Source organism: Veronia pacifica (genome assembly GCF_001707825.1).
Classification (GTDB): domain Bacteria; phylum Pseudomonadota; class Gammaproteobacteria; order Enterobacterales; family Vibrionaceae; genus Veronia; species Veronia pacifica.
Map to the genome: position 1 here is coordinate 1 of NZ_LYBM01000025.1, position 57,671 is coordinate 57,671.

Annotated in this window: 49 protein-coding genes and 1 pseudogene (1 of these 50 running past the window's edge); 28 read left to right on the top strand and 22 right to left on the bottom strand. The window is 43.6% G+C overall.

Annotated elements, in window-relative coordinates:
* The 5 genes from A8L45_RS13565 to A8L45_RS13585 all read right to left on the bottom strand — a co-directional run.
* The coding region (locus tag A8L45_RS13565; RefSeq protein ID WP_175401985.1) for a beta strand repeat-containing protein at window positions 1-4,404 on the bottom strand (4,404 nt) is incomplete at its 3' end.
* A gap of 76 nt (window positions 4,405-4,480) precedes the next feature.
* Complete coding sequence (locus tag A8L45_RS13570; protein WP_068903165.1) at window positions 4,481-5,842, bottom strand: HlyD family type I secretion periplasmic adaptor subunit; 1,362 nt, start codon at window positions 5,840-5,842, stop codon at window positions 4,481-4,483.
* The gene (locus A8L45_RS13575; RefSeq protein WP_068903167.1) at window positions 5,842-7,959 is read right to left on the bottom strand and encodes a type I secretion system permease/ATPase; all 2,118 of its coding nucleotides are present in this window, start codon (window positions 7,957-7,959) and stop codon (window positions 5,842-5,844) included. The genes A8L45_RS13570 and A8L45_RS13575 overlap by 1 nt, the downstream gene beginning before the upstream one ends.
* Before the next feature lie 1,063 nt (window positions 7,960-9,022).
* Window positions 9,023-9,253, bottom strand: a complete 231-nt coding sequence (locus A8L45_RS13580) for a DUF3389 family protein (protein WP_068903169.1) — start codon at window positions 9,251-9,253, stop codon at window positions 9,023-9,025.
* Window positions 9,243-9,683: a hotdog fold thioesterase gene (locus A8L45_RS13585; RefSeq protein WP_068903170.1), complete on the bottom strand. Its 441-nt coding sequence runs from the start codon at window positions 9,681-9,683 to the stop codon at window positions 9,243-9,245. Before A8L45_RS13585 ends, A8L45_RS13580 begins: the two co-directional genes overlap by 11 nt.
* A gap of 104 nt (window positions 9,684-9,787) precedes the next feature.
* Between A8L45_RS13585 and A8L45_RS13590 the strand changes: the two genes are divergently transcribed.
* Entirely contained in the window at window positions 9,788-10,570 is a 783-nt protein-coding gene (locus A8L45_RS13590) for a M48 family metallopeptidase (protein WP_068903172.1), read from the top strand.
* A gap of 27 nt (window positions 10,571-10,597) precedes the next feature.
* Here the strand turns inward: A8L45_RS13590 and A8L45_RS13595 are convergent, their stop codons facing one another.
* From A8L45_RS13595 to A8L45_RS13605, 3 genes are all read right to left on the bottom strand, one after another.
* A complete protein-coding gene (locus A8L45_RS13595) occupies window positions 10,598-11,044 on the bottom strand; it encodes a PAS domain-containing protein (protein WP_068903174.1) in 447 nt (148 codons plus the stop codon).
* A complete protein-coding gene (locus A8L45_RS13600) occupies window positions 11,044-12,030 on the bottom strand; it encodes a response regulator (RefSeq protein ID WP_068903175.1) in 987 nt (328 codons plus the stop codon). Before A8L45_RS13600 ends, A8L45_RS13595 begins: the two co-directional genes overlap by 1 nt.
* A gap of 310 nt (window positions 12,031-12,340) precedes the next feature.
* Window positions 12,341-14,170: a hybrid-cluster NAD(P)-dependent oxidoreductase gene (locus tag A8L45_RS13605; protein ID WP_068903177.1), complete on the bottom strand. Its 1,830-nt coding sequence runs from the start codon at window positions 14,168-14,170 to the stop codon at window positions 12,341-12,343.
* A 304-nt stretch (window positions 14,171-14,474) separates the two neighbouring features.
* On the opposite strand from A8L45_RS13605, the gene A8L45_RS24600 reads away from it, so the two are divergent.
* Window positions 14,475-14,627, top strand: a complete 153-nt coding sequence (locus A8L45_RS24600; RefSeq protein WP_175401986.1) for a hypothetical protein — start codon at window positions 14,475-14,477, stop codon at window positions 14,625-14,627.
* Window positions 14,628-14,642: 15 nt separating this feature from the next.
* Here A8L45_RS24600 and A8L45_RS13610 read toward each other — a convergent pair whose 3' ends face one another.
* Together A8L45_RS13610 and A8L45_RS13615 are read right to left on the bottom strand one after the other, a co-directional pair.
* Window positions 14,643-15,311: an HAD family hydrolase gene (locus A8L45_RS13610; RefSeq protein WP_068903179.1), complete on the bottom strand. Its 669-nt coding sequence runs from the start codon at window positions 15,309-15,311 to the stop codon at window positions 14,643-14,645.
* Between the two features lie 163 nt (window positions 15,312-15,474).
* On the bottom strand, window positions 15,475-15,786 hold the full coding sequence (locus A8L45_RS13615; RefSeq protein WP_068903181.1) for a Rho-binding antiterminator: 312 nt from the start codon (window positions 15,784-15,786) through the stop codon (window positions 15,475-15,477).
* Window positions 15,787-16,167: 381 nt separating this feature from the next.
* On the opposite strand from A8L45_RS13615, the gene A8L45_RS13620 reads away from it, so the two are divergent.
* Window positions 16,168-17,304, top strand: a complete 1,137-nt coding sequence (locus A8L45_RS13620) for an acyl-CoA desaturase (protein WP_068903183.1) — start codon at window positions 16,168-16,170, stop codon at window positions 17,302-17,304.
* Window positions 17,305-17,610: 306 nt separating this feature from the next.
* Here A8L45_RS13620 and A8L45_RS24605 read toward each other — a convergent pair whose 3' ends face one another.
* The gene (locus tag A8L45_RS24605) at window positions 17,611-17,757 is read right to left on the bottom strand and encodes a hypothetical protein (protein ID WP_175401987.1); all 147 of its coding nucleotides are present in this window, start codon (window positions 17,755-17,757) and stop codon (window positions 17,611-17,613) included.
* Between the two features lie 378 nt (window positions 17,758-18,135).
* On the opposite strand from A8L45_RS24605, the gene A8L45_RS13625 reads away from it, so the two are divergent.
* Window positions 18,136-19,701, top strand: a complete 1,566-nt coding sequence (locus tag A8L45_RS13625; protein ID WP_068903185.1) for a S1 family serine peptidase — start codon at window positions 18,136-18,138, stop codon at window positions 19,699-19,701.
* A gap of 112 nt (window positions 19,702-19,813) precedes the next feature.
* On the opposite strand, the gene A8L45_RS13630 is transcribed toward A8L45_RS13625, so the two are convergent.
* Window positions 19,814-20,857, bottom strand: a complete 1,044-nt coding sequence (locus A8L45_RS13630) for an SDR family oxidoreductase (RefSeq protein ID WP_068903187.1) — start codon at window positions 20,855-20,857, stop codon at window positions 19,814-19,816.
* 318 nt (window positions 20,858-21,175) lie between these two features.
* Here A8L45_RS13630 and A8L45_RS13635 point away from each other — a divergent pair, with 318 nt between their 5' ends.
* Window positions 21,176-21,784, top strand: coding sequence for an MPN domain-containing protein (locus A8L45_RS13635; RefSeq protein ID WP_068903190.1), 609 nt, complete (start codon window positions 21,176-21,178; stop codon window positions 21,782-21,784).
* 723 nt (window positions 21,785-22,507) lie between these two features.
* On the opposite strand, the gene A8L45_RS13640 is transcribed toward A8L45_RS13635, so the two are convergent.
* From A8L45_RS13640 to A8L45_RS13650, 3 genes are read right to left on the bottom strand one after another with little or no spacing between them, the layout of a single operon-like run.
* Window positions 22,508-24,442, bottom strand: coding sequence for a monovalent cation:proton antiporter-2 (CPA2) family protein (locus A8L45_RS13640; RefSeq protein ID WP_068903192.1), 1,935 nt, complete (start codon window positions 24,440-24,442; stop codon window positions 22,508-22,510).
* The gene (locus tag A8L45_RS13645; RefSeq protein ID WP_068903195.1) at window positions 24,439-25,065 is read right to left on the bottom strand and encodes an NAD(P)H-dependent oxidoreductase; all 627 of its coding nucleotides are present in this window, start codon (window positions 25,063-25,065) and stop codon (window positions 24,439-24,441) included. Before A8L45_RS13645 ends, A8L45_RS13640 begins: the two co-directional genes overlap by 4 nt.
* A gap of 42 nt (window positions 25,066-25,107) precedes the next feature.
* Entirely contained in the window at window positions 25,108-25,734 is a 627-nt protein-coding gene (locus tag A8L45_RS13650) for a LysE family translocator (RefSeq protein ID WP_068903196.1), read from the bottom strand.
* Window positions 25,735-26,350: 616 nt separating this feature from the next.
* Here A8L45_RS13650 and A8L45_RS13655 point away from each other — a divergent pair.
* From A8L45_RS13655 to rarD, 7 genes are all read left to right on the top strand, one after another.
* Window positions 26,351-27,763, top strand: coding sequence for an alkaline phosphatase D family protein (locus A8L45_RS13655; RefSeq protein WP_083228341.1), 1,413 nt, complete (start codon window positions 26,351-26,353; stop codon window positions 27,761-27,763).
* A 26-nt stretch (window positions 27,764-27,789) separates the two neighbouring features.
* Window positions 27,790-28,071 (top strand): hypothetical protein, encoded by a 282-nt coding sequence (locus A8L45_RS13660; RefSeq protein WP_175401988.1) that lies wholly within the window; start codon window positions 27,790-27,792, stop codon window positions 28,069-28,071.
* Between the two features lie 174 nt (window positions 28,072-28,245).
* Entirely contained in the window at window positions 28,246-28,650 is a 405-nt protein-coding gene (locus A8L45_RS13665) for a thiol-disulfide oxidoreductase DCC family protein (protein WP_068903280.1), read from the top strand.
* Window positions 28,651-28,873: 223 nt separating this feature from the next.
* Entirely contained in the window at window positions 28,874-30,322 is a 1,449-nt protein-coding gene (locus A8L45_RS13670; protein WP_139122382.1) for an ATP-binding cassette domain-containing protein, read from the top strand.
* 133 nt (window positions 30,323-30,455) lie between these two features.
* The gene (locus A8L45_RS13675; protein ID WP_068903202.1) at window positions 30,456-31,754 is read left to right on the top strand and encodes an alpha/beta fold hydrolase; all 1,299 of its coding nucleotides are present in this window, start codon (window positions 30,456-30,458) and stop codon (window positions 31,752-31,754) included.
* A gap of 235 nt (window positions 31,755-31,989) precedes the next feature.
* Window positions 31,990-32,364, top strand: coding sequence for a hypothetical protein (locus tag A8L45_RS13680; RefSeq protein ID WP_139122383.1), 375 nt, complete (start codon window positions 31,990-31,992; stop codon window positions 32,362-32,364).
* Between the two features lie 217 nt (window positions 32,365-32,581).
* A complete protein-coding gene (gene rarD / locus A8L45_RS13685; protein ID WP_068903206.1) occupies window positions 32,582-33,502 on the top strand; it encodes an EamA family transporter RarD in 921 nt (306 codons plus the stop codon).
* A gap of 102 nt (window positions 33,503-33,604) precedes the next feature.
* Here rarD and A8L45_RS13690 read toward each other — a convergent pair whose 3' ends face one another.
* The gene (locus tag A8L45_RS13690) at window positions 33,605-34,276 is read right to left on the bottom strand and encodes an SDR family NAD(P)-dependent oxidoreductase (RefSeq protein WP_068903207.1); all 672 of its coding nucleotides are present in this window, start codon (window positions 34,274-34,276) and stop codon (window positions 33,605-33,607) included.
* A gap of 481 nt (window positions 34,277-34,757) precedes the next feature.
* Here A8L45_RS13690 and A8L45_RS13695 point away from each other — a divergent pair, with 481 nt between their 5' ends.
* The 8 genes from A8L45_RS13695 to A8L45_RS13730 all read left to right on the top strand — a co-directional run bounded on the left by A8L45_RS13695 (window position 34,758) and on the right by A8L45_RS13730 (window position 42,119).
* Window positions 34,758-35,027 (top strand): hypothetical protein, encoded by a 270-nt coding sequence (locus A8L45_RS13695; RefSeq protein ID WP_068903209.1) that lies wholly within the window; start codon window positions 34,758-34,760, stop codon window positions 35,025-35,027.
* A 365-nt stretch (window positions 35,028-35,392) separates the two neighbouring features.
* Window positions 35,393-35,857, top strand: coding sequence for a hypothetical protein (locus A8L45_RS13700; RefSeq protein WP_217492160.1), 465 nt, complete (start codon window positions 35,393-35,395; stop codon window positions 35,855-35,857).
* A gap of 374 nt (window positions 35,858-36,231) precedes the next feature.
* Window positions 36,232-36,903: a spondin domain-containing protein gene (locus A8L45_RS13705; protein ID WP_068903211.1), complete on the top strand. Its 672-nt coding sequence runs from the start codon at window positions 36,232-36,234 to the stop codon at window positions 36,901-36,903.
* An 11-nt stretch (window positions 36,904-36,914) separates the two neighbouring features.
* Window positions 36,915-37,595 (top strand): spondin domain-containing protein, encoded by a 681-nt coding sequence (locus A8L45_RS13710; RefSeq protein WP_068903213.1) that lies wholly within the window; start codon window positions 36,915-36,917, stop codon window positions 37,593-37,595.
* Between the two features lie 243 nt (window positions 37,596-37,838).
* Window positions 37,839-38,195 (top strand): hypothetical protein, encoded by a 357-nt coding sequence (locus A8L45_RS13715; RefSeq protein ID WP_068903215.1) that lies wholly within the window; start codon window positions 37,839-37,841, stop codon window positions 38,193-38,195.
* 230 nt (window positions 38,196-38,425) lie between these two features.
* Window positions 38,426-39,121, top strand: coding sequence for a proteobacterial dedicated sortase system response regulator (gene pdsR / locus A8L45_RS13720; RefSeq protein WP_068903217.1), 696 nt, complete (start codon window positions 38,426-38,428; stop codon window positions 39,119-39,121).
* Complete coding sequence (pdsS, locus tag A8L45_RS13725; protein ID WP_068903218.1) at window positions 39,118-41,352, top strand: proteobacterial dedicated sortase system histidine kinase; 2,235 nt, start codon at window positions 39,118-39,120, stop codon at window positions 41,350-41,352. Before pdsR ends, pdsS begins: the two co-directional genes overlap by 4 nt.
* A gap of 560 nt (window positions 41,353-41,912) precedes the next feature.
* The gene (locus A8L45_RS13730) at window positions 41,913-42,119 is read left to right on the top strand and encodes a DUF3283 family protein (RefSeq protein ID WP_068903220.1); all 207 of its coding nucleotides are present in this window, start codon (window positions 41,913-41,915) and stop codon (window positions 42,117-42,119) included.
* Between the two features lie 48 nt (window positions 42,120-42,167).
* Here A8L45_RS13730 and A8L45_RS13735 read toward each other — a convergent pair whose 3' ends face one another.
* The 3 genes and pseudogenes from A8L45_RS13735 to A8L45_RS13745 all read right to left on the bottom strand — a co-directional run bounded on the left by A8L45_RS13735 (window position 42,168) and on the right by A8L45_RS13745 (window position 45,736).
* Window positions 42,168-42,836, bottom strand: coding sequence for a class I SAM-dependent methyltransferase (locus tag A8L45_RS13735; protein ID WP_068903222.1), 669 nt, complete (start codon window positions 42,834-42,836; stop codon window positions 42,168-42,170).
* A 202-nt stretch (window positions 42,837-43,038) separates the two neighbouring features.
* A complete protein-coding gene (locus A8L45_RS13740; protein ID WP_068903224.1) occupies window positions 43,039-43,704 on the bottom strand; it encodes a cupin domain-containing protein in 666 nt (221 codons plus the stop codon).
* Between the two features lie 227 nt (window positions 43,705-43,931).
* Window positions 43,932-45,736 (bottom strand): annotated as a pseudogene (locus A8L45_RS13745) (DEAD/DEAH box helicase).
* A 645-nt stretch (window positions 45,737-46,381) separates the two neighbouring features.
* On the opposite strand from A8L45_RS13745, the gene A8L45_RS13750 reads away from it, so the two are divergent.
* Both A8L45_RS13750 and glgX read left to right on the top strand, forming a co-directional pair.
* On the top strand, window positions 46,382-48,382 hold the full coding sequence (locus tag A8L45_RS13750; RefSeq protein WP_068903226.1) for an exoribonuclease II: 2,001 nt from the start codon (window positions 46,382-46,384) through the stop codon (window positions 48,380-48,382).
* 699 nt (window positions 48,383-49,081) lie between these two features.
* Window positions 49,082-51,028, top strand: coding sequence for a glycogen debranching protein GlgX (glgX, locus tag A8L45_RS13760; RefSeq protein WP_068903230.1), 1,947 nt, complete (start codon window positions 49,082-49,084; stop codon window positions 51,026-51,028).
* 78 nt (window positions 51,029-51,106) lie between these two features.
* On the opposite strand, the gene A8L45_RS13765 is transcribed toward glgX, so the two are convergent.
* Window positions 51,107-51,337 (bottom strand): hypothetical protein, encoded by a 231-nt coding sequence (locus tag A8L45_RS13765; RefSeq protein ID WP_068903233.1) that lies wholly within the window; start codon window positions 51,335-51,337, stop codon window positions 51,107-51,109.
* Window positions 51,338-51,476: 139 nt separating this feature from the next.
* On the opposite strand from A8L45_RS13765, the gene A8L45_RS13770 reads away from it, so the two are divergent.
* Together A8L45_RS13770 and A8L45_RS13775 are read left to right on the top strand one after the other, a co-directional pair.
* Window positions 51,477-52,355: a LysR family transcriptional regulator gene (locus tag A8L45_RS13770; protein WP_068903235.1), complete on the top strand. Its 879-nt coding sequence runs from the start codon at window positions 51,477-51,479 to the stop codon at window positions 52,353-52,355.
* Between the two features lie 108 nt (window positions 52,356-52,463).
* Window positions 52,464-52,991, top strand: a complete 528-nt coding sequence (locus tag A8L45_RS13775; RefSeq protein ID WP_245680725.1) for a C40 family peptidase — start codon at window positions 52,464-52,466, stop codon at window positions 52,989-52,991.
* A 230-nt stretch (window positions 52,992-53,221) separates the two neighbouring features.
* Here the strand turns inward: A8L45_RS13775 and A8L45_RS13780 are convergent, their stop codons facing one another.
* The gene (locus tag A8L45_RS13780) at window positions 53,222-54,460 is read right to left on the bottom strand and encodes a GTP-binding protein (protein WP_068903240.1); all 1,239 of its coding nucleotides are present in this window, start codon (window positions 54,458-54,460) and stop codon (window positions 53,222-53,224) included.
* 323 nt (window positions 54,461-54,783) lie between these two features.
* Here A8L45_RS13780 and A8L45_RS13785 point away from each other — a divergent pair, with 323 nt between their 5' ends.
* Entirely contained in the window at window positions 54,784-55,803 is a 1,020-nt protein-coding gene (locus A8L45_RS13785) for an acyltransferase family protein (RefSeq protein WP_068903242.1), read from the top strand.
* Here A8L45_RS13785 and A8L45_RS13790 read toward each other — a convergent pair whose 3' ends face one another.
* Complete coding sequence (locus tag A8L45_RS13790) at window positions 55,804-56,241, bottom strand: hypothetical protein (RefSeq protein ID WP_068903244.1); 438 nt, start codon at window positions 56,239-56,241, stop codon at window positions 55,804-55,806.
* 233 nt (window positions 56,242-56,474) lie between these two features.
* Between A8L45_RS13790 and A8L45_RS13795 the strand changes: the two genes are divergently transcribed.
* From A8L45_RS13795 to A8L45_RS13805, 3 genes are all read left to right on the top strand, one after another.
* A complete protein-coding gene (locus A8L45_RS13795) occupies window positions 56,475-56,978 on the top strand; it encodes a GNAT family N-acetyltransferase (protein WP_083228342.1) in 504 nt (167 codons plus the stop codon).
* Window positions 56,979-57,227: 249 nt separating this feature from the next.
* Complete coding sequence (locus A8L45_RS13800) at window positions 57,228-57,620, top strand: nuclear transport factor 2 family protein (RefSeq protein ID WP_068903249.1); 393 nt, start codon at window positions 57,228-57,230, stop codon at window positions 57,618-57,620.
* A gap of 20 nt (window positions 57,621-57,640) precedes the next feature.
* Window positions 57,641-57,671, top strand: partial view of a hypothetical protein gene (locus tag A8L45_RS13805; RefSeq protein WP_068903250.1) — the start only. 278 nt of this gene lie beyond the right edge of the window; only the first 31 of its 309 coding nucleotides appear in the window; the start codon lies at window positions 57,641-57,643; the stop codon falls past the right edge of the window.

Consider the following 57,671-nt stretch of genomic DNA (forward strand, 5'->3'; position numbering starts at 1 on the left):
GCCACCTGAGATCTGGTTATCATTGCTGTCACCGCGAAGGATATCGGAAGAAGTGGAGCCCTCAATAGACTCGATAGAGGTATAGGCAGTATCTGAAAGGTTGACCGTCACCCCTGACGTGGCGTTGGCGGCCGATACCGTATCGTTACCCTCGCCACCGTCAACGACCGCATTATCTCCTTCAAAGACAAAGGTATCGTCGCCCGCGCCCCCGTATAGAGAGTCAGAGCCTTCGCCACCGATCAGCGTGTCATTACCCTCCAGGCCATAAAGTGTATCGTTGCCCTGCACTCCGCTGATTCGGTTGTCTTCAGTGTTACCGGTTAACGTATCATTGTGGCGATTGCCCTCTATCGCCTCGATATCTGCATTTTCATCAAGGGTAAACGATACGCCAGACTCGTTCTGAGTCATGACAGCTGTATCAAAACCGTCCCCGCCCACGAGTGTGTCATTTCCATCTGTGAAAAGGCGGTCGTCACCATCACCACCGTAAAGGGTATCTTCGCCCTCATCCCCAGACAGAATATCGTTACCTTCACCGCCGTATAACGTATCGTTGCCACCAAAACCAGAAAGGCTATCGTTACCCGCTCCGCCACGAAGAATATTTGCACCTTCGTTACCACGGACTTGGTCATCTCCTCCGCCAGCAGTCGCGTTTTCTACATCTTCACCAGTTTCAAGAACAACACTCTCATCCAGAGCAAAAACAACGGTATCGATACCCTCACCACCTGAGAAAGAATCGTTGTAGTCAACAACCAGGGTGTCATTGCCATCGCCGCCTTCAAGTTGGTCAGCACCTGCCCCGCCGTCCAGATAATCGTTACCGAGTCCGCCGCTGAGCTCATCGTCTCCCTCACCACCTTTCAGCGTGTCATCTCCACCTAGACCAAGGAGCTTATTATTAGTTGCATCACCCGTGATAGTGTCTTTACCTGCACCACCGATAGCGTCCTCTACTCCGGTGCCTTGAAGAGAGATATTTGCATCTTCTGCTGCAGTGTAAATAACGGTATCAGTGCCGTCCCCGCCTTCCCAAGTATCCTGACTGTCAACATAGAGTTGGTCGTCGCCAGCGCCACCAATCAGATGATCTTTACCTGACTCCACATCATCTCCATCCCGGTGCCCAACAAGAATATCGTTGCCAGCTCCGCCGCGTAATGTATCGTCACCTTTGTTACCAAAAATTCGGTTATTGTTGTCATCACCCGTCAGATCATCATCACCACCGCCGCCCCCAAGGTTTTCTGCTCCTGTACCAGCGAGGGAGTATGTTAAATTATCGTTCTCGGCGTAAATGACACTATCGGTCCCTTCTCCAGCATCAATGGTGTCAGCTTTATCGAAGTAAATGGTATCGTCACCTGCACCACCTTTTAAGGTGTCAGCACCCTGCCCCCCTGTAAGGATGTCGTTCCCCCCCTCGCCCGAGAGGACATCATTACCATCAGACCCCTGTAAGTCATTCGCTTGCTCATCTCCTGTGAGCACGTCATTGCCCAAACCACCGGAGGCTTTTTCAAAGCCTCTGTTTCCAAGATTGAACGTGAAGTTTTCGCTGCCAATATAGTTCAGCGTATCTACGCCGTCCCCGCCACTGAACTCAATATCATCAGAGTCAATAACGATGGTGTCGTTACCCGCACCACCGTGGAGCTTATCTGCACCCGCCCCACCAGACAGGAAATCATTGCCACCCGAACCTGTCAGTTCATCATCGCCCTCACCGCCGTAGACAATGTTGCCATTTCCACTGGTTACAATCTTGTCGGCACTGTCTGTCCCGTTAAACTGCTCAATACTGTTGTAATTACTCGATTCGCCGAGGTTTATGTCAACACCATTTGCATCAACAAAATTGACGGTGTCATAACCATCTCCGCCATCAATCTGGTCACTGACATCAGCATTGAACGTATCTTTTCCGCCCAAGCCAGACATTTTGTCGGATTGGTCGCTTCCCGTAATAACGTCATCGCCTTGCCCACCGATAGCCCACTCGATGTTGGTACCTTGCAATGAAAGATTGGCGTTTCCGGTGCCACCGTACTCGACGGTATCAGTGCCCGCACCCCCCTGATAAGTATCATCATTGTCAACAAGCAAACGGTCGTTACCTGCGCCGCCGATAAGCTTATTTTTACCCTCACCACCGATGAGTGAGTGGTTCATATTACCTGCGATAAGGGTATCGTCGCCCGCACCTCCGTGAAGGTAGCCTCCCGGGGTATATTCAATTTCTTTCCCGTCGACAATAATTGTGGTCGGAACCTCGCCCGTAATACTATCAATGCCATAGATCGTATCACTGCCGTCACCACCAATTGCGCGCTCTACACCTGTGCCTTGGATCCTGATTTCACCGCCATCATCACCCTGATAAACGACTGTATCAACACCATCACCGCCAGAGAACGTATCATCACTATCAATGTAAAGAGTATCTTGACCACCGCCACCGGACAGAGTGTCGGTACCTTCATTTCCATAAAGGTCATTGGAGTTATCATCGCCAGTGATCGTGTCGTTACCACTTCCTCCCCGTACGATTTCAATGCTCTCATCCCCTTGCAGAGTAATGTTGGCATTGTCGGTTCCTTGATAGACCAAGGTGTCAATACCATCGCCACCATCAAAGGTATCGTCCGCATCAATATGCAAGGTGTCATTGCCATCCCCACCCTTGAGGGTGTCACTGCCTGCGTTTCCATAAAGTACATCTTTACCTGCGCCGCCCTCGAGGGTGTCGTTACCGGCGCCACCATATAAAGTATCAGCGAAGTCTCCACCTGTGAGTTCATCAGCCCCCGCGCCTCCATTGAGCACGTTTGTTGACTCTTTGTTGCCTTTCAGGATGTCATCACCGGCACCACCATTGGCTATTTCAACGCCTGTTCCTGTCAAATCAATAGTTATGCTGTCACTGCCGCTGTATTGGACAGAATCCAAGCCATCGCCCCCTTCAAAACTGTCTGCAGCACTGTCGATAACAAAAGCATCATTACCTGCACCACCAATCAGGGTATCGTCACCCTCACCGCCATCCAGTTTCATGCCACTGTCATCAGCTCTGAGCGTATCATCTGACGACGTACCTACGATTGTTTCCACACCCTTTATAGCGTCAGAGCGTGCATCAACATTCACCCCTTCAGAACCAGTAAAATAGAGTGTATCCTTACCCTCCCCACCGTCGAGTTCAAGATCGTCACTGTCTGCGTATAAACTGTCATCGCCGCCATTTCCGAACAACTTATCAGCACCAGAACCACCGTACAGTTGATCACTGCCCTCCCCGCCAGTCAGCACATCATTGCCAGCCCCTCCTGAGAGCAGGCGGCCGCCATCATCTGCTGTCAGAGCATCACTGCCCTCGTTGCCAAATACTTGTTCGATGTTCTTAATATGAGATTCATTAAGATCAATGGTAACGTCGCCAGTCTCCGAAAACCTCAGCTTATCCGCATCACCTTCTCCACCGTCAATCAATATATCTTCGCTGTCAGCCACGATGAGGTCGTTACCACCGCCGGCAGAAATAGAGTCAGCGCCAGCACCACCATTAATGCGATCATCTCCGCCGCCGCCTTGTATCTGGTCATCGCCACCAAAACCTAATATTTCGACGCTTGAATCTTTACCCGCAACAATGACATCGTCGAGATTGGATGCTTTGACGCTGTAGAGACCGTCAGAGGCCATATTGAGATTAGCTGCGACGTTTGCGTCGTAATCGCGATGAATGAGACCGTATTGATCCTTCTTGTCGTACACACCGTCTGCTACATAGCGAAGACTGTTCGTGTAAAAAGCGGCATCAATTGCATCCAAACCGAAGGCAGCTTTTCCCGTTGCCATGTTGAGTCCATAAATTTTGGTGGTTTGGTATATTTGGACATCATTTATCTTTGTGTCAGATGCGGGCAAGTTAGAGTATTTGGCGAAGGTAAGTGGGTACCTTTGCCCGCCCATAGAATAATGAGACAGTGAAACAACCTCGTTAGATTGGGAAACACCATCAAGATTTGCGTCCTGCCAGATATAAAAAGAGGCATAAAGTCCATCACCATGGTCGAGGAAACCATTTTTGTTTCCGTTAAGTGTGGGCCTTTGAGAATTTGAGTAATGGTCAAAAAAGGCGAGCCCGCCTAAAGCAGTATCCTTAGTTTGCTGTGTATACGCTGCAAAATTAATCTCATTAGTACCGTCAACAATACCGTTCCCATTTTGGTCGAAAAACAGCATCGCTGTTCCTTGACCCATCCATGCAGTTTGGGTCGCAAAACCATCACCGTTCCAATCAAAGTTGACCTTTGCATCCTGAATACTAAGAAGGTTGATACCTTTGCCAGTCAAATCCACCAATACACCGGCCGCAACATTTTGAACACTCATATTCTCTCCCCCATTCATTCCTGTCGCACCTTCACTCTCCTTGTGAGAAAAGGGCTATATTTTTGAGCCACAGCGGTTATTTAACTGTGACAGCCTCATCTAAATGCCTAGCAATCGTGCTCGTGAAGAAACTCAAAACATCTCTGCTTCCCGTCTTAATCTCAGCCGTTAAAGACATACCCGGTTCCAGGGTTCTTGACTTACCATCTGCAAGCAGAGCTTTCTCCTGAACCGACACAGTTGCCTTGTAAACGGGTCCAAGAGACTCATGCTCAATTGCATCCGAGCTAATGTTGACTAACTTGCCCGTCAGCTTGCCGTACCGGGTGAAGTTAAACGCGTCAAGCTTCAGCGCCACATCCTGCCCGGTCTCTAAAAATCCAATATCTTTGTTTTGAACAAGAACTTCGGCATACAACGGCTCGTTCTGGGGCACTATCACCATCAACACTTCACCTTGATTGACGAAAGCCCCCTTGTCTCTGTGCAGCACTTGCTGAACAACGCCACTTGCTGACGCTCTAACCAAATGCTGGCTTTTTTCTAATTCCAGTGCGCCTAAATCACTGCTGTAGCTGTGGAGCATGCTCTCTGCTTCATTGATTTGATTAACAATTTGCGTGCGAAAAGACTGTTCGTAAGCGGATATCTGCGCCTGTACAGACTCTATCTCGACGCTTGCAGATTTCATCATCGCCTCACTGGAGTTAACCTGATGGAGTGCGTTGATCTCTGTTTTCCTCACTTCGTACAAGGCATCTGCTGTCGCGAGTTTCTTTTTGGTAAGAGACTGAATACTTTTGCGTTGTTTTCGGATAATTGGCAGGATGGACTTAGAACTTTCCCACTGAGACTGGTAGGCGTAATAATCTTCTTCCGCCTTTAAGAGCCTCTTGCGCAGTTCGTAGGTTTTCGATGCGTAGTGATTCAGCTCTGCTGTGAGCACGTGCCCCTGAGAACTGAAAAGATTAGGGTGTTCTGTCTTAAGTCGTTCAGAGACTGATGCGTTGTATTCTGCTAATGCTTCGTAAGGTCGGTTGAGAAACCCAAGCTGAGCCTTTAGTCGGTTTAACTCTATTGCCACGCTTTCCAGCGCTACATTGGTCTGCTTCAGTCGGACATCTATATTGGACTGATCCAAGACAACAAGTACGTCCCTTTCTCTGACAACGTCACCTTCTTGCACGCCTATTTTGACAATTTTGTTGGCAAGAACCGGTTGAACCGGGCGCCCTTTTCCGCTCAAGACCAATTGGCCCCGGGATACAGAAACAATGTCAATTTCTGAAAAGTGCGCCCATGAAACAGCACCAACGACAAGGAAAACCACTGCCCATACAATCACGCGACCAACAGGTGATGGTGGCGTCTGTTCGACTTCCTGTACAGCGGGTAAAAAACCAGTATCGATTTTCTCGTCGTCTGAGAAAATGCCCATTATGCTGTTCTCCCTTCCTGCAAATCATGAAGGCGTGAGTAATGCCCTTTTCGACGCAGCAGCATTTCCCAGTGGCCTTGTTCCACAACACGACCGTGATCAACAACAATGACACGATCGCTACATCTGACTGTAGATAAGCGATGAGCAATGATGATCACGGTGCGGTTTTGACAGATTGCCTGCATGTTCTGCTGGATAATTGCCTCTGATTCATAATCCAGCGCGCTCGTTGCTTCATCAAAAATAAGAATACGTGGATCGCCGAGAAGCGCTCTGGCTATGCCTACTCGCTGCCTTTGTCCTCCGGACAGCAAACAGCCGTGCTCACCCACAATGGTGTTGTAACCGTCTTGTAGATCACCGATGAAATCATGAACGCCAGAGAGCTTGGCAACCTCTAGAATGTCTTCATTACTCGCTCCCGGATGAGCCAGCGCAATGTTGTCTCTGATAGAACGATTGAACAGATTCGTCTCTTGCTGAACAACGCCGATTTGATGACGTAACGCTGACGGTGAGATCGAATTGATAGAGACGCCATCTACCTTTATCTGCCCTGACTGGATGTGATAAAAGCTCTGAAGTAACTTCGCCAGTGTGCTTTTCCCCGACCCCGAGCGCCCAACCACACCGATAATTTCGCCGGGTTTGATATGTAGATCGAGATCGTTAATTGTCGGCGGGGCATCAGGGGAATAACTGAATCTGACTTTCTCAAAGCTAACCTCACCCCGGATGCGCTTGATATTGGTGTATGTCTTTTTCTTGTTCACTTCTGTTGGCACGTTCAGGATGTCGCCGAGCCGCTTGACTGATAGCCGAACTTGTTGAAATTGGTGCCAAAGCTGAACAATTCGCAAAATAGGTGCATTGACCTGACCTGCGAACATATTAAATGCGATTAACTCACCAACGGTAAGCTGTCCGGTAATGACCAATCGAGCACCCACCCAAAGTAGGAGCAACATAGTGACTTTACTTATCCACTGAGACACTTGCTGAGCACCATTACCCAGCATCTGGGTTCGGAAGGAACTGGTAACAAACCCAGCTAGCTGCTCATCCCATCGCCTTTCCATTTGTCCTTCAATCGCCTGTGACTTGATGGTTTCGATACCGGATATCGATTCAACAAGGAACGCCTGATTTTCAGCACCACGTTTGAACTGAATGTCGAGTCGACGACGTAAAACGGGCGTGATTATGAGAGAGAGAAGGATGTACGGTACTAATGAACCCAGCACAATGTAGGTGAGCACTGGGCTGTATAAATACATAACAATGAAGAAGATCAGAGTAAAAAATAGATCAATACAAAGAGTCAGAGTCGACCCGGTAAGAAACTCTCGAATATTTTTTAGCTCATGCACACGAGCGACGGTCGTACCGACCTGACGACAGAGAAAATAGGCCATTGGCAAGCCCATGAGATGCTGATAGAGCCTCGCGCCAAGACTCACATCCAGTCGTTGTGCAGTGTGACTAAGCTGATAATTTCGCAGCCAGGACAACAACACATCGAACGTGACTACGGCCAGCATCCCAATAGCCAGTACATCAAGCGTCGTCAGGCTATGATGAGTTAATACTTTATCTACGACGACCTGAAAGAATATGGGCGTCACCAAAGCCAACAGTTGGATAAAAAATGATGCGAGCACAATCTCAAATAGCAGTTTTTTGTAGCGTGAAAATGCTGTGAGGAACCACTTCATCGTGAATTTGTTTTCCTCAGAAAGTAATGCGTGACGACGGGTAAACATCACCACATCACCACGAATCTGAGGAACCAAATCATCAAATGGTATTATTTCTGGACAAGACGCTGAAGGATCTTGAATAAGACAGCGATAGTCTTCTGACTTGGAAAGGAATACACGTATATCGCCTGACTTTGTATAGAAAATAAAAGGTGATGGTACTTTAATGAACTGCAGTTTATTTTTGAAAAACTTAGACTTTGCCTTCAAACCAATAGATTTGGCCGCCCGAACAAGCTGTGTTTTTTCGTCATGCATTTCATCTGAGAAATAACGTTTGCTAACTTCTTCGATTGAAAAAGATACCTCAAGCACACTCGCGACCAGCTTGAGTGCTTGCAAACTAACATCCATAGTTCCGTTTTCCCTTAACCAGTCACCTAACCCACAAACCTCCGAAAGGGAGTTTATTTTTATCGTGCTTTAACTTGTTTACTGACGTTTAAATAGCTCGTTTATATATTTAGTATTTTATTATTTATTAGTAATTTTCATATTCCCTTATACGATATAAAATCTATCCTGATGCATAGTGTTTTATATATAACTTTAATCACTATGAACTAAAACCTAATCTATTTGTCATACTTTAACCAATCTAATAGATATTATAGATTTTAATTCTCAAATAAGAGATAAAATATCATATTTAAAATTAAAAAGACCTAATACAGAGAAGTTTTAAACATCAAGATTGAGAATCAAACCATTGATAAATGTAGCTTTAAATTAATTAAAAAAAATGACAAATTTAATTTATCGTTATTTTTAAGATGAAAAAAATTAAACTTAAGTATTATGAAATAGTTTCTAGTTAAGAGTTGCCGTTAGTAAAAATACTTAAATCATCAATCTAATTAATTTTTAACGGCAATTGATAAAAATAATTTTAATTTAAAAAACAAGGAATATTAGATGTGTAAATCGATAAGATGTCTATATTAATTGGCAAAACATTGACCAGATGAAAAAATAACTTACATCAAGTATAAAGTTAACCATGCAAGTGATAGTTTAATAATATAAATTAAAAAAACTGAGTTTAATCATCTTTAATGTAATCACCTTTCTCTGTTTCGTTCTAATCAATCTGTTAATAGATGATTACGATGTTGAATAGAATTGAATCAACCTCCATTGTTGGTAAATACATTCAAAATTTAAATTTATCTAGACAGCTGATTTTGTCTTTACCGTTACATTTAATCCGCCTAAGACTTTAAATGAGGGTAAAGCCTTTCATTGGCTCATTTCTTTATTGGTAAATATGACTGAGTAGAAAAAGAAATAGAGCATTTAACACTCAAGCTAAAAATAATAAAAAAGCCTCTAAGGGAGGCTTTTTTTAGGAGTTATTCTTACTCTCTTTTAGCTTTGTAAAAAATCTGTTTAACCTCAACGACAATACAGGAAAAACTTACGATTTAATCGCTATCCCACAAACATCACTGATTGCTTTGAGTTGTTCGTCATTGTGAAGTGATAAGCTCCAGCTGACGCTTCCACCATTAGCAATGAGCATTTTTGCTCCGCTCAAAAGCGATATATCGTCTACTTGTGCTCGTAATGTCATCCGACTCTGTTCAAGTTTAACCATAACTTCATGAGCAGTGACAATGAGTTTTCCACCGGGTATATCAACGACCAATTTTTTCTCTCTTATCCTTCAGAACGGCCATCGTCAATCTGCTGGTACAAATAAGCCGCCCTCTCTCGTCTGAAATTTCAATCATCCACACCTGTGTAGTCGCACCAATATGAGCGGGTTTGGCACAGCCAATCACCAGACCGGAACGAATCGCACGAACGTGATTGGCATTAATATCCAGTCCAACGCAATAGTACCCCTCATCAGCAGCTTTGTTGGCTGCCACTGAGCCCAGAGTTTCTGCCAGTACAACAGATGACCCTCCGTGAAGAATACCCAAAGGCTGATGTGTTCTGTGATCGACTGGCATGGTACCCGATATACTGTTGTCATCAAAGTCAGTAAAGCGTATGCCAATATGTTCGACAATAGTGTTGACAGATGATTCATTCAGCGACTTCAATGATATTTCTTTCTTCCAAATGGCCAATGATTTTCTCCCTGTATAAAAAACACACTTCAATACATTAACGGTAAACTCTCTCGCATAGCAATGCTAAGCTAGCTACTAACGTTCGATGAAGGATGGATTCTATGAAACGACGTCAGATTATGACTATGGCAGTTGTCGGCATGATGTGTCTGATGACTGCCTGTGCAACCTCACCTACAGGCCGAAAGCAGTTTATCATTACGGACAGCCGACAAATGGCTGCCATGGGATTACAAGCCTTTGATGAATTGAAGAAAAAAGAAAAAATTAGCACAGACAAAAAAACAATCGCCTACGTCAACTGTGTCACCAACGCGCTACTTCGGGTTGTGCCACCACAGCCAGAGTTTAAAGAATGGGAAGTGGTGGTGTTCGACAGTAAGCAGGTCAACGCATTCGCGCTACCCGGCGGCAAAATTGGCGTATACACAGGCCTGCTCGATGTCGCAACAACTCAGGATCAACTGGCTGCGGTGATTGGACACGAAATCGGTCATGTCCTTGCAAATCATGGTGCAGAAAGGGTTTCTCAGTCAATTGCCAGTAACTCTGCCTTGCAAATTGCCAGCGTGTCTCTTGACGGCGAGTACAAAGCACAAATTCTTTCTGGATTAGGACTTGGCCTCAAGTTTGGCGTGATGCTTCCCTTCAGTCGAGCTCACGAAACAGAATCTGATTTGATTGGTCTGAAAATTATGAATGAGGCTGGTTTTAAGCCCTCCCAGAGCGTGAGGCTGTGGCAAAATATGGCAAAGGCTTCAAAGGGTGCGCCACCGGAGTTGTTGTCCACTCACCCATCCAGCTCGACGAGGATCAATGATCTCCGCTCAGCGATGACGACATTGACGTCAGCAAAATACGACGCTCCTAAATGTCGCCGCTAGGGGGAAACACGACGCGTGATTGCAGGTTCAAGCATTGCCTTTCACTCTGCTATAAAGTAGGGCTTCTGTCGTCACATTAGTCACCATAATGCCAACATGCGTGACAATGCCGCGCATGTTGACCAGCGGTCGAAAGGTGACGTTTTGAAACATGGGTTTCTTGTTACCTGTAAGTGGCAACACGTTGCGGCTTTTGAACAAATATGGCCTGTCCTGCCACACTGAAAATACTGCTTGCTTGTGGTTAAAAGCGGAGTGAAGTTTTTCACGTAACCACATTTCTTCAATTTCAGGAAAAACATCAAACAATGACTGTCCCTTGACATCGCTTGCCATCTTACCTGTGTGGTGAACCATGAATCCATTCCATATGTCGATATCAAAGTGTTGATCGATAACCACTAAACCCAGATCTATATGCTGCAAAATATCCAGCATGCGGTTCATGTCGTCAAACTCATCTTCAGTTGACATTATATTTCCTCATCATCAAGTAAATATGCCAGTTTATTGTCGAGCACCGATATCGAGTCATCTTGTAATACAAGTAGTATGACACCCTGACTGGATGAGCTATCCAGTGTAAATGTAAACTCAAAAACCAGTTTTGGAGCTGGCATGTCGTTATCCTTTTCAGACGATGTAAGCAATAAGTGCTCATGCAAAAGTGTTGGTGGAGCAAGCACAAACTTAAGTCCCATTTGCTTACCGAAGGCGCCAAGAAATGCTGCGTTTAGTCGATTTGCTAGCTCGCGAAACAGCTCCTGTTGAGTGTTATTCTCTATACCCGCAACACCAAGCAGCTCAAGACAATCGCTCTCATTAATCTCATCCATGACCAGCAACACCTCACCAGCAATGAGCTCCCCACCAAAATCCTGAACCAAAATAACTGTTTCCTCGGACACCAGCTCCGTTATCATCGCCAGCTCGCTGGATCTGAGTACACCCACTCTGACATCAAGGGTGTCCATGTTAGTAATATTAATTTCATCCCTCAGTGCTTCAGCTGCCGTTTCATAGGTAGAGAGTGATTCAACGGATTGCAAGAGGGCGTCAGCCTCTCTGTCCAGCCAGGCCGCCTGCTTTGCCTCATTAGTCAGCACGAGCGCCGCCAAATGCAGCCGCATTGCGCCGGTATCGATTGGCTTTGCCAACGTACCCACTGTCCCTCTCACCAGTGACCCACCGTCAGCCTCAGATTGCGGGTCGACACTCATTAATGTCAGAGGAGTCGTTACCTCATACTTCTGCAAAAGCGTCAGCACACTCTCGATGCCATCAGCATCAAACAGCGTGTCTAAAAAGATCAGATCGAATGTCTTTTCCATCACCGCTGAGGTTAGTGCTTCAACGTTTTTGACATGGCAAACTTCAGCGGTTTCTATCTGGCTGATCGTTTTGTTGAGCTGTCTCGATGACAATGTTGAGGAGTCGGCAACAAGAACCTGCAGAGCCAAATGACATTCTCCTTTAAGTGCTTTTTTGATGCTAAAAACAACAAAATCAATATATTAAGATGAATAGTAAGCATAGCGGGTAAATGAGGTTTTAGCCTTATGACTCGGAAACAGAGGGAATATTGAGTGGTTCCGAGAAATATCTATATCTAATTCGTACACCCGATGAAAAAGATGACCGCAGGCAAAGCTGATATATAACGTTAGCATAGAAAAGGGTAATAAAAGACCGTTAATCAACAAAATAGCCCAGCTTGCATACAGGACAAACCGGGCTATTCATCGAAAACACTAAAAGGATGTCAACGCGTTATAAAGTTGCAATTTCAATGTCACTTTTCGGCACGCAACAGCAGGTCAATATAAAGCCATCTTCTCTCTCACCCGGCATTAGACCCGGCAAATTTGGTTGTTCTACGTCCCCTGAGATCAACTTTACCTTACAGGTTCCACAAACTCCGGCTCGACAATTGTTGGGTAGATAGACACCCGCCTCCTCAGCCTGCTTCAGAATAAATGCCTGATTATTCCCTCTTATATATTCGCCGTTAACATTTATATTTACAGTCAACAGCTCATCATCAGTTTTCACATCAGGTGGCGTGAAAAATTCTTGATATAACTGGTCGTCTGGAACACCTGCCTCTCTCAGTTGTTCGATAGCAGAATCCATGAAACCCTGCGGCCCACAAACAAAGACTTGTCTTTTCAGAAGTTCAGGAATGAGCGAAAAATGATCCTGATTCAAACGTCCAGAAGGACCTTGCCAACCGGCAGATGGTGCAGTTAGACATATGATGATGTTGAGCTCAGGATGTTGTTCGGCGAATTGTTTCAACTCATCGTGGAACGGGATATCCTGTTCGCTCCGACATTGATGATAAAAAACAATGTCTTCTACTGTATTCAGGTCTGCCAGTGTTCTTAATATGGACATCATTGGCGTCACGCCGCTCCCAGCAGAGAGAAGGAGTAATGATGATCGTTCGTTCTCTTCATCACTAAGGAAAAAATCACCTGCAGGCTGCAACGCCTTTAATTGACTGCCAACTTCAAAATGGTCATGAAGCCAGTTAGACACCAGACCTCCCTCCACCCGCTTTACTGAAATAGAGAGACGCTCGGGACGTGTTGGACTCGATGATAGAGTATATCGACGTTTGACGTGTTCGCCGTTGATCATGAGTTCAATCGGCAAATGTTGACCTGCACGGTATGTGGGCAAAACACCGTTGGTTTGTTCAAACCAGAAGGTCATAAAGTCGTTCGCTACTGGCTGTTTTTCGACGCATTGCAAATGCATTTTTGGCGTTGATGTATCTTTATATACCTCTGGCGTGCGATATTCGAGGATCTCTATTTCGTCATCAGCATGTATTTGACCATCGTTGAGGGCGACGATGTTCACACCAAAGTTAACATTACCCTCGTCGTCAGTGCGAAACTGACTCAGTGTCGTAATGGGTTCACCCTCAGCATGATAGGTGCCAGACTTAACGTCTAACGTTGTGAACACACAGCGACTACAAGGACAGCTCACTGCAAACATAACGTCGCCAATTCGAATTTTTGCCCAACTATCTTCAGCAAAAGGTAACGTGTTTTTCACCACCAGATTCGTACGAAATTGCGACATAACGTTGTGTCGAGGCGATCTGTCATTTAGTGCCTCTAATGATGCTTCTGAGATCAGCAATAATGGAAATGCATCGGCAAAGCTCACTGTCATATCGGCTTTACTGCCGAAGCGGGGGCTCTCCTCGCCTGTATAGAGCAACTTTACCTGTTTACCGAGTAGATGACTCAACCAACCGTCTGCCATTGCACTGGTTGTGAACGCCTCGAATTCATCATCCCACACATGAGTCTGGAAAGGCTTCATTGAAAAGCTGGCATATTTAAGGGTCAGAGGAGACATCGATGAATGACTGAGCTGCACGCCGTCAGGAAGAAGTGATAAAGAAATTTGAGGGATCTCGGGAGAGGTTCGGCCAGTGACCATTTTTCCTTTCGTATCGCAAATCATAAAACGTCGGTCAAAAGTGAGCCCTGTGCTTTCAACCATTGATGATGGAAGACTGATGCCCCCTGCAGATTTGATTGGATAGATGAAAATTTCTGATAAGACTGCCTGCGCCACAAAATACTCCTTTTTTGTTTTAGTTTTTGTTTTAAGGTCCCTATTTATAACGCTTTCAGAGAGTTAGGGATTCTCAGGTCAATGACTGAGTATCTAGCCGTTACTCGATAGAGGGACGTTGACGTATTTCAGCACACAATATGCTTAATGTCAGTGTTATAAAAAGGGTTAAAGGTGAACTCAACCCAAATAATAGCCTGATCATTCTCCCCACAGGCCCGTTTTTGTCAGGTAGGAATAAAGTTATCCTTGTCTTGCCTTGCCTTGCCTTGCATAGATACAAAGCCTTGTTTGACTGAAGAAGATGGTAGTAAATACAGAGGACACCAATCAGCGTCGCGTTATCCTCTACGCCCGAATCTATGGTTTTTGGGAGAGCTTTAAAGCGGGTAACTTATACATCAGCCTTGCCACAAAATACGCTCTTGAGTATTTTCAGTCGCTAACTTTGCGTTAAACCATTAGAACGTGGTTAATCATCCAACGACCAATTCAGGATTTCCCATTGCGTATCTTTTGCGTATTCTCTCAGCTTGGGACAGGGATTAACCAAGTAAACGAAGTCTGCGTTGAGACACGAAGGTAAGTCGTTAATCGAATCAGTAAAAAAGTGGATGGAATCGAACGTCTTATTCTGAGCAGCAATCCAAGATTTCAATCGAGTGACTTTGCCTTCTTTGTAGCTGGGCACTCCCCGGACTTTACTGGTATAGCAGCCATTAGATTTTTCCAGATCTACTCCCAACGCGACAGGAATGCCAAGTCTCTTTCCAACGCCTTCCACAATAAATGATGAGGATGCGGATATGATCAACATCTCTTTACCTTGCGCACGGAGTGTCTCGATGAGCGTTCGTGCCTGCGGGTAAACCGTTGAGAGAATTTTAGACTCAACGCACTCGTCAACAAGCTCAGCAATTTTCTCAACAGGGATAGAGAGAAGAGGGGCAATTGCAAAAGAGAGGTACTCATTAAGATCCTGATCACCACTGGCGTACTGATCCATCAGCCGCTTATCTTCTTCAAGAAAATCTGGGGAGGTCACAAGTCCTTTTTCGACAATAAACTGGTTCCATAGTACCGAACTATCGGCATGTATTAATGTTTCATCAAGATCGAAAACATAAAGTGGTCGAGTCATTCTTTCATTTATCCATCTAACCTGTATGTGGAAAAATTATCAAAAAAAAAGTAACTTTTATTACAATGACAGCTGATATGAATGGCTATTATCGATGTTAATTACTACTTATCTACACATACTATCTATACAAATAAACGAAATAGTACCAGTCCTTTTTTATCTATCGTTTAACCTCTCTGGCACAGTTTTTTTCGTTGTAGGGTATTGCAGCGTTTTTCCCCGCAATTTTAACATAAGAAAAATGCGCGTTTTCTGTAGCAGCATTCATTGCATATACGTCGTCCAAATCAATATCAATGCTCATGCCAGGCTGCCTGAGAACTAAAAACTCTCGATTCTCGCCCATGATATCAATTAATCTTATTTCGTTAGCAAAACCACGAACTTCTTCACCATTTTTTAGTAATACATCTATTTCTAAATAATGCTGGCACGAAATCTCAAAGTATTTATATGCATCTCTGCTAATCATTGCCTATTCCCCTCGCCTACTGATTGTATAATCCAATTACACTGATTAGATGTCAGAGACATCTCTTATCCAGACACAGATTAGACTATTTGAACTTATTTACTCCGTATAAAAGTTAATAAAGATGTCTATTAGCTGGCCTATGTTTCTTAAATAAAGTGCTAAACAGATAATGAATACCAATATTTCATCTCCGCAACAGACTAAGGGAAAAGGATATCAGCATCCTTGAGGAGTATGGCAGCACGACCAGGGGGTCAAGAGAGGCAACTGTTACATTCGGATACAGTTTGACAACACCTCCCCTATAATCTTCTTGACACTCCTTAACAGAGGCAATTATTCTAGCGTACACATGTTCGCTGGAATTCAAAAAATAGTATGGATAGTCATCATAAAGAACAACCTAAGATTCTATGGCTGAACGTTGGCGTCTTTGCGCTTACCTTCGCTGTAGCAATAATTGGTACTCCACTATGGGCCTGGCACCATGGTTTCGATCTCAGCCAGATAGCAATGTTGCTTGCGGCGTTTACCTTCACAGGTATGTCAATTACCGCTGGCTATCACAGGCTATGGTCGCACAAGTCTTATGAAGCTAACGTTGTCCTTAAAGTGATATTTGCATTGGGGGGTGCGTTTGCAATACAAAACAGCATCTTACACTGGTCATCAGACCATAGAATTCATCATCGACATGTGGACGACAACGATAATGACCCCTATTCGGCGCAGCGGGGCTTTTGGTTTTCTCACATCGGTTGGATGCTAAGGGACTATCAGAATGAAAAGTACAACGATTACTCAAACTGTCGTGACCTTCAAAAAGACAAGGTCGTGATGTGGCAACACAAGTACTATCTTCTGTTAGTTTTGCTCACTAACTTTGGCATACCTCTTGTTTTTGGGGTGATACATGGCGATGTCTGGGGTGCATTAATACTTATTGGTTTTACCCGCTTGGTGCTGAATCATCACTGTACTTTCTTTATTAATTCTCTTGCCCACATTTGGGGTAGTCAACCTTACACAGACAAAAACAGCGCAAGAGATAATGGATTACTCGCTCTGTTCACTTTTGGTGAGGGCTACCATAATTTCCACCATATTTTTGAAAATGACTATCGAAATGGAATACATTGGTGGCAATTCGATCCAACAAAATGGTTAATTAAGCTTGGCTCTTGGGTAGGCCTTACAACTCGCTTGAGAGTGACACCTGAAGAGCGTATCGAAAAAGCAAAAGCGAAAATGCTTCTCGTAAAACTACAAAAAAGACTTAGCGTAACGCCTGAAAATCAAAGACGCCTGCAGTTAATCCAGATCGAATATGATGCCTTGCTGGCAAGAATGGCCGATTACTACAACATGAAAAAACGCTTTTTTGACTTAAGAAAACGTAAACTATTGAAGAAGTATGAGAAAGCAGATCTTCTACAACAACTCAATAAAATGAAGGCTGAACTCCAGCAGCAACGAAAAACGTGGTACTCCTTGGCAGCCAGTTACTCCTATTGAATAACTACCCCAACGCACCCGTGAGGCGAGATAGTAATATGAAGTTTTATCTCGCCTCTAACGTAAACATGATGACCATCTCATTGCTCGTTGAAGACTAAAATTATTATCTAGAGTCACAGGCGTAAAAACGAACTTCCACTCATCAATCACCTCAATCGGATGACAAAACGTCTAATCACGTAGTGTACTCATTGCCTTTTTACGGTTAAACAGAGTTTATATCAATCAAATTCAATTCAATCTGATCCAAAAATTGCTGATAGCGGTAACTATGATTGGAACATGTAAGTTCCTGTCGACTGTTCACCCGGAGCCTGCTTGCAGGTATCGCACGATAGTAGGTCGTTCTCTAACCAGCCATAACGAACTGCTGTGTGGTCCGGGTGCTTTTTCTGTTAGATAGCGTCTACGCACTGCCGCAATGACATCAATTAATGATGCTCTCGACACCTGTTTTTTCCCTCCTTTCCAAATGGCTTTTCTTCATTCAAGGTGGACACGTCTCAGCAATTTTTGTTTCATTACATCAAAATCGCTATGTATTGTTCCGAGTCAAATAAATCATAAAAAATTGTAGATTAAGCTTAGATACGACTTCTATTATAGAATTAAAATTTCATGTTTATAACTACTGGAGTAAATATTTTTATTTTATAACTAATTATTATTTATGTGTCTTTGATAAAAATAATTTATATCATAGCATGGCATAAGGAACTCACCTAAGTTATATTCTTAACACTTCTTCTCTTGAATTTAAAACAAATATATTAGAATTTTCACTGTATCTTTTGGGGGCAATTACATTAATGAGTTGAGGTTGAGGGTATGATATTTAGAAAATTCGACAGCGCTTTTTTTGCATTTTCATTTTTAATTTTAATTCTCATATCAGGAACAGTTCAATCTAATGCTGATGTCCGAGTCATTGGTGGTAAAGATGCTGATAAAGAAAAGTATCCATTTATTGCTCATTTGAGCACCCCTGAATATAGTAGTGAGCCATTTTGTGGCGCGACATATATTGGAGGAAAAAAAGTTTTGACCGCAGCACACTGTGTGGTGGCAGCAGACTATGACGATACATTCCTAGAAGTATTAATGATTACAATTGGTGACTATGACGTTACTAAAAAGGAGACTGAGAAACAATTTTCAGTAGAACGCATAGTTATTCACCCGGGGTACGATAGCCAAACATTAGCAAATGACATTGCTATTATTTTCCTAGAAAAAGAACCGGTAGGCATTGACGAAGCTTCACTGCCTAAGATGAACATGAAAAATGTCTTTAACTCAAAGACAGTATTAACGGTAGCGGGTTGGGGAGTCACTGACGAAGGCAATGTATCGGATATATTACAAGAAGTCGACGTAAACTTTGTGTCTGATAAGTTGTGCCGTACATCATACGAAGACTATCTAATGACCGGAAAAACGATCTGTGCAGGCGATATTATCTGGGGAGGAATAGATGCATGTCAGGGAGATAGCGGTGGCCCTCTCTTCTATACAGATTTAGACGGAACTTTAGTCCAAACGGGCATCGTAAGTTGGGGCATAGGCTGTGCCTTAGCGGAGTATCCGGGGGTATATGCAAATACGGGCGCACACCTGAGCTTTATTGAAAGCCCTGATAAATTTTTAGACGGCCAAATCACATTCGTCAGTGACGATACGAAATCACCTAACGTACCGTTAGGATTAGTAAAATATCCAATCACACTTCAAAACACATCTGATTCGGTAGCCAACGTGACAAGTCTTTATATTGATGACGGCCAATTGCTCACTAATCCATGTAAGCAAGCTCTTGAACCGAATCAATCCTGTACGATCGACACTACGTTGCAGGTAAAAACTGGTAGAACAATCTATGAAGCGACTGCATATACAGAAACTGCCTCTGCGCCATCTTACTTACCCATAGACATTACTGGTATTGGAAAGGACAATGTTGACAACGAAGATTTTGCAAGCCTGAAGTTACCTTCAGTGATCGTACCTCTAGGTAAAAACCCATGGTCTATCAGCGATGGTCAAATGAAAGCTGTGCCTTCGGCTGGGGATGGATATTCGATGACTATGCTTGATAAATTCCCCAAAGGGACGTTAAGTTTCACTGCTAAAAATAATACTGCATTCGCTGGTCTATTTATATACGTAAACCAAAAAGAGGTAATCTCATATTTCACTGGTGAGAAAAATATAAATTTGAAACTTGATCAAGAAAGTAACTTTGTTGAGTTTTACTATGAAGGCCTTCCAGCTAACGAAAATTTTGGTGAGACTGTAGCGGTGAGAGATATGAAGTTCAAAGCGGGTAATATAGGTTTGCTTTCTTTTGTTATATTGATTTTTTTCGCCTACAACCGAAAAATTAGAAATTTATAAATTATACTATTTGTTTAAATGGCCCATTTACATGGGCCATTTACTTGAACTAAAAAAATTTTTACTCTTTTATTTCGGTCTTCACCAAGGAATTTCCGGTCGCCAAAATATATTATTGCGTTAAAGAGGCTGTTTTAATGCCTTCAATGCGTCTTTTTAAACTGCTACATTTTATATAATCATTCTTGCTAAACCATATTAAAGCATCGGCAATAGCGACATCCAAAGGTGTTTGAGGTAAGCCAAGTTCGTTTACCGCCTTACTGCAATCAGCTGTTAGTCCGAGCTTCGCAATATGAATAGAAGTGGGTGTAAATAGCGGGTCTTTCCGACTGATCCATTGGCTGTAAGAAAGTGTGAAGTATGAAGAGATACTGACAAGAGCAAAAGGAACAGGAATGATAATTTTCTTGACGCCAAGAACTTCTGAAACTGTCTCAGCGAGCTGACGGATCGAGAGGTTTTTGTGGCCAAGAAGATAACTTTCACCACTGACACCTTTTTCAAGAGCCAATACATGACCTAATGCGATATCACGGACATCTGCGAAATTCACCGCAGAATCAAGTGATGTGATTATTGGCATGGTTGCACAGGTAAGAATGAATCGACCAGTAGGCGTCGGAGAAATATCGCCGGGCCCCAGTGGTCCAGTCGGCGCACATATCACAACATCCTGCCCATCATTAGCTGCCTTCACAGCAATCTCGTGTCCAGCTGCTTTTGATATAGGGTAAGGGTCTCCCGTTATTCCGAGTGCGAACGGGCTTTTTTCTGTCGCATCAATCCCCGAACCCTGACCGCCAAAACGAGCAATGGAGCTAGTATACACAACTCTTTTAATGTCTAGTTCCTTTGCTAATTCAAGAACATTCCGAGTGCCTTGGACATTGACTTTGTCCATCAATAATGGGTCTGGAAGCCAGAGTTTATATATGGCAGCAAGATGGATCACATAGTCGCAATCTTCCATTGCCAACTTAAGTGATGCCCTGTCGGTAATATCTGCTGCAACTGTTTCAACTGGCAGTCCTTGCAGATTCGCAAGGTTTTCGTTTGGCAAGTGCATAGCCTTGACTTGGTAACTGTGTTTGAGCAACTGGCGAACGACGTGCCCACCTATAAATCCTGCAGAGCCTGTAACCAAAACTTTCATGTCGTGAGTCCCTTTGGTATGTGATGGATACTGCTTGTTTATATGCAACAAAGCACTTATATAAATTCACATACGAAATGGTATGTCAAATTTATTACACCTCATGATGTGCGGATCGCAGCCATATTATGGAACCCTTTTATACACCAAAGCACAAAAATCATGGAGGCAAGGAGTTATCTGCGTTACCAAAAGTAGTCTTGTTGTTACTGTAATTTGACGCCTTTTTGCACACTGACTGACGGCTCCTGAAGGACTCTGGGATACCTTGGATTAATAGAGGTCAATATTTATGGATAAAACCTGAAGGCAAAAAATATGGAAGAGAACAAGCTTCGCTCCGCAGCTATTTATGATGCTGCTGGAGGTAACTTAGCGGGTAGAAACAGTGCTTGTTTGCTCTCTGATGAGAATCACTTCAAACCAGAGCTAGCGATGAAAACACAGCCCACAGTACCAGAAAGTGCAGAAGTTAACTTAATCGTTAACTTTTCGCATCTCTTTGCTAGAGACGTAGAAAGAGAAGACTATCTCAAGATTAAACGGAATAGTCTGAGAGGTGCGCTGTTAACCCAATATGAACGGGACAGATTAGTGACTTACGAGTCAAAAATTGCAACGTATGAACTCGATCTGGCGTTGCTCATACTGCCGAGTGATGAAAGAGAAAAGTACCTTTCAGAGAGTACAGAGCTTTTACACTTTGAAGATAGTGAACGCTTTGAATACGGGGAGGAGTTAACGTCTAATTCACCTCGATTCAATCAAGTCATGATTGAACGTTTCAGTTTGGCTCAACTCCAACGTCTCAAAGAGTTGAATGAGAGCATCAAAGCAACAGAAGAAAACGCTTTGCGATCTCTCAGAGAGCGAGCTCTGTGCGACCCGCAACTCTACGGTAGGTTACTTAATACCGCGTGTAAATAAGAATACACACCCAGACATTATTAAAACTGGTGCCATGGGTGTGAATTTTCTTATGGTATTTATTCTACTGCTCTGTCCTATAGTTTCTTTAAAATCACACCCGTCTTGCCTCTAAATTCCTCCCAAAGCTGACTGATAGTCCAGATTTGAATTCACAACTTAAAACCATTATTTTTCCTACAAAAAAATAATTACACAGATACTTTCTAAAGGTATTGTGTATACAGCATGAGAAAATATCTTTTCATATAGGAAGCTGGATTATTTAAATAACTCAGCAGGTAATATACAAATACATAGACGTTAAAAAATGAATATTTTCAATATGACTAATATTTATATCAAGAAGAATGTTAAAAAACTAAATCTATCTGTAGATATTTTTTACCCGTATATTAATGCATTCATTTTTATATAACCACCGGATTTAAAAATGAATGCATTAATATTACTAAGCTGTCGTGTTTCATTACCCACCAACTCCACCTGTATAGCGCATGTGACAAATATGAGAACAAATAAAATGATATGACAGCCTATGATCCAGCAAGTAACGTAAATCGTTTAATTCTTGCCACGGCCGGATGACAGGATTTTTAACCAGGTAAGAGGTGGTACAGAACCTGTCAACCTTAGCGCCGTTGGCACTCTTAAAGCGACTTTGTGTTCACGCTTTGAGTGCAATCATATTCCTGATAGTAGCAGCATTCTTAACGCACTATTTCAGTCACTGCCGTTCTTAAAATCGTCGGACAGCTTATCGTCATACCCTTTCGGCGGTGGCATCCATTCGCGTTCAGCGAAGTTATGACGGTCTGCCCTGTCCCTTCTCATCGCTTCCTTAATCGCTTCCTCAAGTTGCACAAACATCTCACTGTAGTGGAGACCAAGTGGGTCAGCTTCCTCTTTTGTCTGCCACTTCTCGTAAAGGATATGAGAGCCCTCATCCTCAATTCGTCGAAAAGTCTCTTTTTTCTGTTCGACGATAAACGGATGAAAACCGAGCTGTCGCATTGCTTCGGACCCCATTTCAAGAGCTGAGTGATAAGTCTCCGAAATAATAAAATCGGCACCAGCCTGCTGAAAGACATATCCTTCAGTTCTATCAAATGCACGAGTAAGTATTTTGATATCAGGATAGTGCTTTTTCACGTATTCAATCAGCATCAAGCTGTTCTCATGGTTATCCATGGCATTGATAACGAGAGATGCCTGCTCAATACCCGCAGTATGCAATAGCTCAGGACGAGTCGCATCACCAAAGAATGCCTTGATTTTAACCTCTCTCAAACTAGTAATTTGAGTGATTTCAGCATCAAGTACCACGGTTTTAATGTTATTTGCCACCAGCAGCCGGTTAACAATCTGACCGAAACGCCCACCACCCGCGATAACAACTGGCCCCCACTCATCAACCTTATCCGGCTCACGGAAACTGTCGTTACATACCCTTTCAAAATGTGGGAGTGCAATCCGCTCAAAGACAATAAATAAAAGCGGGGTAAGGAACATGGAGAAAGCGACTACCAGCGAGAGTACTTGCGCCAAAGGTTGAGTAAGGACTGAGTTTTGCACTGAGAAGCTCAGTAATACAAAACCGAACTCTCCAGCCTGCGCAAGACTCAGTGAAAAAAGCCAACGGTTCGAAAATTCAATTTTAAAAATAAATGTGAGCAGTAAAAGCACCAATGCCTTCAGCAGTATTACTCCAAACGTCAGTAAAGCGACCAGACCGAACTCTTGCGACAACACCGTAAAGTCGACGCCGCAACCGACAGTAATAAAAAAAAGTCCCAAAAGTAGCCCTTTGAAGGGCTCAATACTCGACTCGAGTTCGTGTCTGAACTCACTATTGGCAAGCACAACACCCGCGAGAAACGTTCCCAGTGCTGGTGATAGTCCAACGAGGCTCATTAATGCGGCGATACCAATCACAAGCATCAACGCCGTAGCAGTAAATACTTCACGAAGTTTAGAGGCAGCCACAAAGCTAAACAGGGGACGACTAAGATAATGACCACCGACCACAACAACAGCAATTGAACCCGCAATGATAAGAGCCATCATCCAGCCAGGTTTTCCCTCAACTAAGGACATTGTACCGTGATGTGCATCGGCAGCACTCTCGGCGACTGAAACCAGTTCTGGTATGGCAAGCAAAGGGATAATAGCCAGCATGGGGATAACAGCAATATCCTGAACCAGCAACACCGAAAAGGCGCTCCGCCCGCCTTCAGTATTGGTCAGCGATTTTTCATGGAAAGATTGAAGAACAATAGCCGTTGATGACAGGGAAAAGATAAAACCGACAGTAAGGGCGATGGTCCACTGCAAATCAAACAACATAGCAATAGCGGTAACTGGAATAATAGTCAGGGCAAGCTGGAGGCCTCCCAATCCAATTAACCTTCGGCGCATGTTCCAAAGCACTGCAGGATCGAGTTCTAGTCCCACTAAGAAAAGCATCATTACAACACCAAATTCAGCAAAATGCTGAATTGTCTGTGTCTCGGTACCAACTAGGCCCGTTACTGGCCCAATCAATAAGCCTGCGACTAAGTAGCCAAGGACAGATCCAAGCCCTAGCTTTTTAGCAATGGGAACCGTGAAAACTGCAGCCGCGAGAAAAAGAAATGCATAGAGAAAATACAAGGTCATAGTGTTCTCCCCATGATCAATTCATCCAGCTTATTGTTGAGCTTGTCGTAATCGCGACTCTTGGTGATATCAAACCGTCTCTCAATGAGCGCGTTGACCAAATCAATGTAGTTTGTGGTATGACTGTTCAGTCGGCCTTCATCTCTAGCAGAGCGGGAGCCGAATAATGCGAAAGGAGGCACATAGGTCATACCAATCAAATTTGCAGTTTGCTCGATCGGGCGCAGCAACTCTCGCACAGTGAAATGATTCATCCCCTGCTTACAGTAGGCTTCTTCCCTCCCCCCAGCTGTTATGGCACAGAGGAGAATTTTCCCATGCAGCGCAATACCACCTTCACCGTAGGCAAAGCCATATTCGAGTACCAAATCCATCCATTCTTTCAGTATTGATGGTGTGGAATACCAAAACAGAGGAAACTGAAAAATCACAACGTCATGATCAAGTAATCGCCTTTGCTCTCTCTCTATATCAATGTGGTAGGTAGGATACTCCGCGTAGAGATCAACAACGGTAACATTTGAAAGAGTGGCGGCAGCGCGATATAGGGGATAATTCGCTTCTGACCGCCCTTGTGAAGGATGAGCAAAAAGAATCAATACCTTACGATTTGTGTTTGTCATACTTTCCCTGTCAATAATCACTCGCGATGAAGTGATATGTGTTTATTTACTCCCGGTTAGCAATACCCGAATACTCAGCACAAGCAATAGTGACCCCATCACTCGGTCTACCCAATGTGATATTGCTTTAAACCGCTTTTGTATAACTGGGTTGGACAACACCAGCGTCACTGTCGAGAACCAGAGTAATTGAACAATCATCATCCATACCCCTAGTAAAAATATCTGATAGCCGGGCATTTGTGGGCTGAGCACCAAGGTGAAAAGAGAGACAAAGTACAGCGGCGCTTTTGGGTTAATGGCATTACACACAAAACCCATCGCAATGAGGCGAGCGCCTGACTGTTTTTTCACTGACTTATTTTCTACTTTACTGTTCGAGGGCTTACTCATGAGGCCACGAATACCAAGATATGCCAAGAATCCCACAGCAAGATATTTCATCCATTCCAGTATGCTACTGTTTTCACTAACAATAGCCGCTAACCCAAACGAAGAGTACAAAATATGAACAGAGAGACCAAGCGCAATACCGAGACTGACCAACAATCCTGCCCGACGGCCTTGTGAAATTGACTGTTGAGTAACCATAACAAAATCGGGTCCCGGTGAAGCCGCTGCCAATAAGTGAACGACTGTCACAGTGAAAAAGGCATAAAGAAATTCCATTAATGACTCCTGTTACATAACACTGACTAAACCAACACGTTAACCTTTCAGTCACACCTCAGCAATAGCAAAGTTACCTGATATCATCACTTTAGCTATCTCGTAAATAAGTGCTGTTCCATGAAATACCTCAAATGAATCTCAATTTAATGGCTCTATTCACACCTACCGAACAGTGAAACCCCATTAACAAGTTGAATTCACTCGCACTTTTTACTAATTGACAACCTGAACATTTATGAGTGCAAAATGAATATTCGCTCATTAAGTGACACCGTTACTCACTTAGTGAGAACAGTAAAATAGACATAAACAATATAAAAAAATGTAAAAGTAGACATAAAACCATTGTTTCTTTGACTAGTAATAAATCGGGCTTGAATCATGTCCTTCTGACAATTTCCCAACTCACTCATCGTCTCTGCACCTTTACTCGCCAACCAATGTTTTTTTAGCCTTTCAAAATCAAATTTGTACTGAATAAAAATTAACTTACGGTATCGAAATATCAAAAACCATTGAAATTGAAATGGTTATGAAAGTTATGTGACACTTTTCTGCGTTTAGAGTCTTTGCTCAAATTTAAAAAGTATTATGAATATTTCGAGGTTTTAAAATGGATATTAAACGCAGGAAGCTCCTCACAGGTATGTTATCAGGTGCGGTATTTGCTCCTTTTGTCACTGTGTCACCCACAACAGCCGCAGGTATTCTCAATACTTCAAACCAAGACAATGATGTTTTCTCATTTGGCATCGCATCTGGCGATCCTTCTGATTCAGGTGTGATTATCTGGACACGTATCAATCCCGAATATATTCAGAACCCACAGACTGATGACTTACACCTTGTTTTCTGGCCTCTCAATCAAAAAGAAAACAGTAAGGCCATAAAGATAAATGCTGACGAAATTAAGCGCGAGAACGATTTTACAGTCAGAATCAATCTTGACGGAATGATGGATGAAAATCAGTTTTATCACTATCAGTTTGAATACGGACAACGAAGCTCAATAATTGGTCGATGCCGAACATTACCTGCATCGACGACCACTCTAGAGCAGCTCAAGCTGGCTGTGCTGACCTGTCAGGATTTCACGACCGGTTATTACAATGCATTCAGTCACCTCGCTGATGAAGCCGTAGACTTCGTCGTCCACATGGGCGATTTTATTTACGAATACAGCCAATACGAAGGATTTGAGGACAGCACACTGCCGGGGAGAAAACTGACATTCCCGAGTGGTCAGAAACTTGCCACTACCCTCGAAGACTTTCGTCACGCCTATAAAACCTATCGAAGCGATAAACAACTTCAGAAAGCAATGGCACAGCATACTTGGATCCTAAGTACTGACGACCACGATTGCGCGGATAACTGCTACTGGAACTATGAGGAAGATACACTTGGTCTGCCAAGTCATGATTCACGGCATCAGCTCGATGCTCAGGCATTAATGGACATCAAACTGAGCTCGCAGAAAGCATGGTTTGAATATGTGCCAACCCGTGTCGACATTAATGAAGACGCAAGCCATCCCCATGACTATTTGACAATTTACAGAAATTTTAAGTTTGGTCAGCTCGCTGAGATTTTCATGACTGACAGCCGTACCTATCGCTCTGAACCTTCATGTGACTCTAAAGATCTCAATGACGGAAGTCAGTGTATGGATATACCTGATCCCAAGCGCACCATGTTAGGTGACAGACAGAGAAACTGGTTAATAGATGGTATTAATACATCCGACAGCCACTGGAAAATCTGGGGTAATCAAACACTGGTTGCCAAATTTGGTCTGACAGGAATTCTAAGAGAATATCAAATCAATAAAGATGCATGGGACGGGTTTCCAGAAGAACGAAAAACCATCGCACGAGCAATAAAGGATAACGGTACAAATAATTTTGTAACTCTGACGGGAGACCTTCATACCAGCATCGTTACCTACTCGAAAATAGAGTACACCAACGATGGTATTTTTTATCCCAATGGCGACCTGGATAACCTGGTCGTGCAGAATTTATGACGCCGTCTGTCAGTTCACCGCACCTGATGGATAACATAAGAAAGAAAATGAAACTCAGTAACTACAAAAATATGACTGACGAGTTTCTTGAGAGCATGATTTGGGCAGCGAACCCGCATATTCAACATTTTCGCAGCAGTATTTACGGTTATGCAGTCATGACGCTTAAACACGATATCGTTGAATGGGATGTCTATCATATAGACAAATATCAGCCTCCTTTCCTCGGCCTCGCGCCGAAGAGACAGGTCGTAAAAGCAACATATGATCCGGTCAGTTACACCATCGAGGTCAATGATAAACTCTAAACCGAGTAAAAAAGGCGTCCCTTCAAGACGCCTCCCCCAGTGAGCCATTCACTTTGTGATAGCCCACTTAAATCAATCACAAGCATAACAATATATACCTGAGCTAATAATCTGAAGTAGACTGGAGCGCGTAATAGAACGTTAATGACAAACTCTATAAGCGCGGGACAGCCAATGGCGTTAACAATTTTTTATGATGGTAGTTGCCCTTTATGCGTTGCTGAAATGAACCAGTTAAGGCAACTCAACAGCAACAATGCAATCGTTTTTGAGGATATTCTGGCGGATGATTTTGATAGCCGCTATCCGGATATAGACTCTGTAAAAGCCAAGCAAATACTTCATGCCCGTCTTGATACTGGCGAAATCCTGTTGGGTTTAGACGCGACGGTAAAAGCATGGGCAATGGTCAACAAAAAAGCATGGCTCAGAGTGCTGAGATGGCCGGTAATTCGCATTGTCGCTGATGCCTGCTACCTGTTTTTTGCTCGACACAGATACAGGATCTCTTGGCTGTTGACGGGTAAATCACGCTGCCAGCCCTGTGAAAGTGGTCAATGCGAGATTAAATCCAAGTAGCAGAACGATATCCAGACACCCGGTCGAAACAATACTCGCCTTGCATTGAATGCAACAAGGGTCTTTTAATACAATTATCCACCGATCAGTTGTGCCCATAGTCTGTTCAGTTAACGACACGCCAGCGGTTATTCTACGTCTGCTGGCGTGTTATCTTTAGCAATAAGAAAAAAATCGACACACTTATATCTGTGAGGCCCAAAAAAGCGAGTAAAACAGGAAAATGATATCTCTCAAGGACGTAAAACACACTCAAGGACAGACACATATCTTCATTGATACCTGGGATATAACCCCTGATCAACACTGGCTGGTGTTTTCAGCAGCGGGTAACCAAGGCACATTGTTGGCGCAAATGCTGTCGGGAAAACTAAACCCTGAAGTTGGAAATGTGGACGGACTTCCCTCCTCTGTCGGCTTTGTATCTCTGTCTGCTCAGCAGGGACTGCTGGAAGATGAGCTGGCAAATGATGACACCGACTTCATTGACCAGATTGACCATGGCTCAACGGTTGAAGAGCTGCTCATTGAATACTGTGATGATCGTGGTTTACTGGAACTGATCCTAAACGATCTTGATCTTGTTCACCTCAGATCCGCTGGATTCCGTCAGCTATCAACGGGAGAGTCACGACGCGTTATGCTTGCCAGAGCAATCATTAGCCAGCCGGACATTCTTATACTGGACGAACCATACTCTGGTCTTGATGTCTCTCACCGTCACGCCTTGACTGATTACCTTCAGACGTTATCAACGTCTATCCAGATTATCGTTTTGTCTTCGCGGTTGGATGATATCCCCGATTTTCTTACTCACGCGGCACTATTCAGTACCCAGTCACCAACATTAATGACCCGTGAGCAATGGAACCAACACCCTCTCGTTGCTCAATTACTGGCGCAATCGGGCACAGGCAGTGATGAGATGGCTGAATTAGTCCGAAATAACCGTCACCAGACCTGCTTGCCAGACCCTTTAGTCACCATCAATAACGGTCGGGTTGCCTACACAGACAAGACTATTTTTCAAGGCGTAAACTGGCAAATACGACATGGAGAGCATTGGCAAATACGCGGACCAAATGGCTGCGGTAAAAGCACCCTGCTCGGGCTCATCTTTGGTGACCACCCCCAGTGTTACAGCAATGATATTGAGATATTTGGTTTCAAGCGCGGCAGTGGAGAGACGATTTGGGATATCAAGCGGCACATTGGCATGGTTTCTTCGGCTCTTCATCTTGAATACAGGGTAAACTGTTCAGCATTAGATACTATTATTTCCGGTTTGCACGATTCGATTGGCCTCTATCAGAAGCCGACGAAAACTGAAAGTGCTCAGGCCATGGAGTGGTTAAAACTATTCCATATGGAATCACTGGCGAAAACATCCTTCCGTCGCCTGGAGTACGGACAACAACGATTATTACTGATCGCCCGCGCCCTTATTAAGCGCCCTGCTCTTTTGATTCTCGACGAACCCTATCAGGGGTTGGACTTTTTGGATAGGCTTCTGGTCGCCAATGCACTCGAGATGATTGCGAAAGAAAATCTCAGTCAACTGCTTCTCGTCTCTCACCACAAAGAAGATGTGATGGCGGGTATCCATCACTTTATAGATTTCGAACCTGAAACAGAGGGATACAGGATCCGTATCACTCAAAAAACAGACTAACATCGTCGAAAATTAAACCACTCAGAATATCAATGCGGTGAAGTCAGAACTTCGCCGCAAAATTTTTCTCTCTTTCCCCTGCAAAACGAGTAATCTACTTGCAATTTTGTTCATGCATATCAAGGAAACAGCCATGCAAGATAGCTTTATTGAAGATGGTATTCTCTATCGACAGCACACCTTTTCACTTCCTCTCGATTATGCCCGAACAAGCGAGAAACAAATCAAGGTATTTGCGAGAGAGCTAGTTGATGAAAGCCGACGTGATTGCGAATTACCATGGCTGGTGTATTTGCAGGGCGGCCCGGGTTACCCCTCACCTCGTCCCGGAAGTGCTTCAGGCTGGATGAAGCGTGCCTTGAGGGATCACCGAGTTTTGTTACTCGATCAAAGAGGTACTGGAAATAGTACGCCAGTCACCCATCAGACGTTGGCTCACATGACTGTAGAACAGCAGGTTGATTACCTGAGCCTGTTCAGAGCTGACAATATTGTTCGCGACGCTGAAGAGATTCGTCAACATATGGGGATCAAAAAATGGTCTCTGCTTGGACAGAGCTTTGGTGGTTTCTGCTCACTCACTTATCTGTCCTTTTATCCAGAAAGCCTCAAGCAGGTATACATCACAGGTGGTGTTCCCTCTCTGAGTCGTCACGCTGATGATGTTTATCGCGCGACTTACCAACGGGTAAAAGATAAAAATGCAGCCTTTTTTGCCCAGTTCCCGAAAGCACAAACTCTGTGTAGGAAAGTTGCAGACTACTTAGATAACAACGAAGTAATGTTACCCAATGGACAGAGGTTTACGACACAGCAGTTCCAGCTGATCGGTATAAATTTTGGTGGTAGCGGTGCATACCTGCCTATGTACTATTTGCTTGAAGAAGCCTTTGTTGACCTTAACGGACAAGAGACTCTCAGCTACACGTTCCTAAACGAAATGCTGGCCCAGCAGTCTTATCAGACCAACCCCATATACGCCATTTTGCATGAACCCATTTATAACCAGCAATTCGCATCTCAATGGTCCGCAAACCGGGTCAGAAATACTGAATATCCAGAGTTCAATTATCAAGCAGGCCAACCGTTTCTGTTTACAGGAGAAATGGTTTTCCCTTGGATGTTCGAACAACTGAATAACCTCAAACCACTCAAGCAGGCTGCAGAAAAATTAGCTGAAAAGTCAGACTGGTCAAATGTCTACAACCCTGAACAACTGTCGAAAAACAAGGTACCTGTGGCCTGTGCCGTTTACGCCGACGATATGTATGTAGAAATGGATTATTCTCGCGAAACGCTTCGTAACATTCCAAATAGTAAAGCGTGGATAACGAATGAGTATGAACACAACGGTCTCAGAGCAGACGGTGAGAGAATTCTGGACAAGTTAATATCAATGGCCGACAGCATTGAGGCATTGCCTACAAGTTAAAAAACATACATGCGCTTAAGTAAAGTGGGGACTCCCCCTTTATTACCCTGTGATGCTATTTTTGTGAAACAACAATGTAAGTACACTTTTCAAGACATTTGTCATTAAATTTAATACGCATTTCAACCCCTAAAAAACAATGCTGTGATTTTCCACCGAGCTTTTATCCCTCGATGTCGAAGCACAATTCATTTGATGAGAAAATAATAGCGTTTGAACTGCAATGTATCTGACTATGAACAAATATTTACCATTAGCATTTTTGATTTGTCTTTCTTTACCAGCCATTGTCACTGGCTTCGAAGATGAAGAGATCAAAGACACTTCATTGAGCCCAGAAGATGCATCATTTCTGCTCTCACGAAGAAGCAAAAACGAGGAAACAACCTGCCGTGACCTCTTTACCCAAAACATGCTGCAACGTCAGATAAAATTCAGTAATAAGGAAGTCGATGTCGACGACAGGCGAATGGCTGAAATTCAGATTGAAGAAGCGCGGAAAACACTTTCAGAAACTCACAGCTTCTGTCTGGCGAACAAAAAACTGGTTATGCTTCATGACCTGCCAAGAGATACTGAGAAAGGCCAAATCCACTTTGAGGGATACTGATCAAAAGCCACTGATCTTGTTAATAATATTTACCACACAAACCTTCACTGATTAGACTGCCGAATCAATTAGCAGACTTGACTAAAAAGAACACTTTCCTTTTCTTTCAATTTGCCGTAAAAATGCCAGAAAATTATGAAAACACATCGGTTGTGTTTCACTTCAAACGCTATTTTTCCTCTTGCTGGTTGCTCTCTAATTATTGGATTTAACGACAATGACAAACCGAAAAAGCGGCAATGTGCTTGCTGCTCTGGCATTTGTTCTTTGGGGATTTGTGCCCCTCTACTATCAATTCATCCCAAATGCAGCAATGGACGAGATGGCTGCGATCCGCGTTATCGTCTCAGTGCCGATTCTTCTCTTAGCATCTCTACTTATCACTCGCCGTCTGCCAGACATGCAACAAATCTGGCAAGATAAGAAATCGTTCCTGTATTCATCACTTGCCACAGTGATGATGACGATTTCCTGGGTCGCATTTATCTGGGCATTGACAAATAATAAGGTCCTTGAAGCAAGTATGGGCTTCTTCATCAACCCATTAATTGTCATTTCCTTGGGCGTATTGTTTCTCAAAGAGCAACTCAGTATGGGCCAGCGATTTGCGGTCAGCCTCGCTGCAATGGGGCTGAGTTATCAAATCTGGCAATATGGTGAGCTGCCCGTCAGTGCCCTTTTAATGGCGATATTTTTCGCCTTGTATGGCCTAAGTAAAAAGAAGGTTGCTTACAGCACACTCACAAGCCTCTTCGTTGAACACTTGGTGTTATTACCAATTGCTTTGGTTTACATGGTGTATAAAATAGCGACGGGTACAAGCGTAGCCATTGATTTTTCGTCAATGACGACAACGACTACCCTGATGCTCTACATCGGCGCTGCACCCATGACACTGATTCCCCTGTTTATATTTAATGCTGCAGTCAAACGAACATCATTATCAATGATAGGGTTTATGCAATATCTCGAGCCGAGCTTACAGTTTCTTTGTGCTGTACTTCTTTTCGGCGAAGTATTTGATGAAGTTAAGATCGTCAGTTTTGGACTCATCTGGCTTGGGCTGGCAATTACTGTCTTAGAGGGAATTTTAAAAATTAGAAAGCGTTATTCAGGTATCAGCCCAAATCACCTATGACATTCGCTACACATATAGACGAACACTACCGGTTTATTTAATTTCGTATATTGTTTTGAAATAAATAAGCCGGTTTTTTCCTTACTAAACGTTCTTGTATAGTCATACCCTAGTATCCACAATATCCACCTCAGGTGGGCTTCGTGTAATTTTGGCAAATCGGTATTTAAAGTCACCTAATGATAAACTCAGGATCTGCTTCGCCACCCACTCCGGGTCAAGATAATCCGTCATTTCCTTTTCAAGAGGCCAGAATGAAGTATTCATCCCAGAAGGTGCAGCAACAACAACCTTTCCAATTTCAGGATCCAGTGATAACGATTCGCCCAACATACCTAATGATGCTTTCGCCATGGTATAGATGGGCTCTCTCTTCTTGGCGGTATAATGAGCGCTTGAGGTAATAAAAAGTAAGTTAATGGGTCGACGTTGTCTCTTTTTTAATTCGCGAACTAAAACTGCAGGTACGAGCGAACTAATGTTAATCATGGTCAGAATATCTTTATCAGTATGTTCTTCGATAGTGCCTTCCAGCGCAAAGCCAGCGCAGTAAACCAGAGTTGAAATTTCTCCCACCTGCTCTATCAATGTGGCTACTTCCCGAAAAATCTGTTGGCTATCTTCAGTAATTGACAGTTCATAAAAATCCAGATCAGAAATATTCGGGTCTCTTCTGCCTGTAATAACAACATGATTACTTTGACTAGAATAATTTTTTGCTAGTGACAAGCCTAGTCCAGATGTACCACCAATAACCAGAATCTGCTCTTTCATTTATTTTCCCTCACAGATTTCATAAAAAAAATTTAACGATAAGTAATGTATTCTTAGTGGATACAGGTATATTTTTTGATATTATGAAAAAGACAGGGGTAATATTTACATCCATAATATTAAACCTAAAAAAATAATAACTTATAGTTAATCACCTTTTACAAATTAATGAAGCAAAATAAAGGCCACCCAACTATAAATATAAAACCACTTCACTACTAACATATCCTTACGTCAAATTTTATAACCAGCAAGCTAAACATATCTTACGTTTATAACAAAAGTTATTTTTATGAATTAATATCATTAAGTTTCACTTGTGATATTTTTGTCCCGTTCAGAGAATGTTGTTATCTAATTTATCAAAACATGATAAAGATTCTCAATCGATGTAGAATGTTATTCGATTTATTGCATAATAAACCCTGAGAGTGCAGCCGTTATTGGCGTTTTCACATTACAACATTTTAGAGATTTTGGTATGAAAAACTATTACAAAACGCGCTACGAAACAATTGATGGAGAGAGTGTTGAACTTGATGCCAAGACAATTATGGTGGAAATGCCTGGTATAGGCGAAATAACAATATGCCTCGAGCATAACAAAGACGGTATTGGATTGTTAAATCAAGGGGTTGTCGATGATGATGGTGAAGTATCAGAGTTTTGCACTTTAGTTGTTAGGCCAGGAGCGTGTAACGTAATTTCTGTGAATCTTGAGTCTCAGCTACGCCCTCAGAAATCTGGATAAATTGTTATCACTTTCGACTGGGGAAGCATGTAACAATGATTTGTACTAAAAATGAGGTTATCGATTGTTTAATCCAACCTCTAGATTGCAGGTCAGCGCTACTCCAGAAGAAAACTAACTCATTTTGGAATATAGGTTTGTAGGCGCATGAACCTTGCATTTTTCCATTGACGAGTAGAATAAGCCTTGCAAAAGTCATCTCAACTTTTCGTTGATAACGATGAAATCATACCGAATATATTAATGACAAAGGCAGCAGACCAATGCAAATTGCCGTTAAAATTAAACTGAAGAGTCTCATAAAATGTTATGTCTTATTCTTCAGTCTCATTATTTACCTACCTTCCGCATTCTCTGACAGCTTTGTGAGAGTCAATGCACTTGGCGGAAAGGTATCTCTGCTGGTACCGGAAAATTTCAGTCCAATGTCAGAAGATATCATTAAGGTGAAATATCCGTCCTCAAGACGGCCGTCTGAAGTACTCAGTGATAAGACTGGCAGTGTGACTCTGGCGTTTAATCACACAAACAACGCGATGAGTGTTTCTGATATCAAATCAGCACATTCTTACATATCTAAAATGTTTCGCAATACATATCCCAGTGCCATATGGTTTAGGGATGAAATCATTGAGCAGAACGGACACGTGTATATGGTAATGGAGTTGATAACGCCAGTACAGGATACCAATATACATAATATTATTTACGGAACATCGGTTGATAATCGGTATTTATTAACATCATTCAACACAACTGTTGAACAATCAGAAGAATGGCTACCGTTAGGAAAGAAAATGATGGCTTCGCTAACAGTAGTTAATAAGTGATAGACAACTTTAAAACATATATCATCAAGTTACATTCAATTCATAAATAAAATGAATGATGCTGGCTAGGGGGGAGGAATCTATAGAACGTCTCCCTGTAACTCGCATCAATATGACTTCTAGTCCACAAGACATGCTATTTTAGTAATCAAATACTCTCACCTTATATAACGACTAAAGTTACTGAAAAAACCACATCTAATCTGGTTGTATAAAGACATCGACCAATTCTTACACGCTAAAAGATAATTTCATATCAAATTATTAATGACCATCAATCAATATTTTTTAATTGAGAACGTTTTGCGAGAAATCTGAGAAGATTGCAGTTAATTAACGACTTACGATATAGAAAATTTCGGAGGAGTTAAGTTATGAACAAAAAATTATCAGCCAGCCTCATTGGTACCTCAGTTGGCATCATGTTCTCAGGAAGTGTCGCTGCAGCAACACTTGAAATCACCATTCAAAATCAATCTAAAGGACTTTACTTTACGCCTGTCCTCGCATCAGCACATGACAGTACAGTTTCATTTTTTAAGGCGGGTGAGAGTGCATCAGACGCGTTGAAAGCCTTGGCAGAGGGAGGAGATTTTTCCGGTCTTGCCAGTGCGGTTGGCAACGCAGGTGGCGTGAATGTGGAAAATGCCTCACAGGGTCCCATTGCACCGGGTGCGAGCGCATCGTTTTCCATTGATTCTGGCGACAATCCCTACTTATCCATTGCCTCAATGATTCTCCCCTCGAACGATGGCTTTATAGGTGTTAATCAGTGGAAAATTCCATCGAGGTCTGGAACATACAAGGTTTATCTAAATGGCTATGACGCTGGTACAGAGGCAAATGATGAATTAAAAAGCAGCATTCCCAATCCTCCATTTCTAGAAGGCAAACTTGGAGATAACGGAAGTGGCGTGGAAACAAATAATACCAACACCAATATACACATCCATCCCGGTAACCTTGGTGGCCAAAATAGCGACTTTGACGCAACCCAACACAGATGGCTTAACCCCCTTGCAAGCCTGACTGTCACCGTCAAGTAACTGGAGGGCATATGAAAAAGCATTATTTAGCAACATTGTCTCTGGTCGGTATCCTGACGGGGTGTCCAGATTCGAATCCCGAGCAAACATTTACCGTTACCGTTGAAAATCATACGTCTGCGCAGCCCCTGTCTCCACTTACAGTGGTTGCCTATAAAGATAACTTCTCTCTTTATGAAGTAGGAAAACCTGCATCTGTAGCGTTGGAAAGGGTGGCTGAAGGAGGAGATAACTCAGCACTTCTGGCAATAAAGCAAGGCGATGACCGGGTAACTTATACCGCTTCTGGTCGTGGGCCTGTTGCCCCTGGAGCATCTCAAACTGTTGAGATTAGTGTTAGACCCAATCATGCACCTTACGCATCAGTAGCGACCATGTTGGTTAACACGAATGACGCTTTTGCTGGCCATAACGCCTTACCACTCCGTTTTATGTCAACCGGACAAAGCTATTCGTATTACTTAAATACTTACGATGCAGGAACAGAGGAAAATACTGAAACCGCTGGTTCCATACCCGGGCCCGCGGGCGGCGGTGAGGGTTTTAATGCATCAAGGGAAAATGACAACGACGCAGTGAGTATTCATCCCGGTGTGATAAGTGCTGATGATGTACTCCCGACGTCAGCGTTACAGTCACAACACAGATTTCAAAACAAGAGCATCAGAATCACAGTAACACGTACCAAATAACAACGACGTAGTGATATGCCGTGTAGAGGCATTGCTCCCTTTTTGCCCAAAGGGAGCTTTTTTATTTGATCTCAGTACTGAGCATCGCATGGAATAGTCATGTAATTTACCTTCACTACTCCACCATCACTCTCATATCTACCTAATTTCTCATCATTAACAGGTGCAAAACCCTTTCTGACATCTTCATAATGCCATTCAAAGCTAACTCAATTAGCAACAAAAGTTGTAAAGATAAACAGCATGAAAACGTACATCACAGGGGTTCCCTTCATCAAAGCACTTGATGAGCTGGTCGTGAAAGCAATGAGTAAAATTGAAGAAGAGCCAAACCAGTTGATATATCAGGTTTCACTGTTCTGCTTGGATAAAGAGCAGCCATATCGACTGATACAGTTGGGACTGCCTGCCAGTTACCAAGAACTATCAAAACAATTAGTTGATATTGGCTTTGAAGGACTGACATTTGATGCAGATAATCAGACAGGTTTTATCAAGGCCGAATTCTATTTTGATTCTTGTTTAGAGTGGCACCTGTACGATCTCCAATCCGAAGGAATAACGTCTACATTCAAATGCCGTAAAGCTGCCAATTCATAACCTAATTTTCATCCTACATTCGCTTTTTGCATCAAGTTATAATGCATAAAGAGTCTCCATATCATAATTACACTTCTGTGTTTTTAACCGTTTGCTGGCTTAAACATGGCGTTTAACCTACCGAAATGTGGCAAAAAAATGGCTTTTGCTATTAATGGCTTGTTAAGACTTCTCCCAGACACATAATTAGGTATAGTGCTGACATAACGTGCAGATATGAAAATACGAGTATGAAAAGAATTGCCATTGTTGAAGACGAGCCTGCTATCCGTGAAAACTATGCTGATGTACTGAGAAAGCAAGGATATAGCGTGTCTACCTACCCAAATAGACCAGATGCTGAATTGGCATTCGTGACCCGGCTACCTGATCTTGCGATTATCGATATCGGGCTACAAGATGAGATAGATGGCGGTTTCCAGCTTTGTCAGTACCTAAGGGCAAAATCAGCAACAGTGCCTATTATTTTTCTGACTGCACGGGACAGCGACATTGATACAGTTGTGGGACTACGAATGGGTGCAGATGATTACCTGACTAAGGATGTCAGTTTGCCGCACCTGATGGCCCGCATTGCAGCTCTATTTCGTCGAAGTGACCTTTTACAAGAAGCGAGTACTGAATCGGAGAAACTGATTGAGCGGGGTAAGCTGACTCTCGATCTAAACCGCATGCAAGTGCAGTGGAACGGCCACACCATAGAACTTACAGTTACCGAGTTCTGGTTGGTTCACGCAATGGCTAAACGTCCGGGTCACGTGCGTAGTCGTCAGGATCTTATGCAAGAGGCACATGTGGTGGTTGACGACAGTACTATTACCTCGCATGTTAAACGTATCAGAAAGAAATTTCTGGCCGTTGACGTTGATTTTGATCGTATCAATACCGTCTACGGCATGGGCTACCGCTGGGACAGTGCTGAATGACGGAGTTCCACAAGCTCAGAACAACCGCCTGGCGATGGTTCGCCGGGATAAGAACCAAAGTGATCCTGCTATCAACTCTGCTCTTGTTACTCCCTGTTATTGGTTATAACTACGTCTGGGAGTTAGAAAAGGTACTTCGTCAGGGTCAGGAACAGACTCTGATGGGTAGTGCCCGATCACTGGCGATGTTGTTAAATCAACAGCCAGCACTGCTAAAAAAGCAGGCTGAGACCAAACCGCACCTCGAACAAGGAAAAGATCTTTACGCAATCAATCTTGATGAGCCTCTCGAATTCAATGGCCAACTCAAAGAGTGGACCCCCTACAAAAATGAAAGTTACCACTATGACGAACGTCATGTCAGGTTTTCCAAAGGGTTATATCGGCCCAGCGATATTCACATTGATGCGCTAACAGCAACGTTCGAACAGCGTATCTATTTATTATTCGATGTCACCGATAAGTCTCCTATTCTTCGCAGACCGAACGCCAGTGACGTTACTAGAAATGATCACTTGGTCATTGCTCTGACAACCCGGGACGGCGAGTTTTGCCAATATCATGTATCAGCCAGCAAGGACGGGCCTGCGCAGATCTACCTAATAAGTCCCAACGACTCTACAGATGACGTGCACTACTTCGCGTCAAATACCTTTCAGGCTAACTGGCAAGTCACGGAACATGGTCATTTTATTGAAGTATCAATGCCAGCTTGGCTGGTGGGTGAAAAGCTTGGTTTCGAGTTTTTCAATGTAAACGATAAATTCAACCGCGAAGTAGAAACAATTATTGGCTCTGCAAGTATAAACAGCGCAGATAAACTGGGCACGTTTCTGATCCCGTCACAGGACGTTGAAAAAGTGATTGACCAGATGGGTGGAAACGGCACCCGTTTCTGGGTTGTAGACAGGCATGGTCGTGCCATTGCCAAGACAGGTGATATTAAGAAAGGCAACGGAGTGTGGGAGACCAGTATCAAATATCAAGAGCCTCCGGCTGGCTTGTCAGGTTGGTTGAGCTTTGATTGGTTAAGGCCTTTGTACTATTACATCCTTGAACGGCCACCTGAAGATTTCGTTGATTCAATGCAGCATGCAGCCATTTATCGTGGGGTAGAGGTTCAACAGGCCCTATTGGGTCGCCCCTATGCGAACTGGCGAACATCAGATGATCAGAAGGCAATGATACTTTCGGCAGCTTACCCCGTTAAACTCAACGACACAGTTGTGGCTGCCGTTGTTGCAGAAGAAACGACCAATGGTGTTCGCACGCTAAGAAATAAAGCGCTGGAACAGTTATTTACTGTCTTGCTGGCGGTAATCATCACAGGCGTGGTGGTGATGCTCTTATTTGGATCTCATATATCAAAACGAGTCAGGAGACTCCGTGATGAGGCCGATGCAGCTATTGATACTCAAGGTCGGGTACTCTCCCCTATTTCACCCACGCACAGCAGAGATGAAATTGGCGATCTTTCCAGAACGATCACAGGCATGCTCAATCGCTTATCGGCATACCACAGTTACCTTGAAAAAATGCCATCGAGCCTGTCTCATGAAATGAGAACGCCCGTAGCGGTTGTCCGCTCCTCACTCGAAAATCTGGCGATAGTTAGTCAGGATCCCGACCAGCACAGATATATAGAGCGCGCACAGGAGGGAGTTGCAAGACTTGCTCTGATCCTGTCAAACATGACGGAAGCAACACGTCTCGAGCAGAGCTTTGCCCATGCTGATAAGGCTAATTTCCCAATCAACGAGGTCATTAACGGCTGTGTGCAAGGTTATCAAATGGCATACGCGCCTCACCCCATTCAACTTGACCTCCCCAGTCAGTCATTTCAGGTCAACGGTGTTCCCGAATACATTGCGCAACTGCTGGATAAATTGGTCGCAAATGCCATTGAATTTAGTCTTCCCGACAAAGCGGTAAATGTCTCACTCCGTCAATATGGACAATCAGTACTACTTAGCGTCAGCAATAAAGGACCTTTACTGGCACCTAATATGGGCGAACAACTTGTTAATTCGATGGTATCTGTCCGCTCAGAGAGTCAGAAATCAGACAAACCGCATTTAGGGCTCGGCCTTTACATCGCCAGACTCATTGCTGAATTTCATCAGGGCGGGCTGACCATAAATAATCTACCAGACCAGAGCGGCGTGGTAGTGACAGTGTCACTACCAGTGTTATCATCACGTGTCGGCTTTAATTTGGACAAAGCACAGTAGCTGCAGATTAAGAGCAATCCTAAAAAAATGGTAAATCAGTAGCGAAAGCATGATTGATATTTTGCACTTCGCTGAAACAGCGTCTGAGTCAGTCTCCTTATATGGGGGGAGATTTTTTTTCGTTACCGATATAAGCGTATGTCCTGATGAGATTAAGCGGTTAAATTTTTTGTACATCCAGCAAGAAATTTACTGTCCCGAGAGGCGATAGAAAAAAGTGAATGAATGTGTGGTGTACTATTTGTTATCACTTTGATGCTGTTTATTTTCATACCAGAGAAAAGAGTGAATTTTGAGTTATATATTTGACAACAATACATTAAGAACGATGCATGAAGAACATCTGGTTACGGAACACAGCGTCGTGAAGGGTTATTTTTTAGCATAAGAAAATAGAGAAATCATAGAGCCTTTAGGTGGTTAACCCCGCATAAAAATGGGCATCATGATCTCGGGTCTATTCTTTTAGGCGTACTTGTATATCAAAGGTCTTTTTCCTGTTCAGATTTCAATAATATTTGTACCATACGTGAACCGCACGAAATAAGAATCGAAAAAACATGAACCATAATCTAGCGTTATTACCCTCAGAACAAAAACAGCTGGTTGAGATTGATAAGCAGGCAGCCTATGCAGTATGGCAAGTGAAAAATGGGGTTGCAGATAACACTATTTTCAGTCAGGAACTGAAAGCGCTACGGGGAATAAGCCAGCAGGAGCACTATCAAAACTGTGTGGCGAGATACCAACAAAAAATGGGCATGTAATGCCCATTTAACTCAAACACTGAGACGACTCGGCTTAAAAGGATGTCTTCATTTCTTTATCAGCAAAGCGACGTAATGACTGTTTTCATCGCACAAAACAAATCTGCAACTAAAGTTCAATGAATCAGCAATGCGACGTAATGTAGACATACCAATATCCAGCTTCGGATATTCCTCACTGACTTTACCATCGAATTCGCACGTCATCATTTTCGTTCTGTAGCCCTCTTTCTTCAGATTCATCGAACTGAGAATGACCCGTCCGCCAGGGTAAAGCGTTTCCTTGGCGAGCTCCAGAAAATGAATGAAATTATGGATATAACCCAACTGCCCAATGTATCCACGCACTGCCAACCATGTGTATGTATTAGGCAATGCCGCTTGTTGCTCGAATAAGCCGCCAGAAAGTACAGATGTAAGGCCACGTTGCTTCATAATCGCACATGCAACTTCAGACGTGTCGAGAGAAAAAACGTCGATACCTTTTTCATATAGATATAGCGAGAGCTCGCCGCTGCCAGCCCCTAAATTCAAAACATTTCTCCGGCAATAAGACAGCGCAATTCTATCTATTTTCACTTCATCGGGACGTCTAAAAAAGTCTGCAGTTGGAACTACTGACGCTCCCTCGGACTCCCTAAAAATAATATTGCCGGACTTATCGCCGTTATAGTAGCTCGCAAGTGCTGAACCATAAACGTCGTCTACATTCTGCATAAACTGCCTCCAAAACTTTATACAGAGATTACCGACAGCAAGACATCAGATCTGTCTCATTTAAAAAACAACCAACTCGAAATGCAGCAACAAGGTGATGACTCACGTTTGCTATTGCAACAAGAATAAATTTGACGAGTGACGAACAGAAGATCGTTTATGGAATATTGAACAAACCCTCTGCCTCCACTCAGTTCGTAAATTACCCTGGATAAGGCAGATGGCCGACTTTTATCCACAATAAGGTATCTTCCTGGCAAAATGGGTTGTACTCGAACATATGTGGGTTTCTCATCCAGGTTCCCGCAGGGTAAACACCGAACTCGTCTCTATATTCTCCACTCAGCACAAACACCTCTTCACCGCAAAAATGGGAAATTGAGAAAAAATGTTTACCCGCCGGCCATTTAATGAGCGCGACCTGCTCCCCATTAAATTCGTGCAGTGACAACATTTCTAATTCTCCCTGTGCCTTGGTCCAATCAGCTGACGACATAGAAACGAAACTCTGTTTCTGATCGGTTGCTGAGAATTGGTTTTGTTTTACGAGCATTATGCAGCCTGGGTGACTGGATATTGTGAATGGAACGCCAGGGGGGAAACGCAAGTAATCGCCATATACAGCTCTTTGGGATTTGGATTCGGACATAAAATCGCATTCGCCGTTAAGAATAAGGATTTCTGAACCGAAGTGTGCCTCGAACTCTGTTGATATATCAGGTGAAAGACGAAGTATTTTTGAGTTGTGACCTTTTGCGGTATTTTCGAATGCGAGTGGCTTACTATATACACCGGACTCTTTATCTGCTTCCCATGGCATTTTCTGCGTATCTACCACCACTCTCCGTTCATACAGCATGTTGTGCATGTGCTTCCCCCTAAGCCTGACAGTAAAGCTACTTGTGATCTCTATTATGTTTTTTTGTAGCGGTAGTCTAGCGAAAGTGCCTGTACAACACATGACTTACTTATTGGACAAAGAGGATATGCCACTGGAAAGGGTTCGAATGCAGTGCTTTATTCTTACATGTTTATAATTCGCAATAAAAAAACGGGCATGATGCCCGTTTTCTCATATTAGCTAAACGCTGGTTGTTACGCTTCTGCGTGACGACGCTCGCCACGGAAAGAACGACGCTCACCACCGCGATCGCGATTGAAACGACGCTCACCGCCACGGTTATCACGACGACCGCCGCGCTCACCGTTATTGTTACGACGACGAGGTGGTTCCATGTTCACATGGCCTTCTACCAGCTGAGCATCAGTCGGCTTCTGACGGATACGCAGTTTACGCAACTGACCCAGAACCTCTTTCGGCATTTTCTTAGGCAGCTGAACATAAGTGTGCTCTGTCGCCAGTTTGATTGAACCGATAAACTGCTTCTCAAGACCCAGTTCATTCGCAATCGCACCAACGATGTCTTTAACCTGAACACCTTGCTCGCGGCCAACCTGCAGTTGGTACGTATCCCAGTCAGCAGCGTTGTACTTCTGACGGTTACCGCCATCGTTCTTACGCTCTTCACGGCGACGCTCACGACGCTGGTTGTCACGTTCGATAGCAGCGATGAGTGGGTCTGGGCCAGTGTAGAACAGAGGACGTTTGCCTTGCTGGCGTTGTAGCAACATTGCAGCCAGTGTTGGCGCGTCTACATCGATTTGCTCTTGCAGTTTTTCGATCAGACCAACGAAGGCATCAAGGCTTTCAGCTTCTTTTTGTTGCTCAAGGTCAGCAGCCAGTCCAGAAAGACGTGCTTCAGCCACTTTGTCACGTAGCGGAAGTTGAATTTCTTCCATTCGAGTTTGCGTCACACGCTCAATGGTGCGAAGCATACGAATTTGGTTTGTACGAACCAGCAGGATCGCTTTACCGTTACGTCCAGCACGACCAGTACGGCCGATACGGTGGATGTATGACTCAACATCGAAAGGGATGTCGTAGTTGAATACGTGGGTAATACGTGGCACGTCAAGACCGCGTGCAACAACGTCAGTAGCAACAAGGATATCGATAACACCACGCTTGATGTGCTCTACAGTGCGCTCACGCAGTGACTGTGGAATGTCACCGTGAAGTGCCGCTGCCTTGAAGCCACGAGCTGACAACCAGTCAGCCAGACGTTCGGTATCCTGACGGGTACGAACGAAAACGATAGATGCATCAGTCTCTTCAGTTTCAAGAAGACGAGTCATTGCCTCATCCTTCTCTACACCTTTAACAACCCAGTATTGCTGCTCTACTTTCTCAACAGTACGGTTGCTGCCTGCCACATCAATACGAGCAGGTTCGCGCAGGAAGCGGTCAACAATTTGTTTAACCATAGGAGGCATAGTTGCAGAGAACAAAACGCGCTGAGCAGTTTCAGGAGCCTGCTCCATGATCCAGGTTACATCGTCAACGAAACCCATTTTGAGCATTTCGTCTGCTTCGTCCAGAACGAAAGTATGTACTTCGTCTAGTTGAAGGCGTTCGCGGTTGATGAGGTCTTTAACACGACCCGGAGTACCAACAACGATGTGTGCACCGGAGCGAAGAGCTCGCATTTGGTCAACAATTGACGCACCACCGTAAATCTCAAGTACCTTCAGACCAGAAATGTTCTGACCAAGAGACTTCACCTCAGCCGCAACCTGGATAGCCAGCTCGCGAGTTGCGCCATAACGATCGCCTGAGGTTTACGTTGGTTTAAATCAAGTTTGTTAAGCAGAGGCAGAGAGAATGCAGCGGTTTTACCTGTACCTGTTTGCGCTTTACCCAGAGCATCGGTACCAGTCAGAAGAGCTGGTATGGAAGCAGCCTGGATCGGAGTTGGAGCAACAAAGCCCATTTTATCAAGCGCAGAAAGGATATTTTCAGCCAGGTCAAGCTGGCGGAATTCAGTAACAGATTCTTGCATTGGGATCCCAATTTATGAACTACGAAAAACGGGGCCTCTTAAGCGGTGTACAGCGATCGGTTACTGGTACAGTTCCTTCACCTTAACATCGGTGAGATACTCAGGTAACGAGGTGGAACGCGCTACGGGCCTCGACAAATAAGGCGCACATTCTGCGCCTTTCGAGGCCAAAAAGCCAGAAAAAAATTGAGAAGCTTCACATTTTTTAATGCGTTCGCTGGATTTTTGAGTGCTTGAGTACACTACGCAGGCAATTTGGTGAAATCAACATCAATAAAGTGCATATCTATTTTGATAAAACAGGATTTTCTTTTGAGGGGGTGTGTTTTAAACCTGATCAGAATAAACACTGAAAATCGCTGTATTTACAATCCTGACACCTGCCCCAAAGAGCCAAAAACGTTCATAATCAGAAAATGTGTGTTAACGGTAAATATTCATATTTCGTCTTAATATCTCGTGACACGAAACCATGAATAATGTCTGTCATGGACATAGTTTCGGCTTCTTTCATAAATATGACTATTTTTCATGGTAAACAACTATAAAGTAGCCCGATAAGCCCGGTCGTTATTTAACTTCTAAACTGGCAAATTACCCTAATTTGGGTATAGTGTGTTCGACTTTTTCCTGAGACCAGACAAAATGTTTCAAGACAATCCATTACTTGCACAATTAAAACAACAGATCAAAGAAACCATTCCCAAAAAAGAAGGTACGATAAAAGCGACCGAAAAGGGATTTGGCTTCCTTGAAGCGGATGATAAGACTAGCTACTTTATCCCACCTCCTTACATGAAAAAAGTGATGCATGGTGACAGAGTTGTCGCCCTGATCAGGACTGAAAAAGAAAAAGAGGTTGCTGAACCCGATGAACTGGTTGAGCAGTCTGTTGAGCGTTTCATCGGTCGTGTAAAGATGTTCCGTGACAAACTCAATGTCATTCCAGATAGCCCTCAACTCAAAGACGCCATTCGTGCTAAAACTCGTAAAGGCATGAGCCACGATCAGTTGGCTGATGGTGACTGGGTTGTCGCCAAGCTGATACGCCATCCCCTGAAAGGCGATAACAATTTCTTCTGCGAAATCAGCGAAAAAATTACAGATTCTGGTGACAAAATTGCACCATGGTGGGTAACACTTGCCAAACACGATCTGCCAAACAAAGAGCCAGCACCGCAAGACGAGTGGAACATACTCGATGAAGGTTTGGATCGTGAAGACCTGACCAACCTTCCTTTCATTACAATAGACAGTGCCTCAACAAAAGACATGGATGATGCACTACACACAGTAAAGAATGACGACGGCACGTTTACTCTGACTATCGCGATTGCAGATCCAACAGCTTATATTGCGCCTGAAACCAAAATGGACGACGAAGCCCGTGAGCGCGGCTTTACCATATATCTGCCGGGTCGCAATATTCCAATGCTACCTCGAGAGCTAAGTGATAACCTTTGTTCGCTGATCAATGACGAAGTAAGACCTGCACTTTGCTGTACCGTTACCGTCGCTGCTGATGGCACGATTGCTGACGACGCGCGCTTCTTCTCTGCAACAATCAAGTCACAGGGCCGTCTTGCTTACGATGACATCTCTGACCTGATTGAAAATGGCAAGTGCGAACATTGGCAGCCTAACGATGTTATCCGCGCACAAATTGATGCTCTTCATGAAGTTGCTAAAGCTCGGATCAGCTGGCGCGAAACACATGCCGTTACCTTTATCGACCGTCCCGATTATCGCTTTGAGCTCAGCGAAGATAATGACGTTGTCGCGATTCACTTAGATTCTCGTCGTATCGCCAACCGAATGGTTGAAGAAACCATGATCACTGCAAACATTTGTGCTGGTCGAGTTCTGCGTAAGCACTTCGGCTATGGTGTATTCAATACTCACGCCGGCTTCAACGCAGAAAAAATGGAAGATGTGGTTGCACTGGTCAATGAGCATGGTGCAGATACAACTGCTGAATCGTTGGCAAGCCTTGAAGGCTTCAGTTCACTGCGTCGTTGGTTGAACAGCCTTGATACGACTTATCTGGATAACCGCATTCGTAAGTTTCAGGCTTACAGTCTGATTCAGAATACTCCTGCTGAGCACTATGCGATGGGTCTGGATGTGTACGCAACCTGGACCTCACCTATCCGTAAGTATGGTGACATGATCAACCATCGCTTGTTGAAAGCCATCATAAAAGGTGAAGAACCTTCTCAGAAGCCTGACGAGAGCGTCGGCGATGAGCTGGCAGCACACAGAAAACATCACAGAATGGCAGAACGCGATGTTGCCGATTGGCTGTATGTCCGTCTGCTGAAAGACAGTGTTGAGCAGAAAACTGAATATGCTGCCGAGATCTTTGATATCAACAGAGCTGGTATGAGAGTGCGTTTACTTGAAAACGGCGCAATGACCTTCATCCCGGGTTCGCTTATTGTTGATAACAAAGAACGCATTGAGTGTAACGGTGAACAAGGCACTGTTTCAGTCGACGGTAACAAAGGGTTTCAACTTGGCGACCAAATACAGGTCGTACTGACGTCAGTAAAAGAGCCAACACGTTCGATTGTTGGTAAGCCAACACGTGAGTTCGCTGTTGTTGCAGAAAAAATTGAAGATAGCAGTAAAGAGAAAAAAGACTAGTTGTTAACTCTTTCTACTTTTGAAAGCCAGGCATTCAATGTCTGGCTTTTTTTTTCAAGTCATCAGGCAATAAAAAAGCTGACACTAAACGTCAGCTCTGTCGGTCAACAAGATTCGTCTGACCTTGTAATGAAGGATTAATTGACCCAAAAAAAAGCTCTAAGAAACTTAGAGCGACTGGTTTAGGCGAGAAGGTACCTGACGATACACATCTGCCTGTTGTTATTATTTTTTTGTCGCTTCCATGGACGCTGGACAGTGACTTAATTATAGAAGCATACTGATCTGCCCATGTCTGCCGCTCTTGCGATGAAAGCCCCTGTTTTTCTCAATTAATCTCTAAATTAAGACGCCGTTTACTCATCTTTGATACTTCTCTGAACATAGTACGAAGCAATTATTCCTATCACTTTGGTTATACATCGTTCAGTTTATTCACTTTTATGATAGCCAGATCGTCTTGTACTATATCCAAATTGAATTTGTGGTTATGTGTACTCATATTGAATGAGGCTTGAAGAATCAAGGACGGCAAGGTCAGAGGAATATTGTCTAGTATCTGTAAGGCGTTTTTGTCGCGAGAAGGCATTACAGATATGAGTGCGAGCATAAGGCTACTAAAACGATTTTCACCGATACAACGCCATAAATAAAATCAAAACAACCCGGGATGAAGCCGCCGGACAAGAGCGGAGATATATGGAAACTTTATTAACAAAAAAGAAGCAAGGTGCCGTAGTTACAGACGATGGTTGTTACTTTTCAATCCATGCACCGCAAATTAATCAGATACAGTTAGCCATATTCAATAACGACGAGCCGAGGTTCTTCGATATGAAGCATACCGATGGTGGTGCAATACATCAGTGCTTTATTCCAAATGTAACAGAGGATACGCAATACAGTTTTTGTCGCAAAATAAAGGGAAGCACGCAATGGTTGCTCGACCCTTGCGCAAAAAAGGTTACTCGCCACCCCTTGTGTAAAAAGATGCTTGCGGCAGTGACAGTGAAGGATCAGTTTGACTGGCAAGATGTTGAGAGACCATCGATACAACGCGATGAGACGCTAATCTATGAGCTTCATGCCAAAGGCTTCTCTCACCTCAACCGCGATTTACCTGAGCACCTTCGCGGAAAGTTTCTCGGTTTATGCCACCCCGTTATGATCTCCCATTTCAAGCGAACAGGCGTGACAACTCTTCAACTTATGCCTATTGCGGCGTCGATTGACGAGGCGCATCTCAAATCAAAAAAACTGACGAATTTTTGGGGGTACAATCCCGTCGCATGGAATGCGCCTGATAACCGCTTTGCAATTAATGACCCTGTTGATGAATTGAAAACAACGGTCAGAGAACTGCACCGTGAAGGTATTGAAGTCATTCTTGATGTGGTTTACAACCATACGGCAGAGAGCGGCGAGCCGGGCCCTGTATTTCACTACAAAGCGTTAGATCCCTTGTTCTACTTACACGGCTACGATGGACAGTTCCAGAACTTTACAGGGTGTGGTAACACAATCGACCTCTCTCATCCTCCTGCTCTCAAAGCCGTCATGGACTCACTGAGATATTGGGTTGAAGAATTTAAGATTGATGGTTTTCGTTTTGATCTGGCTGCGACGCTTGGCCGTCGCGGTGAATGTTTTGATAATGCGGGTGGTTTTTTCCAAACGATTTATCAAGATCCCGTACTCAGCGGCATTAAGCTTGTTGCAGAACCATGGGATATAGGCCCAGATGGCTATCAGTTGGGACATTTCCCAATGGGGTGGCTGGAATGTAACGATAAGTACAGAGATACACTGCGTTCTTACTGGCACTTCAATGGCCAGGGGCTCGGCGAATTCGCCACACGGATCATGGGTTCGCGTGATATCTTCAGTGCATCAGTTTGGCCACAAAAATCTTCCGTCAACTACATCACCTATCACGATGGATTTACTTTACAAGATTTGGTGTCTTATCAACAAAAGCACAATGCCGACAATGGCGAGCAGAACCGTGATGGGCATGGTGATAACAGAAGTTGTAATCACGGCGTTGAAGGCAGAACAGATAACCAATCTGTTGTTGCGCTCAGAGAGCGTCAAAAGCGCAACCTGATCGCGTCGTTACTTTTTAGCTTTGGTGTTCCGCACCTTTTGGCTGTTGACAGTTTGTCACACAGTCAGGGAGGAAATAATAATGCTTATTGCCAAGATAACAACGTATCGTGGCCCGAGTGGGAACTGGACAATAACGCCAAATATTTCCAAACCTGGATGGAAGCGGTTATCTCACTTCGTAAACAGTACATGATGCCTTTTATCCGGGCATTTTCTGGAGCAGGACGTCATACCAACCGCGTAGAGTGGCTAAAACAGGCAGGTCAGCCTATGGAATGGCAAGACTGGGAAAGTGAACGGACTATCGCCTTACATATTGGAATAGGTCAAGACGGCAACTCGCTGATGATTTTGGCCAATCCAACCGCAGACGCTGCATCGTTTTCCCTTCTCGAAAACCAATGGGAGCTTTTGTTGGATACCCGTCAGAGTTCAATAAACAAGGTGGCTCCGAAAGTCGTCGATAACAGATTTGAACTCATTCCTCACTCAATGGCTATATTATTCCAACGTGGAAAGGCTGAACACTCGCTTTAGTCATCATGTCATTTCGTAAAAACATCAAAAAAACCCGGGGCTTGTTCCCGGGGTACCAACAACACACGCGTGGCAAATTTATCTTCTACGTTGCGCCTCAAGACGCTCTATTTCGGCTTCGACACGGGCCCTCGACAGACCTACATCTTCTAGGAAAGCGTCATCATCAATTCTCCGCTTTAACTCCAAAATCAGAAGCTGGTTTTCGTTCTTAACCCATAAATGAGATAACTTGAGATACAGCTTCTTGACCAATTTCTTGGTTGTAAGTGCCGTATAAATAGCAATATTATTCGTGACCTGCTGCATCTCAACCTCCGATAAAAACTCAAACATGAATAAAAATCGTGCAATTCATGAATCATCATGCTTTTATAAAACTGTTAAGAAAAGCGCATATTTCTTATTAAACTCATAAGTAATGCTTAACTATTAATGGATAAGATTGATGAAAAATCTTGATATTGACCAGTTACGCTCCTTGGTCGCTATCGCCGATTGTGGCAACTTCAGTGGCGCAGCAGACCGGGTTCACCGAACGCAATCTGCCGTCAGTCAACAAATGAAAAAGCTAGAATTAACGACGGGCACGTCACTTTTTGAAAAGCAAGGCCGAAACCACACGCTCACAAGTCATGGTGTGCATCTTGTCAGTTACGCTCGCCAAATTCTGGGCTTAAATGATCAGGCTATGGCCTACTTCACCAGCCCGGATATGAATGGAAAAGTTAGACTTGGTGTATGTGATGATTATGTCAGGCTTGTGTTTAATCAAATACTCCGCGGTTTCTCAGATAAACACCCAAACATCCAATTGTCCGTCACCAGTGCCGCGAGTTCTCGTCTGCATCGAATGGTATCAGCCGGTAAGCTTGATATTGCACTAATCAATATCCTTCAGGAAGAGACATTACCTGTCGAGCCTCTCTTTCAGGAGAATCTCGTATGGGTTAAATCGAAAACGCTAGAATGGCCGGTGAACAAACCCATGCCACTTGCGATTGAATCTCAGTGTCGCTGGGGAAAAATGGCAATCTCACTTTTGCAGGCCAGAGGCATCTCTTTTCAGCTAACCATTACCGCTGCCGATTTTCATGGTTTAACGGCTGCCATTAGCTCCGGGTTGGCTGTTGGACTCATTTCAAGTTGCACCATGACGGATGAAATGGAAATTATCGATTTGTGCACTGGCACGCGAGAGCAGATAGTACAAACAGGTATTATTCGGCGTCCTGGCATTATTAGTCCCCCTATCAATGCACTGGCTGAACATATTCTGCAGTGGAATGAATCCCTGAAAAGACTCGGGACGCCGATTTGTGAGTAATTGATGAATAACACTTTGAATCACGTTTGCAACAATCATCCTCACTATCAACGTTGTCATTTGTAGTCATTCATTCTAGACTTTGCTGAGTGTTTTTTAGACAAATTGATGACAGTGAAATTATTTTTGATGACCCGTTGGTACTTACTGCCAGTGATCATGCTTTTTACAGGATGCGTGGCAAATCAAGCAGTGGTGAATACCGCTGAACCTGATCAAGATGAGCATTTTTTTCACTTACCAGCGTTCAAACATCCCCCTTCAGCGAATATGATCAAAGCCCGTCTGGAAACTCTGTTTAAAGAATGGAAAGGGACGCCTTACAAATGGGGAGGCAACTCCAAACGAGGCATAGACTGTTCAGCGTTTACTCAAATATCCTACAAACAAATTTTTAGCATGCACTTGCCAAGAACAACCCGTTATCAAGTCAGTTATGGCAAACGGATATCCCTCTCTGAGATAGACACAGGTGATTTAATCTTTTTCAAAACGAGAAGAGATGGATACCACGTTGGGATATACATAGATGAAAACAGCTTTGTCCATGCTTCTACGTCAAAGGGAGTGACGATATCAAAGTTAGACTCTCCTTATTGGACGAGAGCTTTCTGGCAAGTCAGACGCTACTTTTGACGCATTACCTCCTACTGTTTTCCGTATGATTTTTATTCCCCAACTCCTAATATATTGTTAAGAATCATCTCAACAACCTATTTTTTCTTACGCCTACCCTATCGATTAAATAACAACTCAACTTACACTTGCTCAGCCAAGATAATATATATGCCTGCTGACCGTTTCAGAGTTTTGGATATCAATTTGGTTTTAAACAATGTTCAGGAACGTTCTTCAGCCAATTATGATCAACACACTCCGCCCCATGTTGGGAAAGGGTCGGGAAATTTTGAGTAATCTTGGTTAAGTTCCTCATCTGTCGCGAGACAAATGTCTAGCTGACTAACGATCTCTGCTTGGTTAATTTCATCGTCACTGCCAATAAACACAATTTCCTGGCGACGGTCACCAAAAGGCTCTTCCCATTCTTTTTCGATGAATTCTCTCATATCTGGTGTCCACTCTGACTCTGGCACAGTGGAATACCATTTACCTGCAGCATCGTACTCTTTCAATTTTCCTGCTAGTTGGAAATTACCGGCATGATCCATTCGAGTGCATAACCAGAAATACCCTTTTGCCCTTATCAAACCCGGTATTGGGGTTTCCATAAAGTCTAAAATCCTCTCGGGAACAAATGGTTTCCTTGCTCGATAGACAAATGTCGTTAGGCCAAACTCGTGACTATGGCTATGAATAAGGCCGTGATCTTGGTGATCGCTTTCTTTAGATGACTCACTCTGATCTTGAGCGCTTTCCTTCTCAATCTCTTGTACCCACGTCGGGTACTCCTGAGCTTTTTCAAAGTCGAACGAATGGGTATACATAATCTCGCTGAGATCCACCTTTCCATAATTGGTATCGATAATCTTTGCCTCAGCATTAATCGCACGAATCATTTGGTGGATCTTCTCCAATTGCATGGCTTCGACCATATCAGACTTATTGACAAGAATAACGTTGGCGAATTCAAGCTGGTCGATCATCAACTGTACAACCGATGTTTGATCGTGAGTTTGTAATCTTGTTTTTCGCTCTTGAATCTCCATTTCATCAGAATGGTATTGATCGATAAAATTAAACGCGTCAACGACGGTTACCATGGTGTCTAATTGTGCGACATCTTTTAGTGATTTACCGTCATTCATAGGAAAGGTGAAGGTGGCTGCAATGGGGAGCGGCTCTGAAACGCCACTGGCTTCAATGAACAAATAATCATACTTACCCTCCAGCGCGAGTTTTGCTGTCTCTTCGAATAAGTCTCCTCGCAACGTACAGCAGAGACAGCCGTTTTCCAGTTCAACAAGCTTCTCATCCGTTTGCAGTATCTTGTCACCAATCTGTTTACCGTCAATGTTTACTGCGGCAATATCATTGACAATGATCGCGACTCTTTGCTCTCTTTTTGTCTCTATGATGTGATTAATCGTGGTTGTTTTTCCACCACCGAGAAAGCCACTCAGAACGGTTACTGGTATCTTTTTCATTCAATATATCCACAGTTTAAATTTGTGATTAGATCTTGCTTTGAGCAAGTGCCAGATATCATCGAAACTTGTTAAATCTCTGCCAGTTAATGGAAAGATCTGACAACGGGATACACTACTATATCTAGCCCTAAATGCAAACGCTTATCATTTGCAAGAAAGTAGTAAGGGAGGGGGAACGATAGAGCCTATCTGTATGTAATATGCGTTTTAACCACCAGCAGACCGGAATACGGATGCATCATATATTTGTTTGTTGGCGAAGTTTCGCCAAAAACCATCCTACACTTCGGTATAAAGCAATAATGGGATAGAGAGTAACAGTGACTGAAGAGACTACCGACCGCCGATATGATTTAGACTGGCTGCGTGTTATCGCTGTTTTCCTATTAATCGTTTATCACTGTGCCATTACGTTTCAGCCATGGGCCGCAAAAATTTCATTCATCCAAAATAGCCAGAGTGCTACCCATATTTGGACATTGATGAGCGCATTAAATGTATGGCGGATCCCACTGGTTTTTCTTATCTCTGGTTTCGCATTCGCTGCCTCTATCCGTCGTCGCTCTCCCGGTGAAATGATACGGGATAGAGCCTCCCGCATTCTCTTACCGGCCATTTTTACTACCTTGATTCTAACGCCTGTTCACTATGCGTTATTTCAAGTTGAATCAGGCTTCCCCGTCAGTTACCGCGCAGAACCCGCTCATGTTTGGTTTTTATACAATATCTTTATCTATGCCATGCTAGCTGTTATTCCTCTCAACCACGTCAAACATGAGATAACCATTCCCGCCATAATTATTCTTCTAGTGCTGCCAGCCATGTTTGTTGTTGAAGCAGCGGTTATTCAACCCGAGCGCTATGCAAACTTCTATCTGACGACACATGGTTTTGTGCTCGGACTTGCCGCATTTGTATTTGGCATTTTTTTGGCATACGCCGCTGAGTCTGTTTGGCAGTTACTGTCAAGGTGGTTTCTGGTTTTCTTGATCATCGCGACAGGCCTATATCTGGCTCGCATCTCTAGTATCGTCATGGTTTGGCCGACCGTGATAACGGCCATCGAAGCCAGTTGCTGGATTTTTGCGGTACTCGGCGTGGGGAATAGGTATTTGAATACGCCCTCTGGCTTACTCTCTCTTCTCGGCCAAAGTGTCTACCCTGTTTATCTGGTGCATATGATCTTCATGTATGCGGTAAACACCCAGTTGATCACTCTGGCGCTGTCTCCTGAGATAAAATTCTGCCTGCTGGTTGTTATGACAGTATTTTTGAGCTTTGGCGCCTTCTTGGTTCTACGCCCTATCCCTTTTGTAAAAACACTATTCGGTATGAAATGACTACCCTTTGCCGCGGGTGTAGATAGATAAAATAGGCATTTTACTTTTGCCAAAATTAACGGATAGGGTTATCTCTTCACGCGCGTCCATCACCTTGCGGAAACTATGAGGGTACCTTACCGTTTGATCGGCCATCACCGCCATGATATGACCTTCCTCAAAAACATGCCTGATGCTGTCAGTGTTTTTCACTTTTAACAGCGCAAATCGCTGACCACATTCGTTACTCATGAGAGTGCCAGTAACGATTTTAAAGTAACTGGTAAGAGGCTGATCCCAACTGTCTGAGGGAAAGGGAGCAAGATTTTGTAATTGTCCGTCCATTGTGACTTTTTCTTGATCACAATCTGCCGCCGAGGCAACTGAAAAAAAGCTGGCTGCCGATATACACATCAACAAGGTGAGTACTTTGTTCAATAATTGTCGTTTATTTTTCATCGCTTTCTCACGGAAATGTATCAATAAAAGAACGCTGTTTTTATCATATTGGTAACCTCGCCTCAAGCATCATAACAACAGAGTCAATGATCAGGATGAATTTTAAAAGACCATTACAAAATGCGACCAGCGACAGTCTTTATATTACATCTTATTATTCGCTTTGATTAAAATCATAAAGTTAACTATTTCATACATAGATAAGAACCGTTCCTATACAACAGGCGCACAGAGTGAAAGCAGAGATTGAAAGTTCTAAGACGATTTTAAAAACACTGACAGCTGATGATACGAATGATTTGATGAATATCTATGGCGATCCGGACACTATGGAGTTTGGCTCAGACCCGGTATTTACCTCACAAGATATGGTCGAACAATTGTTAAAGAGTATCGCTGACTTTGAGAAAAATGGCTTCTCTTACGAATGGGGTATTGTTGAAAAAGAAACGCAACGTGTCATCGGCACTTGCGGTCTTCATAGCTTTACCCCATGCAGAACGCGTTGCGAGGTGGGCTGTTTATTAAACTCTGACTACTGGCGTTTGGGCTACATGTCTGATGCTCTAACTGCCTTGTTTTCACATGCAGCATCTATTGATATTACTGAACTGGTCGCTGATATCGATAGTAAAAACACACGATCAATTGGCCTTTTTACGAAACTTGGTTTTATCCGCCAACCCAGTAGCTATCTGTATATTCTGCCACTTCGCCACGCAATGAGGGATAAATAGTCTCCAACCACCAGTGTGACTTCACGCTTTCACATCCATTGCCCAACACATTATTGATTCAACGTATAAAGACCTTGTCGTTAGCTGTTTGTAGATACACATCTAACGTCAGCGTTTTCTGATATCTGCTCTCCGCCGCATTTGTGAAAGCCCGCATTTTACCCTTCAGTTGAGAGGCGTTACTGTCGGAAGTGACAGAGTATCGCTCAAAGATAACTGTATAAAAAAGAACAAAGAGGTAAGTTGGCGATGAATAACGTTAAAAAACAAATTCTCGATAAAGAACTGGCACTCCATACCTTCAAAGTCAGAAGCGACCGCAAGGCGTTAAAGAACCTACTCACAGATGATTTTCGAGAAATTGGTGCCTCTGGCGCATACTTTGGCATGTCTGAAGTCCTTGAGCGACTTCCAACAGAACAGAATTTTGAATGTCATACACAGGATCTTTCATTCCGACCTATCACATTGGATGTCATTCAAGTTGTTTACCGGGCATTCATCAAATCAAATACATCGGAGGAAGAAGCCTACTCTTATCGCACTTCCATATGGCGAAAAGAGGGAGACAACTGGAGAATGTGTTTTCATCAGGGCACCAAAGTCGCCCCTTTTGAGCTGTCATCACAGACTAACTGTTAATTCAGCCAGGGATTAAAAAGATGAAGAGTGTTGAATCACGCTCAATGGTTA

Bases quoted from the DNA above. Each gene is read 5' to 3' on its own strand.
- A8L45_RS13590 (WP_068903172.1), top strand. From the start codon at position 9,788: ATGAAACGACGTCAGATTATGACTATGGCAGTTGTCGGCATGATGTGT.
- pdsR (WP_068903217.1), top strand. From the start codon at position 38,426: ATGAAAAGAATTGCCATTGTTGAAGACGAGCCTGCTATCCGTGAAAAC.
- pdsS (WP_068903218.1), top strand. From the start codon at position 39,118: ATGACGGAGTTCCACAAGCTCAGAACAACCGCCTGGCGATGGTTCGCC.
- A8L45_RS13730 (WP_068903220.1), top strand. From the start codon at position 41,913: ATGAACCATAATCTAGCGTTATTACCCTCAGAACAAAAACAGCTGGTT.
- A8L45_RS13715 (WP_068903215.1), top strand. From the start codon at position 37,839: ATGAAAACGTACATCACAGGGGTTCCCTTCATCAAAGCACTTGATGAG.
- A8L45_RS13610 (WP_068903179.1), bottom strand. From the start codon at position 15,311: ATGACTCGACCACTTTATGTTTTCGATCTTGATGAAACATTAATACAT.
- A8L45_RS13675 (WP_068903202.1), top strand. From the start codon at position 30,456: ATGCAAGATAGCTTTATTGAAGATGGTATTCTCTATCGACAGCACACC.
- A8L45_RS13680 (WP_139122383.1), top strand. From the start codon at position 31,990: ATGAACAAATATTTACCATTAGCATTTTTGATTTGTCTTTCTTTACCA.
- A8L45_RS13625 (WP_068903185.1), top strand. From the start codon at position 18,136: ATGATATTTAGAAAATTCGACAGCGCTTTTTTTGCATTTTCATTTTTA.
- A8L45_RS13640 (WP_068903192.1), bottom strand. From the start codon at position 24,442: ATGACCTTGTATTTTCTCTATGCATTTCTTTTTCTCGCGGCTGCAGTT.
- A8L45_RS13665 (WP_068903280.1), top strand. From the start codon at position 28,246: ATGGCGTTAACAATTTTTTATGATGGTAGTTGCCCTTTATGCGTTGCT.
- rarD (WP_068903206.1), top strand. From the start codon at position 32,582: ATGACAAACCGAAAAAGCGGCAATGTGCTTGCTGCTCTGGCATTTGTT.
- A8L45_RS13630 (WP_068903187.1), bottom strand. From the start codon at position 20,857: ATGAAAGTTTTGGTTACAGGCTCTGCAGGATTTATAGGTGGGCACGTC.
- A8L45_RS13800 (WP_068903249.1), top strand. From the start codon at position 57,228: ATGAATAACGTTAAAAAACAAATTCTCGATAAAGAACTGGCACTCCAT.
- A8L45_RS13655 (WP_083228341.1), top strand. From the start codon at position 26,351: ATGGATATTAAACGCAGGAAGCTCCTCACAGGTATGTTATCAGGTGCG.
- A8L45_RS13750 (WP_068903226.1), top strand. From the start codon at position 46,382: ATGTTTCAAGACAATCCATTACTTGCACAATTAAAACAACAGATCAAA.
- A8L45_RS13690 (WP_068903207.1), bottom strand. From the start codon at position 34,276: ATGAAAGAGCAGATTCTGGTTATTGGTGGTACATCTGGACTAGGCTTG.
- A8L45_RS13705 (WP_068903211.1), top strand. From the start codon at position 36,232: ATGAACAAAAAATTATCAGCCAGCCTCATTGGTACCTCAGTTGGCATC.
- A8L45_RS13780 (WP_068903240.1), bottom strand. From the start codon at position 54,460: ATGAAAAAGATACCAGTAACCGTTCTGAGTGGCTTTCTCGGTGGTGGA.
- A8L45_RS13790 (WP_068903244.1), bottom strand. From the start codon at position 56,241: ATGAAAAATAAACGACAATTATTGAACAAAGTACTCACCTTGTTGATG.
- A8L45_RS13575 (WP_068903167.1), bottom strand. From the start codon at position 7,959: ATGGATGTTAGTTTGCAAGCACTCAAGCTGGTCGCGAGTGTGCTTGAG.
- A8L45_RS13710 (WP_068903213.1), top strand. From the start codon at position 36,915: ATGAAAAAGCATTATTTAGCAACATTGTCTCTGGTCGGTATCCTGACG.
- glgX (WP_068903230.1), top strand. From the start codon at position 49,082: ATGGAAACTTTATTAACAAAAAAGAAGCAAGGTGCCGTAGTTACAGAC.
- A8L45_RS13770 (WP_068903235.1), top strand. From the start codon at position 51,477: ATGAAAAATCTTGATATTGACCAGTTACGCTCCTTGGTCGCTATCGCC.
- A8L45_RS13635 (WP_068903190.1), top strand. From the start codon at position 21,176: ATGGAAGAGAACAAGCTTCGCTCCGCAGCTATTTATGATGCTGCTGGA.
- A8L45_RS13775 (WP_245680725.1), top strand. From the start codon at position 52,464: ATGACAGTGAAATTATTTTTGATGACCCGTTGGTACTTACTGCCAGTG.
- A8L45_RS13595 (WP_068903174.1), bottom strand. From the start codon at position 11,044: ATGTCAACTGAAGATGAGTTTGACGACATGAACCGCATGCTGGATATT.
- A8L45_RS13645 (WP_068903195.1), bottom strand. From the start codon at position 25,065: ATGACAAACACAAATCGTAAGGTATTGATTCTTTTTGCTCATCCTTCA.
- A8L45_RS13620 (WP_068903183.1), top strand. From the start codon at position 16,168: ATGGATAGTCATCATAAAGAACAACCTAAGATTCTATGGCTGAACGTT.
- A8L45_RS13650 (WP_068903196.1), bottom strand. From the start codon at position 25,734: ATGGAATTTCTTTATGCCTTTTTCACTGTGACAGTCGTTCACTTATTG.
- A8L45_RS13615 (WP_068903181.1), bottom strand. From the start codon at position 15,786: ATGATTAGCAGAGATGCATATAAATACTTTGAGATTTCGTGCCAGCAT.
- A8L45_RS24600 (WP_175401986.1), top strand. From the start codon at position 14,475: ATGGTAGTAAATACAGAGGACACCAATCAGCGTCGCGTTATCCTCTAC.
- A8L45_RS13765 (WP_068903233.1), bottom strand. From the start codon at position 51,337: ATGCAGCAGGTCACGAATAATATTGCTATTTATACGGCACTTACAACC.
- A8L45_RS13695 (WP_068903209.1), top strand. From the start codon at position 34,758: ATGAAAAACTATTACAAAACGCGCTACGAAACAATTGATGGAGAGAGT.
- A8L45_RS13660 (WP_175401988.1), top strand. From the start codon at position 27,790: ATGGATAACATAAGAAAGAAAATGAAACTCAGTAACTACAAAAATATG.
- A8L45_RS13735 (WP_068903222.1), bottom strand. From the start codon at position 42,836: ATGCAGAATGTAGACGACGTTTATGGTTCAGCACTTGCGAGCTACTAT.
- A8L45_RS13740 (WP_068903224.1), bottom strand. From the start codon at position 43,704: ATGCACAACATGCTGTATGAACGGAGAGTGGTGGTAGATACGCAGAAA.
- A8L45_RS13670 (WP_139122382.1), top strand. From the start codon at position 28,874: ATGATATCTCTCAAGGACGTAAAACACACTCAAGGACAGACACATATC.
- A8L45_RS13570 (WP_068903165.1), bottom strand. From the start codon at position 5,842: ATGGGCATTTTCTCAGACGACGAGAAAATCGATACTGGTTTTTTACCC.